The 49,869-nt window shown below is 61.1% G+C and carries 44 protein-coding genes, 3 pseudogenes and 1 riboswitch (1 of these 48 cut by a window edge); of the genes and pseudogenes, 23 read left to right on the top strand and 24 right to left on the bottom strand.

Annotated features, from left to right (window positions below):
- Positions 1-107 precede the first annotated feature (107 nt).
- Positions 108-950 (bottom strand): FAS1-like dehydratase domain-containing protein, encoded by an 843-nt coding sequence (locus P3T22_RS27345; protein ID WP_429326648.1) that lies wholly within the window; start codon positions 948-950, stop codon positions 108-110.
- 277 nt (positions 951-1,227) lie between these two features.
- Between P3T22_RS27345 and P3T22_RS27340 the strand changes: the two genes are divergently transcribed.
- Both P3T22_RS27340 and P3T22_RS27335 read left to right on the top strand, forming a co-directional pair.
- Positions 1,228-2,064 (top strand): 2OG-Fe(II) oxygenase, encoded by an 837-nt coding sequence (locus tag P3T22_RS27340; RefSeq protein WP_429326647.1) that lies wholly within the window; start codon positions 1,228-1,230, stop codon positions 2,062-2,064.
- Positions 2,065-2,425: 361 nt separating this feature from the next.
- The gene (locus P3T22_RS27335) at positions 2,426-4,345 is read left to right on the top strand and encodes an FUSC family protein (RefSeq protein ID WP_429326646.1); all 1,920 of its coding nucleotides are present in this window, start codon (positions 2,426-2,428) and stop codon (positions 4,343-4,345) included.
- 191 nt (positions 4,346-4,536) lie between these two features.
- Here the strand turns inward: P3T22_RS27335 and P3T22_RS27330 are convergent, their stop codons facing one another.
- Both P3T22_RS27330 and P3T22_RS27325 read right to left on the bottom strand, forming a co-directional pair.
- The gene (locus P3T22_RS27330) at positions 4,537-5,088 is read right to left on the bottom strand and encodes a hypothetical protein (RefSeq protein WP_429326645.1); all 552 of its coding nucleotides are present in this window, start codon (positions 5,086-5,088) and stop codon (positions 4,537-4,539) included.
- Between the two features lie 286 nt (positions 5,089-5,374).
- Positions 5,375-5,524 carry a hypothetical protein gene (locus P3T22_RS27325; RefSeq protein ID WP_429326644.1) on the bottom strand — a complete coding sequence of 50 codons (150 nt, stop codon included), beginning with the start codon at positions 5,522-5,524 and terminating at the stop codon, positions 5,375-5,377.
- Positions 5,525-5,672: 148 nt separating this feature from the next.
- On the opposite strand from P3T22_RS27325, the gene P3T22_RS27320 reads away from it, so the two are divergent.
- Positions 5,673-5,825 (top strand): hypothetical protein, encoded by a 153-nt coding sequence (locus tag P3T22_RS27320; RefSeq protein WP_429326643.1) that lies wholly within the window; start codon positions 5,673-5,675, stop codon positions 5,823-5,825.
- A gap of 400 nt (positions 5,826-6,225) precedes the next feature.
- Here P3T22_RS27320 and P3T22_RS27315 read toward each other — a convergent pair whose 3' ends face one another.
- The 3 genes from P3T22_RS27315 to P3T22_RS27305 all read right to left on the bottom strand — a co-directional run bounded on the left by P3T22_RS27315 (position 6,226) and on the right by P3T22_RS27305 (position 10,186).
- Positions 6,226-8,607 carry a DUF6531 domain-containing protein gene (locus P3T22_RS27315; protein WP_429326642.1) on the bottom strand — a complete coding sequence of 794 codons (2,382 nt, stop codon included), beginning with the start codon at positions 8,605-8,607 and terminating at the stop codon, positions 6,226-6,228.
- Between the two features lie 599 nt (positions 8,608-9,206).
- Positions 9,207-9,953, bottom strand: coding sequence for a CbtA family protein (locus P3T22_RS27310; RefSeq protein ID WP_429326641.1), 747 nt, complete (start codon positions 9,951-9,953; stop codon positions 9,207-9,209).
- A gap of 11 nt (positions 9,954-9,964) precedes the next feature.
- Complete coding sequence (locus tag P3T22_RS27305; protein WP_063500211.1) at positions 9,965-10,186, bottom strand: CbtB domain-containing protein; 222 nt, start codon at positions 10,184-10,186, stop codon at positions 9,965-9,967.
- A gap of 52 nt (positions 10,187-10,238) precedes the next feature.
- Positions 10,239-10,328: riboswitch (adenosylcobalamin (AdoCbl) riboswitch) on the bottom strand.
- Positions 10,329-10,422: 94 nt separating this feature from the next.
- On the opposite strand from P3T22_RS27305, the gene P3T22_RS27300 reads away from it, so the two are divergent.
- From P3T22_RS27300 to P3T22_RS27275, 6 genes are all read left to right on the top strand, one after another.
- Positions 10,423-11,097: a histidine phosphatase family protein gene (locus tag P3T22_RS27300; protein WP_429326640.1), complete on the top strand. Its 675-nt coding sequence runs from the start codon at positions 10,423-10,425 to the stop codon at positions 11,095-11,097.
- Positions 11,098-11,319: 222 nt separating this feature from the next.
- Positions 11,320-11,781, top strand: a complete 462-nt coding sequence (locus P3T22_RS27295; protein ID WP_063500213.1) for a MarR family winged helix-turn-helix transcriptional regulator — start codon at positions 11,320-11,322, stop codon at positions 11,779-11,781.
- 6 nt (positions 11,782-11,787) lie between these two features.
- Entirely contained in the window at positions 11,788-13,890 is a 2,103-nt protein-coding gene (locus P3T22_RS27290; protein WP_063500214.1) for an FUSC family protein, read from the top strand.
- 45 nt (positions 13,891-13,935) lie between these two features.
- Positions 13,936-14,145 (top strand): DUF1656 domain-containing protein, encoded by a 210-nt coding sequence (locus P3T22_RS27285; protein WP_007176114.1) that lies wholly within the window; start codon positions 13,936-13,938, stop codon positions 14,143-14,145.
- Positions 14,142-15,191: an efflux RND transporter periplasmic adaptor subunit gene (locus P3T22_RS27280; RefSeq protein ID WP_429326639.1), complete on the top strand. Its 1,050-nt coding sequence runs from the start codon at positions 14,142-14,144 to the stop codon at positions 15,189-15,191. Before P3T22_RS27285 ends, P3T22_RS27280 begins: the two co-directional genes overlap by 4 nt.
- A complete protein-coding gene (locus P3T22_RS27275; RefSeq protein WP_429326638.1) occupies positions 15,188-16,723 on the top strand; it encodes an efflux transporter outer membrane subunit in 1,536 nt (511 codons plus the stop codon). The genes P3T22_RS27280 and P3T22_RS27275 overlap by 4 nt, the downstream gene beginning before the upstream one ends.
- 92 nt (positions 16,724-16,815) lie before the next feature.
- Here P3T22_RS27275 and P3T22_RS27270 read toward each other — a convergent pair whose 3' ends face one another.
- The 3 genes from P3T22_RS27270 to P3T22_RS27260 form a co-directional block, all read right to left on the bottom strand.
- Positions 16,816-17,277: a (2Fe-2S)-binding protein gene (locus P3T22_RS27270; RefSeq protein WP_429326637.1), complete on the bottom strand. Its 462-nt coding sequence runs from the start codon at positions 17,275-17,277 to the stop codon at positions 16,816-16,818.
- Between the two features lie 25 nt (positions 17,278-17,302).
- Complete coding sequence (locus tag P3T22_RS27265; protein WP_429326636.1) at positions 17,303-19,573, bottom strand: molybdopterin cofactor-binding domain-containing protein; 2,271 nt, start codon at positions 19,571-19,573, stop codon at positions 17,303-17,305.
- A gap of 396 nt (positions 19,574-19,969) precedes the next feature.
- On the bottom strand, positions 19,970-20,857 hold the full coding sequence (locus tag P3T22_RS27260) for a LysR family transcriptional regulator (protein WP_063500219.1): 888 nt from the start codon (positions 20,855-20,857) through the stop codon (positions 19,970-19,972).
- Between the two features lie 102 nt (positions 20,858-20,959).
- Here P3T22_RS27260 and P3T22_RS27255 point away from each other — a divergent pair, with 102 nt between their 5' ends.
- Entirely contained in the window at positions 20,960-22,381 is a 1,422-nt protein-coding gene (locus tag P3T22_RS27255) for an aldehyde dehydrogenase family protein (protein WP_429326635.1), read from the top strand.
- 85 nt (positions 22,382-22,466) lie between these two features.
- Here the strand turns inward: P3T22_RS27255 and P3T22_RS27250 are convergent.
- Positions 22,467-22,598, bottom strand: a pseudogene (locus tag P3T22_RS27250) (sugar ABC transporter permease); the annotation flags it as partial.
- Between the two features lie 185 nt (positions 22,599-22,783).
- Here P3T22_RS27250 and P3T22_RS27245 point away from each other — a divergent pair.
- Positions 22,784-23,095 (top strand): DUF4148 domain-containing protein, encoded by a 312-nt coding sequence (locus P3T22_RS27245; protein WP_063500221.1) that lies wholly within the window; start codon positions 22,784-22,786, stop codon positions 23,093-23,095.
- Between the two features lie 124 nt (positions 23,096-23,219).
- Here the strand turns inward: P3T22_RS27245 and P3T22_RS27240 are convergent, their stop codons facing one another.
- Complete coding sequence (locus P3T22_RS27240) at positions 23,220-23,408, bottom strand: hypothetical protein (RefSeq protein WP_408361671.1); 189 nt, start codon at positions 23,406-23,408, stop codon at positions 23,220-23,222.
- 74 nt (positions 23,409-23,482) lie between these two features.
- Here P3T22_RS27240 and P3T22_RS27235 point away from each other — a divergent pair, with 74 nt between their 5' ends.
- The gene (locus P3T22_RS27235; protein WP_429326634.1) at positions 23,483-23,959 is read left to right on the top strand and encodes an ester cyclase; all 477 of its coding nucleotides are present in this window, start codon (positions 23,483-23,485) and stop codon (positions 23,957-23,959) included.
- Between the two features lie 331 nt (positions 23,960-24,290).
- On the opposite strand, the gene P3T22_RS27230 is transcribed toward P3T22_RS27235, so the two are convergent.
- A complete protein-coding gene (locus tag P3T22_RS27230; RefSeq protein WP_429326633.1) occupies positions 24,291-24,926 on the bottom strand; it encodes a hypothetical protein in 636 nt (211 codons plus the stop codon).
- Positions 24,927-25,252: 326 nt separating this feature from the next.
- Here P3T22_RS27230 and P3T22_RS27225 point away from each other — a divergent pair.
- Positions 25,253-25,393 (top strand): annotated as a pseudogene (locus P3T22_RS27225) (STAS/SEC14 domain-containing protein); the annotation flags it as partial.
- A gap of 458 nt (positions 25,394-25,851) precedes the next feature.
- On the opposite strand, the gene P3T22_RS27220 reads toward P3T22_RS27225, so the two are convergent.
- A complete protein-coding gene (locus tag P3T22_RS27220; RefSeq protein ID WP_063500224.1) occupies positions 25,852-26,892 on the bottom strand; it encodes a S66 family peptidase in 1,041 nt (346 codons plus the stop codon).
- Between the two features lie 347 nt (positions 26,893-27,239).
- Between P3T22_RS27220 and P3T22_RS27215 the strand changes: the two genes are divergently transcribed.
- Positions 27,240-27,557: a DUF4148 domain-containing protein gene (locus P3T22_RS27215; RefSeq protein WP_063500874.1), complete on the top strand. Its 318-nt coding sequence runs from the start codon at positions 27,240-27,242 to the stop codon at positions 27,555-27,557.
- A 289-nt stretch (positions 27,558-27,846) separates the two neighbouring features.
- Positions 27,847-28,095, top strand: a complete 249-nt coding sequence (locus tag P3T22_RS27210) for a hypothetical protein (RefSeq protein WP_063500875.1) — start codon at positions 27,847-27,849, stop codon at positions 28,093-28,095.
- 245 nt (positions 28,096-28,340) lie between these two features.
- Here P3T22_RS27210 and P3T22_RS27205 read toward each other — a convergent pair whose 3' ends face one another.
- Positions 28,341-28,592, bottom strand: coding sequence for a hypothetical protein (locus P3T22_RS27205; protein ID WP_063500225.1), 252 nt, complete (start codon positions 28,590-28,592; stop codon positions 28,341-28,343).
- A gap of 329 nt (positions 28,593-28,921) precedes the next feature.
- Positions 28,922-29,104, bottom strand: coding sequence for a hypothetical protein (locus P3T22_RS27200; RefSeq protein ID WP_082855444.1), 183 nt, complete (start codon positions 29,102-29,104; stop codon positions 28,922-28,924).
- Between the two features lie 506 nt (positions 29,105-29,610).
- Between P3T22_RS27200 and P3T22_RS27195 the strand changes: the two genes are divergently transcribed.
- Entirely contained in the window at positions 29,611-31,263 is a 1,653-nt protein-coding gene (locus P3T22_RS27195; protein WP_429326632.1) for an FAD-dependent oxidoreductase, read from the top strand.
- 217 nt (positions 31,264-31,480) lie between these two features.
- On the top strand, positions 31,481-32,416 hold the full coding sequence (locus P3T22_RS27190; RefSeq protein WP_429326631.1) for a pseudouridine-5'-phosphate glycosidase: 936 nt from the start codon (positions 31,481-31,483) through the stop codon (positions 32,414-32,416).
- Positions 32,417-32,515: 99 nt separating this feature from the next.
- Here the strand turns inward: P3T22_RS27190 and P3T22_RS27185 are convergent, their stop codons facing one another.
- The 7 genes from P3T22_RS27185 to P3T22_RS27155 all read right to left on the bottom strand — a co-directional run bounded on the left by P3T22_RS27185 (position 32,516) and on the right by P3T22_RS27155 (position 38,647).
- On the bottom strand, positions 32,516-33,436 hold the full coding sequence (locus P3T22_RS27185; RefSeq protein WP_429326650.1) for a glyoxalase: 921 nt from the start codon (positions 33,434-33,436) through the stop codon (positions 32,516-32,518).
- A 55-nt stretch (positions 33,437-33,491) separates the two neighbouring features.
- Positions 33,492-33,899, bottom strand: a complete 408-nt coding sequence (locus P3T22_RS27180; RefSeq protein ID WP_429326630.1) for a DoxX family protein — start codon at positions 33,897-33,899, stop codon at positions 33,492-33,494.
- Between the two features lie 37 nt (positions 33,900-33,936).
- Positions 33,937-35,829, bottom strand: coding sequence for an amidohydrolase (locus P3T22_RS27175; RefSeq protein ID WP_429326629.1), 1,893 nt, complete (start codon positions 35,827-35,829; stop codon positions 33,937-33,939).
- Complete coding sequence (locus P3T22_RS27170) at positions 35,826-36,113, bottom strand: DUF1427 family protein (RefSeq protein ID WP_429326628.1); 288 nt, start codon at positions 36,111-36,113, stop codon at positions 35,826-35,828. The genes P3T22_RS27175 and P3T22_RS27170 overlap by 4 nt, the downstream gene beginning before the upstream one ends.
- 315 nt (positions 36,114-36,428) lie before the next feature.
- The gene (locus P3T22_RS27165; protein ID WP_429326627.1) at positions 36,429-37,082 is read right to left on the bottom strand and encodes a hydrolase; all 654 of its coding nucleotides are present in this window, start codon (positions 37,080-37,082) and stop codon (positions 36,429-36,431) included.
- Positions 37,083-37,460: 378 nt separating this feature from the next.
- On the bottom strand, positions 37,461-38,399 hold the full coding sequence (locus P3T22_RS27160; protein ID WP_429326626.1) for a LysR substrate-binding domain-containing protein: 939 nt from the start codon (positions 38,397-38,399) through the stop codon (positions 37,461-37,463).
- 26 nt (positions 38,400-38,425) lie between these two features.
- Positions 38,426-38,647, bottom strand: coding sequence for a hypothetical protein (locus tag P3T22_RS27155; RefSeq protein ID WP_429326625.1), 222 nt, complete (start codon positions 38,645-38,647; stop codon positions 38,426-38,428).
- 195 nt (positions 38,648-38,842) lie between these two features.
- On the opposite strand from P3T22_RS27155, the gene P3T22_RS27150 reads away from it, so the two are divergent.
- Positions 38,843-39,109, top strand: coding sequence for a hypothetical protein (locus P3T22_RS27150; protein WP_063500231.1), 267 nt, complete (start codon positions 38,843-38,845; stop codon positions 39,107-39,109).
- 676 nt (positions 39,110-39,785) lie between these two features.
- On the opposite strand, the pseudogene P3T22_RS27145 reads toward P3T22_RS27150, so the two are convergent.
- Positions 39,786-40,391: pseudogene (locus tag P3T22_RS27145) on the bottom strand (DUF2242 domain-containing protein); the annotation flags it as partial.
- 405 nt (positions 40,392-40,796) lie between these two features.
- Between P3T22_RS27145 and P3T22_RS27140 the strand changes: the two are divergent.
- Positions 40,797-41,486, top strand: a complete 690-nt coding sequence (locus P3T22_RS27140) for an oxidoreductase (protein ID WP_429326624.1) — start codon at positions 40,797-40,799, stop codon at positions 41,484-41,486.
- A 16-nt stretch (positions 41,487-41,502) separates the two neighbouring features.
- Here the strand turns inward: P3T22_RS27140 and P3T22_RS27135 are convergent, their stop codons facing one another.
- The gene (locus P3T22_RS27135) at positions 41,503-41,760 is read right to left on the bottom strand and encodes a helix-turn-helix domain-containing protein (protein WP_429326649.1); all 258 of its coding nucleotides are present in this window, start codon (positions 41,758-41,760) and stop codon (positions 41,503-41,505) included.
- Positions 41,761-41,807: 47 nt separating this feature from the next.
- Here P3T22_RS27135 and mug point away from each other — a divergent pair, with 47 nt between their 5' ends.
- The 4 genes from mug to P3T22_RS27115 all read left to right on the top strand — a co-directional run.
- Positions 41,808-42,365 carry a G/U mismatch-specific DNA glycosylase gene (mug, locus tag P3T22_RS27130; RefSeq protein WP_063500233.1) on the top strand — a complete coding sequence of 186 codons (558 nt, stop codon included), beginning with the start codon at positions 41,808-41,810 and terminating at the stop codon, positions 42,363-42,365.
- Positions 42,366-42,759: 394 nt separating this feature from the next.
- On the top strand, positions 42,760-44,007 hold the full coding sequence (locus tag P3T22_RS27125; protein ID WP_429326623.1) for an efflux RND transporter periplasmic adaptor subunit: 1,248 nt from the start codon (positions 42,760-42,762) through the stop codon (positions 44,005-44,007).
- 15 nt (positions 44,008-44,022) lie between these two features.
- Positions 44,023-47,154: an efflux RND transporter permease subunit gene (locus P3T22_RS27120; protein WP_429326622.1), complete on the top strand. Its 3,132-nt coding sequence runs from the start codon at positions 44,023-44,025 to the stop codon at positions 47,152-47,154.
- Positions 47,151-49,869, top strand: the 5' portion of a protein-coding gene (locus P3T22_RS27115) for an efflux RND transporter permease subunit (protein WP_429326621.1). The gene runs 593 nt beyond the window's last position; the window shows 2,719 of its 3,312 coding nt (coding positions 1-2,719); it begins with the start codon at positions 47,151-47,153; its stop codon lies beyond the right edge, outside the window. Before P3T22_RS27120 ends, P3T22_RS27115 begins: the two co-directional genes overlap by 4 nt.

The raw sequence follows: 49,869 nt of genomic DNA, 5'->3' as shown, positions 1-49,869 counted from the left end.
GCTTCGGCTTCGGCTTCGGCTTCGGCTTCGGCTTCGGCTTCGGCTTCGGCTTCGGCTTCGGCTTCGGCTTCGGCTTCGGCTTCGGCTTCGGCTTCGGCTTCAGTCTCTTACTCGAGCGCGGCCGTTGCGCGCATGGTCAGATAGCCTTCGTGGTCTTTGGCCCACAGGTCGATGGTCTTGCCGTCGGTGGACGGTTTGCCGCATACCGTGAAGGGCTGCCCCGCGAAAGTGGGTCGCAGCGCCTTGAACGCGAAGCTTTGCAGTGTCGCCTCCACTTGTTCGCGGCGCACCAGATCGACCAGAAGCGTCGCGATCAGCGGACCGTGCACGATCAGGCCTGGATAGCCTTCCACCTCGGTCACGTACGGATAGTCGTAATGGATGCGATGGCTGTTGAAGGTCAGCGCGGAGTAGCGGAACAACATCACGGCGTCCGCATCGACGGTGCGGCGCCACGTTTCGCCCTCCGGTGCGAGCGCCGCTTGCGGCGGCCGGGCGCCTTCTTGCGGCGCGTCGCGATAGACAATGTCGTGCTCTTCTTCGAGCTTCAGTTCACCAGCGGCTTCAATCGTGTGCTGCACCGTCACGAAAACGAGACGGCCCGAACGGCCTGTCTTGTCTTCGATATTGGCGATGGTCGACGTGCGTTTCGCGTGCTCGCCGATTTTGAGCGGCGCATGGAACGTCAAGCGGCCGCCGGCCCACATGCGGCGCGGTAGCGGCACCGGCGGCAGAAAGCCGCCACGCGTCGGATGACCATCAGGACCGGTCTCGGACAGTGGCGAGACCGGCAGAAAGTACAGCCAGTGCCAGAGCGGAGGCACCGTATCGCCGGTTTCTTCGCGGTCCAAGGTCGCGGCCATTGCAATCAGCGGAAAAGCGGCGATGTCGTCTTCGGTCACCGCTTCCTTGTAAAGCCAGTCGTCGAGTTTCTCTGCGGAGGCAGACATGGGCAAAGTCTCCGAATGCGCCGATGAGGCTAAAGAGGGTCTTACTATGAACCTTGCGGCAGGTTTCGCGAAGTTGGCATTTTCGAATCGGGCCTTTGCATTTGCTTAAGACGCCACGGATGCCTGTATGGCGCGATTGAAGCGGCGATGGTGACGGCCACGGCGACTCGATATCGATCCCGATGCTGGAATTGGAGAGCAAAAATCGGAGTGCGTGGCCTTAGGCGCGTGCTTACACTCAATCATCATTCGATGAATCGCGTTACGGAGAATCCTCATGAATACGGTCGCGAAGGACCCGCAGCCGCAGCCGCAATCGCCGGAGTTGGAGCTAGAGCTAGAGCTGGGCTTCGCGCCCAAACTGAACCACTCGGCCGCACCGGAGCCCGGCTCCGGCAGCGTCGCCGGCTCGCTTACGCAGCGTGTCGACGCGATCGACTGGTTCGATGTCGAAGAAGAGCTGAACGGATATGGTTGCGCGATGCTGCGCAATCTGCTCAGTGCGCAGGAATGCGACGCGCTGACCGCACTCTATCCACGCGACGACTTATATCGCAGCCGCGTCGTGATGGCGCGGCATGGTTTCGGCCGTGGTGAATACAAGTACTTTGCTTATCCGCTGCCATATCAGGTGGCGGAGTTGCGTGCCGCGTTCTATCCGCGCCTCGCGCCGGTCGCAAATCGCTGGAACGAGGTGATGAATATCGATGTGCGCTATCCGGCCGCGCACGACGAATTCATCGAGCGCTGCCACGCCGCCGGCCAGATCCGCCCGACGCCCCTGATGCTTCAATACGCCACCGACGACTACAACTGCCTGCATCAGGATCTGTACGGCGAGCACATCTTCCCGCTTCAGGTCGCGATTCTGCTGTCCAAGCCCGGCGAGGATTTCACGGGCGGGGAGTTCGTGATGACGGAGCAGCGTCCGCGGATGCAGTCGCGCACGGAAGTCGTGCCACTCGGCAAGGGCGACGCGGTCGTGTTTGCGGTTCATCACCGGCCGGTGCAGGGCACGCGCGGCGTGTACCGCGTGAATCTGCGGCACGGCGTGAGCCGCCTGCGGTCGGGCCACCGGCATACGCTCGGGGTGATTTTCCACGACGCGACTTGATTGAGTTCAACGCGGCACGCACTGGTCTCGAGGGACGCGCAGCCAGGCCACACACCGGTTCCGCGCGGCCTTCATCCTTACCGGCGCAGCGCTGCTGCGCCACCGCAAAAATTCGACAACCGTAATTTTGACCCGGTATGATCCGGGAAAACCCGATCTCACCGGACGCGCTGCGCCACCCTTTGCAGCGTATTCCGCGTGCCTGTTCGAGTGTTAATGCCCGTCGTCGGACGGGGTTTCCAGCCGGTGATCCCGGCACGGCAGCCTCATTCGACGATACGAAGGTGGCGGGCTCGCATGCCCGCCCTGCTGCAATCGGCCAAAAGCCGGTGGCGGCCATTTAGCCTGGATATCATCGATCATGATTGCTGCCGCGTTTTCACGCGTCGCCGACCGCCTGCTGGTTGCGGACCCGGGACTCGTGCGTCTCCATACCGCGCTGCGCGTTGCGCTTGCCTGCCTGCTAACCGGCATTGCCAGCATCGCGTGGACCGTCTTTCGTCACCAACCGATTACCCTCGCCGCACCCGGCATCCTCCTTGCGATGGTTGCGCCTCTGTTCGTGCGCGACGCGCGACGGCCGGCGTGGTTCGGCACATTGTTTTGTCTCTATCTCTGCGCCTGCGTGTGCTTTGCAGCGGCGGGCGTGCTGAGCCGCTTTCCGCTCGCTGGCGATGCCGGCTTCCTGGTCGTGATGTTTGTCGGCATGCTGGTCCAGGCGTGCGGTCCACGTGCGCTGGGCTGCGCGATGTTGGGCGTGGTGTGCTTCTACCTTGGACTGTACCTGCATCCTTCGTCCTTGCATCTTGTGCAATCGCTCTTGCTGTCCGCATTCGGTCCGACGATGGTCGCGCTGGTCGGCCGAGTGATCGTCCCGATGCGGGCCGCTGCGAGCTTCCGGCTTGCCATTCATACGGTGACGTTGCGCGCATCGCGTATGCTCGCGGCGCCGAGCACGGTGCATCTGTCGGCGCTGAACGAAGCCGCGCTCTCGCTTGAAGAACAGCTGGCGTTGCTGAATCCGCCCGATGCCGAGACGATTCGTGAGCGGATTGTCGAAGTGGAAGTCGCGGCGGGGCAGCGTGCGTTTGCTTCGGCGCGTGCACATGGCAACGCGCAGGCGAATGTGGACGCGCTGCGTCACGCGATCGTGCGGCTGAAGGAGATTGCGCATCGGAACCATGCGCGGCGCCGCGCTTCGACTTTGTCGGTTGGCGGTGTAGGCGCCCGGTCCGCGGCGCATTGGTTTGCCGATTTGCGCACCAAGCTCTGCTGGCTGCCCGCTACGCGCGCCACAACGGCCGCTTTTCTCGCGATGCTGATCGGCCACTCGCTGTCTCCTGAGCGCTGGTTCTGGGCGGTCATCACGACGTTCGTGGTTTTTCTTGGCACGCGCTCACGCGCTGACACGGTTTATCGCGGCGCTCAGCGCCTCGCCGGGACGCTGGCTGGCACGTTAGTCAGTGTGTTGCTGGTCGCGCCGCTCCACGACTCGCCCGTGCTGCTGGTGGCTGCGATGGTGCTGTGCTTGTTCGGTTGGGCTTACTACATCCTGAGTGCGTATGCGCCGGGGGTGTTTTTTATTACCGTGCTCGTCGGGCTCGTGTACGGCGAGTTGGGCTTCGCGATGGGACCGCTGGTTGAGTTGCGGATCGAAGAAGTACTGGTCGGTTGTCTCGTGTCGTTTGCGGTCGCGATTTTGATGATGCCGCTTGCGGCGACCCGGCATGTCGAGACGAGACTCGGGGCTGTGCTGGGTGCACTGCGCGAGGTGGTAAGGCTAGCAGGCTCCGCTGCTCAGACGCCCGAGACGACGCCGGCCATGCGCAGGCTCGATCGCACCTGGCATGATTTGCGGATCGCGTTGAAACCGTTGCAGACGCAGCGTGTGGTGGTGTGGAATCCCGGCGTCGAACTTGCCACTGGTTCGCTGCTTTGTTGTCTGCACTGGGCGCGGGTGTTGAGTGATTCTTCGCTGCGCGGGGCGTCGTCGGAAGATGTGGCGCTCAATGCGGCGGATGTCGGCGCTGTGCATGTGGAATCGATCGTTGCGCGGCTGGATTCGTTGATCGCGCGGTATAACGGTGGCGCGGCGGGTTCTGCGCGTGGCGAGTTGGATAAGCGCATGTCGGCGACCACTGCCGTTGATATCGATCCAGCAAAGACACCGGCACTCGCTCAGTTAGATGGCGCCGTCGCGCAGTTGTTTGATCGGTTGACACAGCCGGTTGCCCAAACGCGGAGCGTGTTCAATTGGGCGCTTCGGGGCAGGAGCGCGTAGGCGGCGGTGGGTTTTCGGTTTTGTTTGCCTACGGCGCTGGGGAGATTGCTGCTGTTGTGAACTTGTCCACAGAAAATGTTCGCAAGCCTGTGGATAACCGCCCCACAACAGCGCCAAGCCTTTGATGCGAATACGTTCCAGCAAGCTGCACTTGTCAGCGCGCGTGGCGCAGCCAATTGCTGTCCTGGTGACTAGTCGATTGGGTCGTGCGTAACGCTTATGTATTGCTTGATGTCCGGCTGACCCAGTGCAATCAGACTGAGCATCGCGGCTCCAAGCCGCCGCGCGAACGCGTCGTCAAGCCTGAAATTATGCTCGTCCAGCAGGATAGGCGCCTTGAACGTCCCGGCCACGAACGGGGCCAATCTAGCTCGATCAACCGCTTGCACAGCAAACTCTTGCCGATCTTCGATGTATGTCAGAACCACGGAATACCGCGGATGCTTAGCCATCCTACCCGCTGCACTCTTCTGCCCTGACGGCCTGTCGATTGGCCGTTGTGTAACGCTCATGTATTCCTTGACGTCCGGCTGACCTAATGCAATCAGATTCAGCATTGTTGCTCCAAGGCCCCGAAAAAATTCGTCGTCAAGCCGGAAATCGAATTCGTCTAGCAGGATCGGCACTGTGAATTTTCCAGCCAGGAACGAGGCCAGCTTGGCAGGGCCTACTAACTGCACATTCAACGTCTGACTGTCTTGGTCGTAGTTCAAAACCACGGAACGCGGTGGATCAATAGTCATCAATACCCTCTGCACTGTTGATAGATTTGGAACGCCATCTGCTTAAACAGCGCGGCTTCCCACGCGCGGCCTCTGCGGAAAGAAATCGCATTGAACATTTCGATTTGAGCTTCATACTGCGCGAAGCATTCGCTCTGAAAATCTCCGGCGGCGCGGCCCGCGACGCCGGACAGTGGTGATAAGGGGACAAGTTCGCACTTTTCCCACGAGCCTTATCAGGCCCGCTCCTGTCCCCTCGGTGCTATAGCCAAAAATCAGTCGGTCATGGCAGTAAACCTGTAATCAACTACTGCCCTGACGGCTTGTCGATCGGCCCTTCGGTGAACGTCATGTATTGCTTGACGTCAGGCTGACCCAGCGCAATCGTATTGAGCATTCCGACGCCAAGCAGTCGCGCGAATTCGTCGTCAAGTTTGAAATCGTGTTCGTCAGCCATCACCACGCCCATTCTCCCAGCCACCAGCGGGGCCAGTTTTTTGGATCAATGGTATGCACGACTAGCTGTTGCAGATCTTCGTTGTAGGTCAGAACCACGGAATACGGAGGATGGCTAGCCATCAATACCCTCTACACTGTCGATAGATTTGGAACGCCATCTGCTTAAACAGCGCGGTTTCCCGCGCGCGGCCTCTGCGGAAAGAAATCGCATTGCACATTTCGATTTGAGCTTCATACTGCGCGAAGCATTCGCTCTGAAAATCTCCGGCGGCGCGGCCCGCGACGCCGGACAGTGGTGATAAGGGGACAAGTTCGCACTTTTCCCACGGACCTCCCCAGGCCCGTTCCTCCCCCTCAGTGCTATGACCAAACGTCAATCGGTCATGCCACTCAAGCTCTGTCCAATTACTCTCCGGACGGCTTGTCGATTGGGTGTGGTGTGAAAGACATATATTTTTTGAGTTCCGGCTGACCCAACGCAATCAGATTGAGCACTCCCCCCCCCAAACCGACGCACGAATTCGTCGTCAAGCCTGAAATCGAATTCGTCTAGCAGGATCGGCATTTCAACTGCTCTAGCCAAAAGCGGCACCAACCTGGCTGGGTCAACTGATTGCAAAATCAACTGTTGACGATCTTCGTCGTAAGTTATAACAACGGAACACCGCGGAAAATTAATCATCAATACCCTCTGCACTCTTAATAGTCTGCGAACGCGTTCTGCTTGCACAGTGCGCGGCCCCGGGCACCGCCCATGATTGTGCCAAGCGAATTGCACCGAATCATTTCAATCATATATTTCGCATGACAGTCCGCCTCCCGGAACTCCGTATCGCCTCGACTCCCACATTTAACCATTCCACTGCCACCACTTCCGGCGCCGAAGATAGCACCGTAAAGCATTGACCTTTTCGCAGAGCCGGTCAGGTCCGGTACGAGAGCAGGATAAGGAACCTGCGACTGATCGCTCAGCATCAGCTCCGTTGTCTCGCCCCACTTCGAAAGTGGTTCGCTTAGTTCACTACCAAAAAGCCTCTCCGTCAACTTGGCTTTCCACGCCATGTAGCATTCAACGCAGAGCCGTGGAACGAAGGCCTTGGCGTCAGACTGGAGTCCGGTAAGGTTGGCAGGTGGAGAAACCGGATCATTACCCAACTCCCAGTTGGTGAGCCACACACCCAGTTCAGCATCGCTGATCGGCTGCTGAACACCGCCATTCTTTGCCACCGTCGCTGTACGCGTCGACACCGTGCCGTTCGCCGCATAGCCATACCGGACCACCAGTTTGCGGGCGAGTCCGCCGTTGACCACACCGGCCTTCTCGTCATACTGAAAAACAGATACGCGCCCGCGCTCGTCGTAACTGATGTCCGCCTGGCCGCTATCGCCTGCTATAGCTGTCGCACGATTCGCGGCATCACGGCTGAGCGTTCGCATCGACCAACCCGACACGGCATCCCGCGTCGTCGCGATGTTGCCCCTTGCATCGTACGTGTAGGTCCAGTCTTCAATCTTCGTGCCATTCTGGGTGATCGTGGCCGACAGAAGACGGCCCGCATTGTCGTAGCGTGCGCCGACCGTCAGTTGGCTCCCGGTCCCGACCGCCTGCAGTCCCTGTTCGCCTGTCAGGTCGGTCGTTTCCCGTTCTGCGTAGCCCGTGACGTTGCCGCTCGAGTCATAAACGAACGCGCGGATCTTGCCCGGTGTAGCGACCAGATTCGGACGCAGCGAGCTGGCATCGTTGTACTCAATCGTTATTACCGTCTTCTTCCCGGCGACCGTTGCAATCGCCTTCGTTGGCCGGTTGGCGCTGTCCCACGTGTACTGCGTATCTCCTTCAGGAGTCGCCCTCTGCGTCAGATTCCCTGCGATATCCCACTTGCGCGATATCGTTCCGGCTGGTGTAACGATTGAACCAGGGCGCCAGCCGTCCGGGAAACTGAAACTGTACGTGCTCGTGCCGTACATGTCGCTGAGTGTCGTCTTGCCGGAACCATAGTTCAACGATGTATTGCGCGTAGTATCGGGATGGCTGACCGATATCACGCGTGCATTGGCATCGTAGGTCCATGTCGCTATCCGCGATCCGGATTCGTCCTTTACACCTGTCAACGCGTAGGGGAAACGGGCATCTTCGTACAGATATTGACGAATGGAGCCGTCTGGATGAGTGACCGAAGCAAGATTACCTTTTACGTCGTACGCGTACTGCGTGACCTTGCCCAAGGGATCTACCATGCCAACGATGCGATCGCTATCGTCATACTGGAGATTGATCCTGAATCCGTTCGGTCCTATCTGATCGACCGGCCACTGGTTGATCTGCACCATCCGCTGTCTGGAGTCGAACCCAAATTTGCGGAGCATCCCCGTGCGGGTAGTCTCGGAATAGAGATTGCCGTTGCCCGAGTAGGCTTCCGTTGTACCGAGCAGTTCGTCTTTCAGGTAGTAGTATCCAGCGCCATCTTTCGTCAGCGAGAGCCCGCGATTTCCCAGCACGGCCCAAGCCTTACCGTTCCACTTGAATGTCAGCGGTTGCTGGTTACCCCGGTAAACCACGATTTGCGGCGTGCTCGCATTAACCGCCGTCAGATCAATCCTTCGCTGCCAGTTGTTAACCCAGTTGCGACCCATCGCTGTCTGCGAGGTGTCATAAAGCCTCGAAAGATACGTGCGCCCAAAGACGAATGGGGGCGCATCGCCGTTCGCAAAGTCAGTTTCGGAAAGCGTGACGATGCCCTCTGCCGGCAATACCGGGTCCGCTACCGGGCAGGAGCCTTCTGGAGAAGGGGGGACCGGTGCGCCACCGCAATAGTCCTTTATCCAGTCCGAAGCATTGGGACAGTTGTAGTAATTCATGCTGCTATACGGATCGTCAGCGCCCCTCGACAGAGGTGTCGTGCCGGCCACCTGGATAGCGCAGGTCGGGGTCCCGGGAGTCCCGAGAGACTTCTGATATGCCTGCATACACTGCATGTAATCTGCTGCGTTCGCACCAAACGCGACCATAAGCAGCATGAATGCGGCCAGCAGGCGAGCCGCCACGCCCGCCGTCTCCTCGGAAAATCTATTATTTTTCATAGTCATCCTTATTGGTTTTACCTGGTTTAAACACAAGTACCCCATAAGGAGAATTCCATCTGCGCTATCCAATAATTCCCAAAATTACAATTTCCAGAATTGCCGTACACGCTTCTTTCAGACTTCCTACGTAATCCGTATTGAATTACGAAAGAACCCGTCAACCATCAGCGCGTCGCAGTAAGAAAACCAAAACGTCAGACGCGGGATATTCGAGCGTGAAAGTGGTTGGACGCTGACACCCAAACCTGGGCCGACTGGAAGGGAAAACAAGGGCCGCGTAGCGCGCCGCCAGAAAGGGAGAGGGGGTAGCGCAAGACAGCGCTACGAGACTAATCGCGATACAAAGTGCGATCTTAAATAACCAGGCCCGAGAACGAAGGGCGAACCCTCACCGGCTAGCCGCTCGAACGGCGGCCTCAAAGTTATCAACAGAAAATGTTCGCAAGCCTGTGGATAACATTCTGGCAAACGCGCCAAGTACTTGATGTACTTGGCTTCTCTTGCGTTGCGCGTCGGCACGGCCGCTTTCGCGCCCGCGCCTTTTGCGTTAAAAACCAAGCGGCCCCGCCGCGGCCCTCTCGGCCGCGCCTCTCACATCAACGGTAAGCGGACTTCGCCACACCGCGGGTCGCGGGAGCCAGCAGTTTGCTCCGCTCAACCATGGCGCCGAACAGCAGCCCAATGGTCGTCCACATAATCACCTGCATCCCGATCGCCGCGACGCGGAACTTCCACAACAGCACCGCCGGGAAGGCCGCCGGCACTTCGTTGATCGCCGGCATCGACAGCTGCACGGCAGCAATGATCACGACAAACACCACACCGGCGACGATCGAGCCATTCCACGCGCCCAGCTTCAGCGCCGCGCGGCGCCGCACCTTCAGCGAGAACACCATCGCTGCCAGCGAGATCGCAATCATCAGGAAAAACAAGCCGGTGCGCATCCCGATCGTCTCGGGGTCGCCCACCGAGGGAGGATTCGCCGGATATTTGATGTTCGGAACGATCACCAGCGCGATAAACGCGCCAAGCGCCAGCCATGCGGACAACGCGCGCGCACTCAATGCGCCGACGCGGCCGTACGCAAACGCGAACACCAGCGAGAACAACCCACCGAACGCCGCGCCATACGTCACGACGCCCGTCAACAATCCCAGGCCCGCTTGCGTGCCGCGGCTCACCAGTTCGGGTTCAGGCGCCTCGCCTTTGGCAGCGTCGGCCTTTTCCTCGAAGGAAATCGCCTGATCGACCTGCGGCTCGCCCACCAATCTGGCGAAGCCGAACGTGAGCAATCCCGCGGCGATGCCTGCAAGCATCCCGCGTACCAACAATTTACCCACCATGGTCGACTCCGTTAGTGGCAGGGAAAGCCGAGCAGATGGCGGCCGTCGTGCACGAATTCATGCACATACATGCCAGGCACCAGGGACGTGGCACCTTCTTCCGCACCAACGAAATAAATCGCGAGCAACAGCAGCAAGCCGCCGAACACGACCCAAGGCAGCAGTTCACGCAGCGGAATCGGCGTGGGTTGTGCGACAGGCTGTGTCGCGGGATCGAAAACAGCGTTGGTCATATTGGACATCTCCTGGGGGTAACGCGCCCCGATAGTCGATTGAAAAGGGATGCTGCGAAGCTCAGGTCTGGCTTTCGGCTCGTGAATGCCGATTACAGTGGCGCGACCGCGCCGGGCTCTCACCGGCTTCCGTGCTTCGCAGTGACGCTATTCTACGCGCTAAACTTTGCCTCCCGGCAACGCAAAGCATAATCGCAGGGTCCGTCTTTAGTCTGGCCTTTATGGAAATCAACTGAATGGACATACGGCTGTTACTGATCAGCCACGCGTCGACTGCGGCGATGCGCACGGGCTGCTTTCCCGCCGACGATCCACTCGACGCACGCGGCCTCGCCGAAGCAGGCGTCGCGTGTGCGCGTCTGTCGATTCCGGACGACGCGGCGGTTTTCGTCAGCCCTGCCGTCTGCGCGCGTGATACGGCGTCGGCCTTGGGCCTCGCTGCAACGGTCCACGAGGGACTGGCGGATATGAACTACGGTCGATGGCATGGACGCCGCCTTGCCGATCTCGCCGTCGAAGCGCCGCAAGACCTCGCCGCATGGACGCACGATCCCGACGTTGCCGCGCATGGCGGCGAGTCGTTCGGTCAACTCGTGAAACGGGTAGGACAGTGGCTCGATGCGCTGGACGATGCGTTGAGCAACGGGGTGTCTCGCGCAACGGACAGTGCATCAAGCGATGGAACGACCGGGGCAAAAAACCGTGCGTCAAGTGCAAAAACGAGCGGTGTACCGCGCAATATGCAAAACGTGGTCGCCATCACGCACGCGCCAGTGATCAAAGCCGCAATCGTTTATGCGCTCAGGGCGTCGCCGGACATGTTTTCGCGCATCGAAATCGCGCCGCTCTCGATGATCGAATTGCGCCGCTCGCGACGCGGCTGGACATGGTGGCCGGCGGCGTCACATTAACGAACTACGCGAATCCGTTGCCGAGCACCGAGGCAAACATCGCGCACCGCACCATCGCCGGGCTCAAACCGGTCGATACCCTTGTGGTAGATGCCGCACCGTCACGCCGTATTCGAAGCCAATGTTGTCACATTGCGGCCGCAGGCTGTTGCCGAGTACGTCTTCACAACAATCCCAATTCAATAGTTTGCTAACGAATATTTTAGAAATACAATATCGGCCATGTCGAATCTCGATGCCTTGCGCCGCACCGTCAGCAGCACGCTGGTCGTCGCTGCCAGAAAATGGCGGCGCACGAGCCATGGCGTGCTCGCGGCATTTAACGTTTCCGAAGCGTGCGCTACGCCGCTACTGACCGCCAGCCGGCTCGGCGAAGCAGTGCGGCAGGTCACGCTGGCCGATCACATCGGCATTGAAGGGCCCTCGCTCGTGCGGCTGCTCGATCAACTGTGCGCGGCCGGCCTGATGCGCCGCGACGAAGATCCGGAAGACCGGCGCGCCAAGACCGTGGCGCTCACCGACGAAGGCCGCGCCGTCACCGCGAAAATGGAAGAAGAACTCAATACGTTGCGGGCGCAAGCTTTGAAAGGCATCTCGCGCAGCGATCTCGAAGCGACCTTGCGGGTGCTGGCCGCTTTCACGACCGACGCAGCGGCGCCGCACAACGCCGGGGATCCCGAGTAAGGGTTTATGGTCTATCCGTCCATCCGCGACTGGCTGTTCTCCGTCAAGACGTTTGCCGCGGCGATGATCGCGCTCTACATCGGTCTCTCGCTCGAGTTGCCGCGGCCCTACTGGGCCATGGCCACCGTCTACATCGTGTCGAATCCGTTTGTCGGCGCGACCCGCTCCAAGGCGCTTTATCGTGCGCTCGGCACCGCGCTCGGCGCGTCGGCCGCGGTGCTGCTGGTGCCGCCCTTCGTCGAATCGCCGTATCTGTTCAGCGTGATCGTCGCGTTGTGGACCGGTACGCTGCTGTATCTGGCGGTGGCCGACCGCACCGCGCGCAGCTATGTGTTCATGCTGGCGGCCTACACCATGCCGATCATCGCCCTGCCTTCGGTGACGAATCCAGGCGGCGTATTCGATCTGGCGATCAGCCGCACCGAAGAAATCACGCTCGGCATCGTGTGCGCAAGCATCGTCGGCAGTTCGCTGTTTCCTAGCCGGCTCGCGCCCACCATCATCGAGCGGACCGACGCGTGGTTTCGCGACGCGGCGTTCTATGCGACCGAAACGCTGTCCGGGCGCATTGCGGGCTCGGCAATCTCGGGGGCTCGCCAGCGCATCGCGTCCACGATCAACGGGCTGGAACTGCTGCTGAGCCAGCTTGCCTACGACCATACCCGGCCAGACATCCTGACTCGTACTCACGAGTTGCGCGGGCGCATGCAGTTGCTGCTGCCGATGATGTCGGCGCTGGCCGATCCGCTGATCGCCCTCTACAACAGCGGCCGCCAGAGCTGGCCGGAGGGTCTCGAAGCGCTGCTCAACGACGTCATCACGTGGTTCAACGCGCCGCTTCCCGCGGCCAGCGGCGGCTATCACGCCGACCCGGCCGCCAACGCATTGCGCGAGCGCATCGCCGCGATGCAGCCGCCGCCGCCCGCGCTGGCGGACTGGGACGGCGTGCTGCTTTCGAACGCGCTGTGGCGCCTGAAACAGGTGATCGACGTCTGGCAGGACTGCCGCTCGCTGCGCATCATCATCACGCGCGAAGAAGGCTCGTGGCGGCCACGTTTTCGCCATTGGCGGCTGGGCGGCACCGAGCGGTTTTTCGACCGCGGCATCATGCTGTTTTCGACGGTTTCGGCAGGCGCCGCGGTGGTCATCGCGTGCAGTCTGTGGATCAGCTCCGGCTGGGCGGACGGCGCCAATGCAGTGACGCTGGCGGCGATTGCCTGCTGCTTCTTCGCCGCGCTCGACGAACCCGCGCCCATGGTGTTCAGGTTCTTCGTCGCGACGGCAATCGCCGTGGTGGCCGCCGGCATTTACCTGTTCGCCGTACTGCCGCATGTGCATGATTTTCCGATGCTGGTCATCCTGTTCGCCGCGCCGTTCATTCTCGTCGGCACGCTGATCCCGCGTCCGGCGTTTAACATGGTTACGGTGCTGGTAGCCGTCAATACAGCCACCTTCATCAGCATTCAGGATGCCTACTCGGCCGACTTCCTGATCTTCCTGAACAGCAATCTCGCGGGCCTCGCAGGCTTGCTGTATGCCTATCTGTGGACCCGCGCGACGCGCCCGTTCGGCGCTGAACTCGCGGCCTCGCGGCTGTTGCGCTCGAGTTGGGCCGACGTGGTGCTGACCGCCTCCACGCGAAGAATCGAAGACCCGCGCAATCTCGCCGCGCGCATGCTCGACCGCCTGATGCAGCTGATCCCGCGGCTTGCCGCTACGGACGACCATCGCCATCCGTCGATCGAAAGCTTCCGCGATCTGCGCATCGCCTTCAACGCGCTCGATCTGCGGCGCCTGACCCACAAGCTCGGCGGCGAAGCGCCGGCCGCGATCGATCATGTCCTCGAAGACGTGCGCCAATACTTCGAAACGTGCGTCGACCGGCGCGCGCGCCAACCGGTGCCCGAGAGCCTGATGTCGTCGATCGATGCAGCCGTGGCGCGCGTCACGGCACAAGGGCTCGCCAATGCCAATGCGCCGAGCGCGACCTCGCAAAGCTCGGCCCGCCATTTGCGCGACGCGTTGCACGCGCTGGTCGGCTTGCGTCTTTCGCTGTTTCCGGCCACGCTAATCACACCCACGCCGCCCGAACCGGAGGCTGCAGCCTGATGCGCCCGTCCCGCAACCCCATCCATCCCCTTGCCAGTTCCCGTGATGATCGGTGAAATCGATATCTTCGGCGTGTTCGTGCCGGCCGTGCTCGTGCTGATGTTGATCGCCTATCTGATCAACCTGGCCATCCGTACGGTGCTCGCGCGCGTCGGCTTTTACCGCTTCGTCTGGCATCGCTCCATCTTCGATCTCGGCATCTATGTGCTGGTGCTGGGCCTTGTCGTCGTCGTTTCGCACAGACTAATAACGTGAAAAAAACCTGGTTCTCCGTCGGTCAAATTCTGCTGACCCTGATCGTCGTCGTGGCTGCAGCCTTCGTGCTGTGGAAACTGGTCGCCTACTACATGTTCGCACCGTGGACCCGCGACGGCCACGTGCGCGCCGATGTGATCCAGGTCGCGCCGGATATCTCGGGACTGATCTCGTCCGTCGAGGTGAACGACAACCAGCAGGTCAAGCAAGGCCAGGTGCTGTTCGTGATCGATCAGGCACGCTATGCGCTCGCACTGCGCCAGGCGCAGGCCACCGCGCAGCAACGCCGCGCCACCCTCGATCAGGCGCGCCGCGAAGATGCGCGTAATCGCCAGCTCGGCAACCTCGTCGCGGCGGAAGTCTCCGAAGAAAGCCGCTCGCGGGTCGAAACGGCGGAAGCCGCGCTCGCCGATGCGAATGTCGCGATCGATACGGCCAAGCTCAATCTGCAACGCACCACCATCGTGAGTCCGGTCGACGGTTATCTGAACGACCGTGCACCGCGGACCGGCGAGTTCGTCTCCGCGGGCCGGGCGGTGCTGGCGGTGGTGGATATGCATTCGTTCCGCGTCGACGGTTACTTCGAAGAAACCAAGATGCGCGGCATCGACATCGGCCAGCAGGTCGATATCCAGGTCATGGGTGAGCCCAAGGTGCTGCGCGGTCACGTGCAAAGCATCGTCGCGGGGATTGAAGATCGCGACCGCACGCAAGGGTCGAATCTGCTGCCGAACGTGAACCCGGCGTTCAGCTGGGTGCGGCTCGCGCAACGGATTCCCGTGCGCGTTGCGCTCGACGAAGTCCCCGCTGATTTCCGCATGATCGCGGGACGCACGGCGACGGTGTCGGTGCGCGATCTGTCGCCGACCGGCAAGAAGCATCCGGCTGCGGCGGCTTCGGGTTCGGTGGATGCATCGGCGGCTCCGGCTATGTCTTCGGCTCCGGCTATGTCTTCGACTTCGTCTACGTCCGCCGCTCCGGCTGCCGCCGCTGCTTCCACTACGCAGCCGGCATCGGCTGCCGTCATGTCGGGCGCATCGCAATGAAGCTGTCGCGCGCCCTGCCCTTATTGCCGCTGCTGCCGCTTTTGCCGTTAGCCCTCGCGCTCAACGGCTGCATGAACGTCGGCCCCAATTACTCGCTGCCGAAGCAGGCGCTGATCAACGCACCGCTCGCCAATGCGCCGATCGAAGGCGCCGACGCCAGGCTGACCACGCGGCGGAACGTGCCTGCGGTCTGGTGGAAGCTCTACGACGATCCGGTGCTGAACAGCCTCGTCGACGAAGCGCTGCAATCGAATACCGACTTGCGCGTCGCCGCGGCGAACCTCGCGCGTTCGCGTGAAGCGCTAGGTGTTGCGCAGGCGCAGGGCGGCTTCTCCGGCAAGAGTTCGGTGCTGCTCGAACGCGCGCAGGAATCGGCCGAGCAATATCTGCTTACCCAGAAGCTGCCGGTCGTTAATGAAGGCGACATCGGCATCAGCATCTCGTACGAAATCGATCTGTTCGGCAAGCTGCGGCGTGGCGTCGAAGCGGCGTCGGCGGATACGGAATCCGTGCAGGCGGCCGGCGATCTCGCGCGAATCACGGTGGTCGCGGATGTGGTGCGCTCTTACGTCGAGCAATGCTCGGCCGCCGAAGAACTCCGGATCGCGCAACAGTCGCTGGCATTGCAGAAGGAGCGCGTGGACGTATCGCGCCGGCTGCGCGACGCGGGCCGCGGCAATCAGACCGATGTGACGCGTGGCCAAACCCAGGTCGATACCTTGGCGGCGGATATTCCGCGCTACACGGCACGCCGCCAGATTGCGCAATACCGGCTCGCGGCGCTGCTCGCACGCGCGCCGTCCGATTTGCCGCCGGCCGTGCTGGCCTGCAGCACGCTGCCGCAAATCCGTCAGCCGATTCCGGTCGGCGACGGCGCCGCGCTGCTCAAGCGCCGCCCGGACGTGCGCGAGGCCGAGCGACAGCTGGCGGCTTCGACGGCGCGCATCGGGGTTGCGACGGGTGCGTTGTATCCGACCGTGAGCATCGGGGCATCGGCGGGTTTGACCGGGATTCTGGAAGACCTCGGCACGTCGCCGACGGCGCGCTGGGCCTTCGGTCCGCTGATCAGCTGGACCTTCCCCACGAATGGCGCGCGTGGCCGTGTGCGCGAGGCGGAAGCGTCGAGTGACGTCGCGCTGGCGAAGTTCGACGGCGTGGTGCTGACCGCGTTGCGCGAAACCGAAACCAACCTCGCGACCTATGCGTCCGACTACTCGCGCGCCGATGCGTTGCGTGCCGCGTTGAAGTCGGCCGCCCAGTCGGCGGATGAAACGCATCGGCTGTATCGCGCCGGACGCGAGTCGTTCATTTCGGATCTGGATGCGACGCGCACGCTGACTTCGACGAAGTCTCAAGTCGCGGCCGCGGAAGGTCAGGTGGCGATCGATCAGGTCAACCTGTTCCTCGCGCTCGGCGGTGGGTGGGAGACCGATCCGCAGACGGCGCCTGGGGCAGCGGTGTCTAACGCTGCAACTCCGGCTGCTGCCGCACCGGCTAAGACCATGCCAACGGCGACCACCAAAGCGCCCTGATTGACGCGGTCATGGAGATGCTGGCGAATTGAGCTTGAGCGGCTCGCCCGGGTATACGCGTACGCGTGTACGCGCATACGGCTCGGGTGGCCCTAAGCGGGCCGCCGCTTCGCGGCCGCCTGGTGAATCGCGGCCCGCACCCTCGGATACGTGCCGCAACGGCACACGATATTGGACATCGCCGCGTCGATGTCCGCGTCAGTCGGATTGGGTTTCTGCTTGAGCAGCGCGCAGGCCGCCATCAACTGCGCGCTTTGGCAGTAGCCGCACTGCACCACGTCGAGATCGATCCACGCCGCCTTCAGCACCTGCGCTTCGGCGCCCTGCACGCCTTCGATGGTCGTGATCTTCTGCAAGTGCAAGCTCGACATAGGTGTCTGGCAGGCAAGGCCTGCTTTGCCATCCAGATGAATCGTGCACGCGCCGCAAATGCCCACACCGCAGCCGAACTTGGTGCCGGTCATGCCGAGGTCGCAGCGCAGCACCCACAGAAGCGGCATGTCCGGCTCGGCTTGCACCGCCACCGCCCGGCCGTTGATGTTTAGCGATCCCATGTTTTCTCCATCAATCCGATGCGTTTCACGCGAGCCTCAACGGCAACGCGCGCAAGCGCTGGCCGGTCAGTGCGAACACCGCGTTGGCCACCGCCGGCGCGACCGGCGGCACGCCCAGTTCGCCGACGCCCTGCGGGTGCATCTGGCTCGGCATGATGTCGGTTTCGATCACCGGACAATCGTTCATCCGCACGACTGGGAAATCGACGAAGTTCTTCTGCGTCACCTGCCCACCCTCGATCGTGATGGCGTCTTGCAACGCAGTCGACAAGCCGAACACGATGCCGCTCTCCATCTGCTGACGAATCAGGTTTGGATTCACCGGCAGTCCGCAGTCGATCACGCAGACCACCCGGTGCACGCGAATCTGCTTATTCGGGCCGACCGATACCTCTGCCACCTGCGCGACGACACTGCCGAACGCTTCGTGCAACGCGATGCCGCGTGCCCGCTTGGTGCCATCGGCGGCATGCGTCAGTGGATGTCCCCAATCCGATAAGGCTGCAACGCGCCTTAACACCGCCAGATGGCGCGGATGCTGCGCGAGCAGCGACGCGCGAAACGCAATCGGGTCCTGACCGGTGGCTGCGGCGAGTTCGTCGGTAAAACCCTCCGTGAAAAACGCCTGATGCGAATGGCCGACCGATCGCCAGAATCCAACCGGCACCGGCAATTCGACGATCTTGTGCGCCACGCGCGCGGTGGGCCATTCGTAGGGCTGATCGAACGCGCCCTCGCAAGTGGTCTTGTCGATCGGGATGCGCGGCACGCCGTAATAACGCGCGAGGGCTTCCGGCACGATCGCCTGACTCGCGGACGTGGCATGCCACGCGACCAGCTTGCCGTCTTTGTCGAAACCGGCCTTGAGTCGCGACACGCACGCCGGACGATAGAAATCGTGAGTGAAGTCCTGCGCACGCGACCAGATTGTTTGCACCGGATGGCCGCCGCCCTCGCGCGCAATCGCCGCGGCCTGCGCGATGAAATCGAGTTCGAGACGGCGCCCGAAAGCACCGCCGAGCAGTTGTGCTTGCACGTCGACCTTGTCGGCGTCGAGGTCCAGCACTTTCGCGACGTGCTGCCGCGCGAGGGCCGGCATTTGCGTCGAGACCCAGACGGTGGCCGCGCCGTCGGCGACCTGCACCGTGCAATTCACCGGTTCGACCGCGCCATGCGCGAGGTACGGTGCGTGGTACTCGGCGGTGATGGTGCGCGCCGCGCCGCTCAATGCGGCGTCGACGTCGCCGCGATGGTAATAGGCGAGGCCGTCGCTGGCGTCCAGCGCTTGCGCAAGCCGAGTGTCCACAGCCGCGCTCGACAGCGTGGCTGCGGGGCCATCGTTCCACACCACGTTGACGGCGCTAACCGCGTTCATCGCGCGAAATGCGTTGTCCGCGATGACCGCGACGCCGCCACTGCCGCCGGCGTATGCCGCCACCGCGAAGGCCTTGATGAAGCCCGGCATGGTCTTGGCCGGCGAAGCGTCGAAATGCGCCACCGTGCCACCCAGCGTGGGGCACATCACCACGCTCGCGTAGATGAGACCATCGGGCAGCGCGTCAATGCCGAAGCGCGCCGTGCCGTTGATTTTCGACGCGGCTTCGATGCGGCGCATCGGTTTGCCGATCAGTTTGAAGTCCGCAGGATCTTTCAGCGCGACCTTGCGTGGCAGCGGCTGCTGTGCGGCCATCGTGCACAGTTCGCCGAAGCTCGCCTTGTGGCCTGATGCGTGCAATACGAAGCCGCCCTCTGTGCGGCATTCACCGCGTGGCACATTCCATTGTGCGGCCGCCGCGCCGATCAGCATCGCACGCGCCGAGGCGCCGGCTTCACGCATCGGCGTCCAGAGATCGTTGATGCTCGATGACCCGCCCGTCATCATCGTGCCGGCGTCGCGCACCAGCTTGCGGGTCATCCAGACCGTGGTGTGCTTGACCGTGCTGTCGTCGTCCGGGCGAAACGGCAGATCGTCGACGATGTTCTGCACGCTGTTGTAAATCTTGTCGATCGGCGAGTTTTCAACACGAACCTGCGACCAGTCGGCATCCAGTTCTTCGGCCAGCAGCATCGCGAGGCCGGTGTGGATACCCTGCCCCATTTCCGCTTTGCACATCATGATCGTGACGCTGTTGTCCGCGGCGATTTTGACCCAGCCGTTGAGCGTGACCTGGTTGCCGTCCGCTGGCAGCGGCGTGGAGGAGGTCAGGCGCTGCCCCGGCGGCAGCACCGACCAGCCGACCAGCAGCACGCCGAGCGCGCCGGCGCCGCCTAGCAGGAAGGTTCTGCGCTTAAACATCGTGTGACTCGATCAGCTTGCACGGTGGCGGGAAAGCTGTAACGGCGCGGGCTGGCGCGGAGGTTTGTTTCTGCGGAACAGTAATAAGACGGAAGAGTGGGTGGGGGACTGAAAGCCAGGGATTTCAGCCGATCCGTGCGGCGCTGGCGGATGCCCTTAGCAAAAGGGGCCGGCGCTTGCCGTGCGTCAGTTCATTAAATGTTATTCGTCGCGTGACGGCACGCTGCAGTGCAACTGGCTTGAACGGAGAAAGATGCGAGGAGGTGGCGGATTTTTGCTAACTGCGCAAGTCGCTGATTACCTCATGCGCATCGAAACCTTAGAGCTGGAACGCGGCCTTGTCCGCCAAGGCCGTATCGGTTCCATGATATGCCCGAGTGCTAAACGCACCCCAAATCACCCGCCCTCCCGAATCATCTCGATCAAAGCCCGCAACCCCGCCGGCACATGACGTCGCCCAGGATAGTAAAGACACAGCCCGTCGAACGCCGGCGTCCAATCTTCCAGCACACGCTGCAGCGTGCCCGCTTCCAGATCCGCCGCCACATTCCATTCGGTCATATACGCCAGTCCGAAGCCCTCGCGGGCCGCCTCCATCACCAGCAACGGTTCATCGAGCGTCAACATGCCCTGCACATCCACGCTGATCGCCTGGCCGCGGCGCTCGAACTCCCAGTGATAAATACGCCCGCTCGGCATGCGCAGCCGGATACAGCGGTGTGCACGCAGATCATCCGGCGTGCGCGGTTTCGGATATTCGGCGAAATAAGCCGGACTCCCAACGACCGCAAAACGCTGCGGCCGGTTGAACGGCACGGCGATCATGTCCTGCGGCACAATCTCGGCCAACCGAATGCCGGCGTCAAAGCCTTCAACCACGATGTCGATCATGCGCCCCTCGGTGACAAGATCCAGCTTCATCTCCGGATGGCGCCGCAGGTATTCCAGCAGCAAAGGCATCACCTGCCGCGCCGCGCCCACCGACGTGTTGATACGCAGCGTGCCCGCGGGGGTGTCGCGATAGCTGCCGGCCTGCTCGATGGCCTCGCGAATGGTGGACAACGCCGGCGCCACGCTGTCGACGAATTGCGCGCCCGCTTCGGATAACGACACGCTGCGCGTCGTCCGATTAAAAAGCCGCACGCCGATGCGCGCCTCCAACGCTGCAATCGCATGGCTGAGCGCCGATGTCGACACGCCAAGTTCCGTCGCCGCCGCGCGGAAGCTGCGATGGCGCGCCACCGCGAGCACGCCTTCCAGTTCGCTCAAACCCGGTGTCTTCATTATCCCATCCTGCTCAACGAATCATCCTTGATTATATGGCTAGTCGGCTTAATCCATTGGGCCTATCGTTGAGCCAACACGACTTCCTGGGTAGGAGCTTTCATGCAGCACATCGACAAGATTTATATCGACGGCGCGTTCGTCACGCCGCACGGTGAAGAATGGTTCGATCTGTTCAACCCGGCTAAGGAAACGGTGATCGGCAGAGTGCGTCTGGCCGACGCGGAAGATGCGCGCCGCGCCATCGCAGCCGCCAAACGCGCCTTGCCGGCGTTTTCCCGCACCAGCAAAGAAGAACGGATCGCGCTGCTCGAACGCATGCACGCTGCGGTTCAAGCGCGAGAAGACGAACTTTTCGAAGCGATCGTCGAGGAATACGGTGCGCCGGTCTCACGCGCGCGCTGGATGGCGAAATATGCAGCCGACGTGCTGGCGGAAGTCACCAAGGTCTTGCGGACCTATGAGTTCACGCGCCACGCCGGCACGGCAGAGGTCGTCATGCAGCCGCTCGGCGTCGCCGGACTGATTACGCCGTGGAACAGCAATGGCGGCTTTATCTGCGGGAAGCTGGCAGCGGCGATTGCAGCGGGCTGCACAGCCGTCATTAAACCGAGCGAGATGAGCGCGATTCAGACACGCATCATCACCGCGGTGCTGCACGAAGCCGGCTTGCCCGCGGGCGTGTTCAATATCGTCACGGGCCGGGGCGACACTGTGGGTGCGGAAATCAGCGCGCATCCGGACGTGGCGAAGATTTCCTTCACCGGATCGACGCCGGTCGGCAAGACGATCCTGCGCACCGGCGCCGAGACATTGAAACGCGTCACGTTAGAGTTGGGCGGCAAATCGCCGATGGTCATACTCGACGACGCCGATTTCGCGGAAGCGGTGCCGTTAGCGCTCCAGGCAGGATTCATGAACAGCGGTCAGGCGTGTATCGCCGGCACGCGGATTCTTGTGCCGCAAAGCCGCGCGGCGGAGTTCGAGGAGCGCGTGCGCTTTGAAGTCGCCCGCATGCAAGCCGGCGATCCGCGCGATCCGGCTACGCAGATCGGCCCGATGGTCAGCCGTAAGCAGTGGGAGCGCGTGCAATGCTACATCCGCATCGGCATCGACGAAGGTGCGCGATTGATTGCCGGTGGCGAGGGCCGACCGGAAGGACTGGAGCATGGTTGGTTCGTGCGGCCCACCGTATTTAGCGGCGTCAGCAACGACATGACGATTGCTCGCGAGGAGATTTTTGGGCCGGTGCTGTCGATCATTGCGTATCGCGATACCGAGGAAGCGATCGCGATCGCCAACGACACAAGCTACGGGCTGCAAGCCTACGTACTCTCGGCCGATGCGGCGCGGGCTCGCGCAGTCGCCACTCGCATCGACGCAGGACGCGTACTGATCAACACGTTGGCACACGAACCGGCAGCACCATTCGGCGGCTTCAAGCAATCGGGCATCGGGCGGGAATATGGCACGTTCGGGCTGGAAGCCTTCATGGAGCCGAAGTCGTTGCTCGGCGTGAACTGACAACCGGTGCTTAATGGATTTGCGGGCACGTCTGATCGCACAGCCGGCGGTGCGTCAGCATTCGCATGACGCACCACTGCATGCCTTACCGCCGGTTCGACCCCGACACCACATCGATCCATGCAGCCAGCACGAGAATGCTGCCCTTCACGATCATCTGCCAGTACGCGTCGACGTCGAGCATCGACATGCCGTTGTCCAGGCTCGCCATTACCATTCTGGCGTCTGAAGAAAATCTTCATATCTTACGAAGAGCATTACATAACGCCGACTTATCATTTGCTGCAAGACTGAATTATCCGTTTAGCGGTTTGCCCTGGATCACCCGCTTCCTAGAATCCCTCCATAGGCCGCCGAACCCACGTTGTGGCGCCCGATAAAACATCCTCGGAGGGAAGCATCATGAAATCGCTGATCAAAGTAGTCGCACTGGTTGTTGTTCTTGCGGCCCCGGTGGCTTCGTTCGCTCAATCGGAGCAACCGCTTACCCGCGCCGAGGTCAAGGCGCAACTGATCCAGATTGAACAGGCCGGCTACAACCCCGCCACTTCGAATGACTCTGCCTACCCCGCTGACATTCAGGCAGCCGAAGCACGCGTAGCTGCACAGCATGACACCACCGGTTACGGTTCTTCAGCAAACGGATCGTCGCAAACCGGCACTGCCGCACCCGCTGCGCCCGCGGTTCAGCCCGTGCCGATGGACGGTCAGTAAAACGTTGCTGTTGTCCGCCGTTGTCTATCTGCATCAGCGAGGACCCGTTTGAGTCGCTCAGAACTCGTGACCTACTGTCCGCTCCAGCGGAAGCATGGACGTTCGCCGATGCCTCATCGGCCCGTCACTCCTTCACAGGACCATTGGAGACGGCGCCTGCGACCTGGGAAAGAGACTCTGTTTCGACAGGTTCGATGATGGCAGCGAGACCAGTCTCTGATCGCGCATGGCGTTCAAATAAGGCTAGAAGTTCAGGGCGCAGTCCATCGCCGCGTTGGGCTGCGAGCGCGTGAAACGAGAGAAATGGCAACATGGTTGAACTCCTTTCAATGAGGAACAGGCGAGCGCTACGCCGATGACGGAATTGGCGCTCCGGGCGCCCACAAGATGCATCCGGTTCGAGCGCACCGCCCTTCGTCCGCCAGCCTCGGTTACTGTGCGATCGCATGGACAGGTTATGGCAGCAGGTCGGCACAGGCACCCCGATTCTTGCTCTCTATTTCACGTCGCTACGCCTCCTGGCGCCGTCGTTTACGAACGACGCGCGTAGTGACCATCGCCACCATAAGACGCGTGTCGGTCTATCGAGTATTGCAGCAAGATCCGGATCTCAACTTCTGGGGCGCCGCTAATCTCATCGCCGAGGGGGACTATGTAGTAGGCCGTTGGGAGGGCGGAGGCACACACACCGGTCCGGCATTCAGCGATTTCCTCGTTGGATCGTTGCCGCCCGCGACCGGACGGACAATGCGCTTCACTGGCACGACCGTACTACGGCCCAATGGTGGCAAGATCTTCGAAGAAATCGGTCTGGACGACGGCGGGACGGCGCTGCAACAACTTGGACTCCTCAAGGCAGCGTGATCGAAGGCTCAGCGCTTCCGCAGGTTCTCAGCAATTCTGTGCGTGTCTAACGCCACAACGGGTCGGGCGCACACCGGCCCGTTGTGGCGTTATCCGTCCACTGGGCGACTGGCTCAAACCAGTTCGACAGCGGCCGCCCGGCCGTAGACGATAGGCAGCATGCGCCCCTGAGGAGGCGGCCAACTTCTCTGATAGCGGTCATTCCACAGTGCTCAACTGTAGATGGCGACGGCCAATTCGCTTGCTTCGGGCGCCTTACACCAAGCGCTGGAGCGCCGTGCTCAAGTGCCGGGAGAGTTCATGCCGCCGCACGCGCTGCCGGAGAAGCCGGTTACTTGGGCGGCGGCAGCGAAGGGTCGAGCTTCGCCGATTCCCTGACGAGCTGATCCGTCATCGCAGCCGCGACCGGGTTCGAGCCCGTGCCAGGCTTGGAGCTACTTTGGTCCATGGCGGCGCGAGCGGCCGACATATCCGGCGGAGGCAACGATGGATCGAGCTTCGCCGATTCCCTGACCAGTTCGTCCGTTTCCGGTGTCGCGCCTCGAGTCGTTATCGCGCGATGATCCAGATCGTCTCGTCCACGCAGGGCGCGCTGCGCCGGAACCACCTTCGGCGCACCCGAGTCCTGCACGGTCACCGACGCGACTGCTGTCGACGGCACCTGCTTCGGTTGTGCCTCCGGTTTCGGTTGCCCGGTGACTTGTGAGGCGGCCGGACTGGATGCGGACGCGGCCGTCATGGGCGCAGGTGCTACTGCCAGAGCAGGACCCGCAGCGGGAACCGCCGGCTCCTGCGCGATGGCAGTGCTTTTCGTGATTCCGCCGGACGGCTTCGATTGGTCAATGCTGCCTTCCGTCGCGTGATCGCCGACGCGCGAATCGACGACGGGAGGCTGTGCGGACTCATGCATGGCGGCCGTGACTTCTGCCATTGAGCGGCGGTCCGCCTGAAGGAGCATCAAGTACATGGTCCCTACTGCTCCGAGCAGGAGCCCTCCAATAATCATCAAAATCTTTCGGGTATTCATCATACTTACTGACGGATCCTGCAAACGACGTGAGCCGACCATGATAAACGACTGATCACGGCTTTAATCAGACAAATGATGGCAATGGTGGACCTGACGAGCAGGAATGGGCGAGCGATAAACCGAGCGGCTGGCCATGCAGCGACACGTGTCGCACGGGCGGGAAGATGGTAACGGGCCGAGGCCGTCAACGTACTCTAAGCGGCGCTAAACCTGGCTAACCGAGCCGTGTGAAAAGGGGTATCGTGAAGAAATTATCGAACGCCAGGCTCATCCGCGCCGCCGTGGTGGCCGATACCGGCTGGATCCGTGCCTCGATGCATCTGGCGCGTTTCTTTACGAAGGCCGAAGTCAAGGCGTTCCACCTCAACGAGCTGGAGCAGGCGCGCGTCTGGATCAACACCTGAGCGCCGCCTGGCGAATTTCGTAGCAGTCCGGCTGCACGTCGGGGTGCGATTGACCTGCGCAATCAAGATGCCATGGGCATTCGCGCTCTTGCTTGCACTGGCGGCTCAGGGGGCGTTAGCGCCTGTTCGATTTTTCCGAGACCGGTCATTCAAAATTGGCCAAATACTGGAAGGCTCGAATGATCGGACTGGCCGACAAGCGACGCTTCAACATTCCGAATTGAATGGCCGGTTCCTGAGTGGAACCGACGCCTGAATGTCCGAGCGAAGTTGCTCGCGAATGACGCTTCATGGCCGGTCGCTGCCCGACGTCGATCGGTGGCACGCGTTAAGGGTTATTCGATGCCTGCCATCGGCCACAGGAATGTGACGGTGCCTCTGCGCGTGTTGGCAGGCATCGAATAACCCTTAACGCACTCGGTCCCACTTCGGGCGAAGAGATCGGCCTAGTGGCCTGGTTAAGCTAGCCGCTGAACTATGGTTCCGCATCCATCACGTAGCTTGACTTGAGCCAACGCGCCGTTGACGAGCGACAGCTGCGGAGGGACATGCCCAATATCCATGTCATACATAACGGGGCACTGAATGTCGCCAAGAACCGATCGCAACGCATCGATATAGCTCAGTTCATCGGACTGGACGCTATCCGGTGCTGCACTCCGTCCTATCAATACTCCTGACAGCCCCTCGAACCACCCACTCAAGCGCAGGTTGAGGAGAGAGCGAACCAGCTCGCAGGGCTTCATCTCCGCGTTTTCCAGATAGAGGAGCGTCCCGTCGGCCAAAGATGACTCGACAAAGCCTGGCACGTTGCCAAACGATGTGCCGACGAGTCTCGAAATGGTGTCCAGGCACCCCCCAATGAGTCGCCCGGAGAGCTCGATATCAGACTTGCTGCGATCCAATCGCTTCCAGGTTGTCTTTTCGTCGAACAAAGGTATGGCGCCGGATCCAGCGGGCCGATCAACACCCTTGCTTTGGTGACGTTGCAAAGCTCCCTGGGAAAAAGGGGTGTCGGGCTGTACGGTAAGGACGTCCCAGATCGCGGCCGTAACTGCATCGGTATCTGCACCCCCAAGCTGCATCAGATTGGGGCCATGCAACGTCGCCCAGCCTGCAATGGTAGTGAGCGGGAGATGCAGTGTACTAAGGTCGGAAAAGCCAGAGAACCATTTGGCCGGGACGTCCGCCAGCGCACGGAAGTCGAGAAGCGGGAGCAATTCCATTGCGAGTTCGCCACCCCACGGCGGCATCACCGCTGCAATTCCGGGTTCCGTGAGAAATCGCATCAACTCCGAAGCACGTTGTTCGCGCGCAGCGCTGGCAGACTTGTATTGCTGGCGAAGACATTCACCCTCGAGCACCCGATAACCCCGCTTGCGTAACGCGTCGATTGCCCGGTCGAGGCGTGGGTACAAAGGCGCAGGCACCCCAGATGAGGGTGCAGTTATCGCGATGAGATCGCCATGGGCAAGTGGTTTAGGGAAGCGAATATTCATCGTTTTTACCTAGTTATCAGGGCATCCTCTGTTGGATCTGGCTGAATTTTCGACGATTCAAAAGCCTATGTCGAATGTCCCAAACTGGCCGAACCCTGTCCGACGCGGACCTCGATCGATCTCTGATTGCAGCAGGGATGCGAAAGACACAAAGCGACCGAGGCGGCCCCGTCACTCCTGAAAGCGAAGCGAACATGGCATCAATGTAATGTGAGCGTCAGCGTGCATCAATCTTCGCTGTACAGAATAAGGATCACTCACTCCTGTTTCGACGAAGTAGTGAAACCGGAGGCTTCAGTCACGGTGGCGTGAAGCTGACCAAACTCAAGTTCAGAAGGTATTTCATTATGAAGACCCTTATCTATGCAGCGCTGATTGCTGGCGTACTTGCCACCCCAGTTGCTTCTTTCGCGCAGGACGCTACTGGTCCGTTGACGCGTGCCGAAGTACGCGCGGATCTGATTCGAGTAGAACAAGCCGGGTACCGCCCGGCGGCCAAAGATGTGCACTACCCGGCAGATATTCAGGCGGCGGAGGCGCGTGTTCAAGCGCAGGATGTCGCGGCGCCGGTGAGCACGGGTGTAGGCGGAGTGTCGGATGGCTCATCGCAGGCGGGTGCACCGACGGCAACCGGAATGACTCACTCGATCTACTTCGGGCACTGATGCTCACGTGTCTCACAAGCCATTGCCGGCCGCTTCTTTCGACCTATTAAGGGAGCGACCGCGTAAGCGCAGTTTCGTTTCCAAAGGTTAAGCGGCCTGCCCGGTGCACGGTGTCACGATCGCCCAAGAGAAACGATGTATAAGCAATAACTTATCATAATAGTTAAAAACATTAACTATCGCAAATATACAGCCGAGTCTACGCTGTAATCATCCCCGTCGCATATGCTCAGGTCGTAGCACTTGAGTCTCTGGCCGGCTGAGCGGTGGGCGATCGAAGGAGATGATCATGAACACCGCCGAGAAGTCCTTGCACTACCTGGTGGAAAAGTGGCTTGCGCCGGCCCCGCACACTCAAATTCGCGTCATTCAGTTTGGGCATATACGCGAAGATAGGAGGCGCTACGTGCACGTTGAGGCATCAGCTCCGAGCGGCTCGCACGCAATCTTTTTCTTTCGGCACGACGACGGCTGCTGGTGCGTATTTCCGCCCCGGATCGCGCGCCCTTCAATGACTGGTGATCAGCGTGCCGCTTGAGCCGTATTACAAGCTCGAACAAGCGGCAAAGGACAAATGGACTACAATTTTTGCAGTCCGAATAGAATTACTTCATTCGATCCGAATCGCCCGGTGCCTGTCTGGGCATCACAGATTGGCGGCAGAACGACCGCGCTGTCGCAGTTGATATCGACTCAGCTAAGAGTGCGATCGTCCATGACAGGAGCCGCCGGCTGTGCGCCCTGGATCCGCAGTCGCCGCCTCAGTTGCCGCAAAAGCGCCCCTTATCCGTGCCCTGTCACGAACTTTTTCGTCGCGTGATAGCCGTGTCTTGTTGCATCGGCAACGGCATGGCCAGCCTTCTTCGTACCGTAGCCGACTGCGTGCGCGGCATCGCGCACAGCATGTCCGCTCTTCTTTCCCGCCGTCTTGACATCGCTCTTGAACTCGTGGGCACCTGTAGCCAGGCTCGCATGCGCCAGCGGGCTGAGCACGGCCAGCACGAACAGAATGATCGACATTCTCGTCTTCTTCATCAATCTGATTCTCCAGGTGTGCGCAACGGCATCATGCAGGCCGATAGAGGGAAAGTCCAGGCGCAGTTCCCGGTTGTAGAGCGGCCGCTGCCGGAACGGCAAGCAATATGCGAGAAGCCCCCCGCTCGCAAGTGATTGAAGATCACTTGCGACCGAACTGTTCATTGCAGCGCCGATCTTTCGGTTCTCAACAGTAGGTGCCCCGGTCAGGGCAATGGATTGGAACCGTCTTAAAGACTGCCGTGCCTGTATTCGGCTCGAGCGACACGTTCGTCAACGGTGCCGGTGCCGGTGCCGGTGCCGGTGCCGGTGCCGGTGCCGCAACAAGGTTATCTTCGCCAGCCGTGCCCGTAACCGCCGAAACCGATGCCGACATCAAGGGAAGGCGCTGCGTAGTACGCTGGCGCATAAGCATATCCATAGGCCGGCGCAGGCGCATAGCCGTACGGTGGAGCGACAATGCAGCCTGACAGGCTGGCCGCAAGCGCAACGACACACAAAAGTCTGATCATGTTTCTTCTCCGTGCGCGGATTGTAGATGGCGGACGTATTCTGATTCGCAACGAAGTGTGTCCGAACGTAACCGGTCGGGCACAGACATTTGATCACTGTGGAGCGTTCATCGAACCGGTGCTATCGGCCAGGAGCCGTCATTCGTGTCGTGAGGCGCAAAACGGACCTACTGGAACGCTCCAACCTCGGCCACCTCGGAGGATCGCCTGGCGCTAGCGCCGCGCGTAGACCGCGGAACTGGCTCCCGCGGATAAACAATTCGCATCCGGAGGTCATATACTGGTTACGTCTGCCTGCTGTTTGTAGTGCGGTCGTGGTATTCGTTTGCATAACCGTTCGAGCAGTATCAGCGCGCTCGACGAGGTAAGACTAACGGCGTTGTGCCCGCCTCGCATTCGAACCTTGGGTGGCTGAGCGCTATGCTTGCGCATGTCCTTTTTGTCAGACAGACGACCCGAAAGCTCCTGGACTGAGCTTCACCTCACTTGCCTGTGTGGACAAAGCCATGCTGACAATCGACGACATCCGGGCGATTCCACTGTTCTCAACACTCCCCGACAACGAACTGGAGCATCTCGCGCACACGTGCGCAGACCTCCATCTGTGCGCGGGTGAATTCGCAGTCCACGAAGGTGGAGAGCGCGCGCTGTACGCCGTTCTGGCCGGCAAGATGGAAGTCATCAAGACGTTCGATGGTATCGAGCGCACGCTGGGATGGCGTCTGCCTGGAACCATCTTTGGCGAAGTGCCGCTCGCGCTGAGTTCCCCGTTTCCGGGCGCCTATCGGGCTGCGGAGCCATCGCGTGTCATGCGCGTGGACGCTCAGCATTACTACACACTCGCTGCCGCATCGCCGGAAATTGCGTTGAAGATGGGCGCCCTCGCGCGCGAGCGCATCGGCGGACTGCAGGGCCTCTCCGCCGAGCCGCCCAAACCCCGCGTGACCATGGTTGGCAATCGCTGGGACACCGCTTGTACAGCGTTGCGCCAGTTCCTGGCCCGCAACCAGATCAGTTGCGACTGGATGACGCCCGATGCGTCCGAACTGTCGGCGCGCTGGCCTGGAACCTGTCCGTCAGAAGAGGATTGCCCGGCGTTGCGGCTGGTCGACGGGACGGTGCTTTGCCGACCTGCGACACGCGAACTCGCCGGGTTGCTGGGTCTGCAGACGCAGCCCCGCCTTGCCGAATACGACACGATGATCATTGGTGGCGGCCCGGCCGGTCTCGCTGCGGCAGTGTATGGTGCGTCGGAAGGCTTGCGCACTGTGGTAGTGGAGCGAGAAGCGCCAGGCGGGCAGGCCGGGACTTCCTCGCGCATTGAGAATTACCTCGGCTTTCCCAATGGTGTGTCGGGCGACGAACTCGCGAGCCGTGCACTGCAGCAGGCAAGGCGGCTGGGTGCAGAGATTCTGGTGACACGGTCTGTTACCCGAATCGATGTCGATGGGCGTAACGTTCACCTCGACGGAGGCGACGTCATCCGTGCGCGAACGCTCATTCTTGCGACTGGCGTCACGTGGCGCCGCCTCGCGATCGACGGCTTCGACCGGTTTATCGGTAAAGGAATTTACTACGGCGCGTCGCGCAGCGAAGCGAACGCTACTCACGGACTCGACGTCTATCTGATCGGCGGTGGAAACTCGGCCGGCCAGGCCGCTTTGTACTTTGCCAATCATGCACGCATGATTACGCTCGTCTTGCGAGGCGATTCGCTTGAGAAGAGCATGTCTCGCTATCTGGTCGAGCAGCTTCGCGGAAAGTCGAACGTAGCGGTGCAACTGCGATCGGAAGTTGTCGGCGCATACGGCGATACCCATCTGACAGCGATCGACATACGTGATGGGCTGAGCGCAGAGGTGAGTCGGCACGACTGTGGTGGATTGTTCGTGTTCATTGGCGCCGACGCAGAGACCGAGTGGTTGCCGACGGAAATCGCACGCGATGTGCGCGGATATGTTCTCACCGGCGACGACGTCGTCAAGGCGGGACGCTGGTCCCATAGCCGGGATCCCTACCTCCTCGAATCGAGTGTTCCCGGCGTGTTTGCCTGTGGGGATGTTAGATTGAGCCCGGTCAAGCGGGTCGCTTCAGCGGTCGGTGAAGGCAGCATGGCGATCGCGTTCGCCCACAAATATCTGCAGCACGACGCCAGATAGCATTGAGTGCAACAGTGAGGCGAATGTGTGCTTGCCGTAGTGGTTTTCGATGGATTTTGAACGTCCGCTTCGATGAGTCTGCACCGGGTCGACTGGCCGGCGCTCAACATCCCCTCGACGGCACCTTAATGATAGGCGCCCTCGCGCTGCAGCGCGCGACCCGTGGACCAGCCTTGTGTTGCATACTTAAGCGAATCACATCGCCGGAAACATCGACATGGTTGCGGATCTTGCACACTCGTGGTTGACCTGCAGCGCACCTGTGGCCGCTGCACGGGCCGCCGGGCGCCCGCTCGTGGCGTTGGAATCGACCATCATCGCTCACGGCATGCCCTATCCGGAGAACGTTCGCACCGCGCGCGAAGTGGAGGCCTTGATCCGTGATCTGGGCGCCGAGCCCGCGACTATCGCACTGATCGGCGGGCGAATCCGCATCGGCCTTTCGGACGACGAACTGGAATTGCTCGGCCGCTCGGACCAGGTACACAAGGTCAGCCGCCGCGACTTGCCGGCAGTGCTGGCCGGCGGCGGCCTTGGCGCGACGACAGTGGCCGGCACGATGATATGTGCCGCCCTGGCCGGCATCGAGGTCTTCGTAACCGGAGGCATTGGCGGCGTGCACCGGGGCGCGCCGGAAACCTTCGACATTTCGGCCGACCTGCAGGAACTGGCGAAGACCTCGGTGGCGGTGGTCTGCGCCGGTGCGAAGTCCATCCTGGACATCGGGCTCACGTTGGAATACCTGGAAACGCACGGCGTACCGGTGCTCAGTTGCGAGCAAGACAATTTCGCTGCGTTTTACACGCGCGACAGCGGTTTTCGCGCGGACTTCAGGCTGGACGACGCAGCGCAACAGGCACGCTTCATCCGCACCAAGTGGGACCTGGGCCTCGTGGGCGGCGTGGTATTGAGCACTCCAGTGCCGGAAGCGGCAGCGATGAGGTTCGAAGAGATCGACGCACTCACTCAGCAGGCGCTTGCCGAGGCCGCGGCTAAAGGAATCGCCGGTAAGGCCGTGACACCCTTCCTGCTGGCTCGCATCAAGGCACTGACGAGTGGACGCAGCCTGACGACCAACATCGCGCTCGTGAAACACAATGCCGAGGTGGGGGCAAGGCTCGCGCTGGCGTTGGCACACGCCGGAATCATCTGACCCGAAGGCATCCCAGCGGCGACGTGGCGGCCATTCAAAGAAAACCAGACCGTCCCCGCCTTCTTCCCAGGCGGGGACGGCCGGTACATCTGGCCTGGCTCAGTGCGCGGCCGCGTGAATCTCGGCGATGTAACCGCCCGGGAACTGCACCAGCGCGGCGTCGCGGCCATCCGAGGTGAACGGCTGCACGAGCACGGTCGCGCCGGCCGCCTGCGCTTTCTTCAGCGTCTCGGCGAGATCCGTCACCTCGTAGCCGGTCAACTCGCGCCCGAACGGGTAAGGCAGATGGCCGTCGGTCACGAGGACGGTGATCTTGCCGAAGCCCGATTCGATCCGGACGCGACGATACGTGTCGTCCGGCCGCCCAATCTCGATGCCCGGCGCCTTGCGGTCATCGGACACGACCTTGCCGTGCGAGAACACGACGAAATCGTGGATGAGCGCTTTCGCGCGTTCCGGCGACACATACACGCGATTTTCCGGCACCGTCTCCAGCGGATCGTAGTGCGGCGCCTGCGTGTGCCAGTACAGCTGCATGTGCACACCACCCGGCCACGAAATCAGCGCATCACGCCCGATCGGATCCGGGAACGTCTCCACGTATACATCCGCGCCACGCGCCTTCGCCGACTTCACCGCCGCATCCATGTCGGTCACGAGATAGCCGGTGCGCTCACTGCCGAACGGGTACGGGACCGGCTTCTTGAAACCAAATACGGACAACGTGCCGACCGGCGTGAACACGAGCTGCGATATCGTCTGACTCGGCGTCGGCGTCACCTGGAAGACGCCTTGCTGCGACTTATGGCCGCCAAACGTCGCCACAAAGCTGTCGGTGAACCTGTCGAAGTCCTCGGGCGCGACGTAGACGTGTGTCGTGTCGTACTGCGGCCCTACGGCCAACGAAGGCACCAACACGGGCCTGGCTAGCACCGGGGGTGTGGCTAGCACGAGCGACGAGGCTACGGCGAGCGTGCCCGCGACCAGCGCGGTTACAGCGAGGGAACGGAATTTACGCATGAAATTGAAAAGTACTCTGTTATGCATGATGGTGAAGGTTCCTCTTGGGGTTCAGCTATGCCTTGTCATGGGACTGGTGTACGCCGCTGGCCAGATACGTCACGGCAATAAAGGCGGCAATCAGCCCGAGGTGCTCAAAAAAACCGTTCAATGCGATGAAACGTGCATTGCCAGTCAGACTCCAGAAATTGTTGGCGACCAGCATGGCAACGGCGGTCAGTGCGGACAGCCCGCCTGCGCCGAGCCAGACAAGCCGGTTGAAAACCACGCAGAAGGAGCCGCCCAGTTCGACGACAATCGCCAGCGTCGCCCACAGCGCCCCTGGATGCAGGCCGAAATGCTCCTGCTCCAGAATGGCGTCATGGAAATGCGCGAGCTTGTCGATGCCCCCGATCAGATACGCAGACACGAGGGCTAGCCGCGCCAGCGGCAGCACCCACGACCGTGCCAGCAACGCGGCCACCCACGACGGATTTCCCTGTAGCGCGCCGGTCCTCACGTCAGACCGCCCAGCAGGAGCAGCCGAGCGCGCCCCAGAAGCCATGCAGGTCCGAGGTCGGCGCATTGGCCGTCCACGCGCGGGCATGCGCGTGACCGTGCACACCGCATGCCGTCGCACAACCACACGACGCCGCTGCGACCTGCTGCAGCGCCGCTTCGCCGTTGCCGCTCGCGTTCTTCCACCCGGCGAAACCACCAAAGCGACGCACCGGCGACCAGTCCGGCATCGCGGGCGGCGGTGCGCTGTCGTCGAACGACGCGAATTCGCCCGTGCCGTACACCACCTTGCCACCCACCACGGTCAGCAGCGACGTGGTATCGGCAATCTCGTCCTCGGCGCACGCAAAGAAGTCGCGGTCCGGGACGATCAGGTCTGCAAACTGACCTGCCTCGATGCGGCCTTTCTTGCCCTCCTCGTTCGAGAACCAGGTCACATTTTCGGTCCACATGCGGAGAGCTGTTTCGCGATCAAGGCAGTTCCGCTGCGGATAGATCCGCAGACCACCCACCGTTTTGCCCGTCACCAGCCATGACAGCGATACCCAAGGGTTGTACGACGCGACCCGTGTTGCGTCTGTACCGGACGAAGTCCGGATTCCCTTCTCCAGCATCTTCGCAACCGGCGGCGTGGCCTCGGCTGCCTTCGCACCGTAACGCTCGACAAAGTACTCTCCCTGGTACGCCATCCGGTGCTGCACCGCGACGCCACCACCCAGCGCAGCGACTCGGTCCATCGACTTCTCGGAAATCGTCTCGGCGTGATCGAAGAACCAGTTGATACCGGCAAGCGGCACGTCCCTGTTGACCTTCTCGAACACGTCGAGCGCGCGGCTTATGGTTTCGTCATAGGTCGCATGCATACGCCACGGCCAACGGTTCTCCGCCAGTACGCGCACGACTTCTTCCAGCTCTCCCTCCATCTGCGGGGGCATCTCCGGACGCGCGACACGGAAGTCCTCGAAGTCCGCCGCCGAGAACACCAGCATCTCGCCTGCGCCGTTGTGGCGGAAGTAATCGTCACCCTGCTTGTACTTCGACGTCTTCGTCCAGTTCAGGAAGTCTTCCTTCTCCGCCTTCGGCTTCTGCGTGAACAGGTTGTAGGCGAGACGGATTGTCAGTTGGCCCTCGTCGGACAGTTTCTGGATCACCTCGTAATCGTCCGGATAGTTCTGGGAGCCGCCGCCCGCGTCGATCGCACCGGTCACGCCCAACCGGTTAAGTTCGCGCATGAAGTGGCGTGTCGAATTCACCTGATAGTCGAACGGCAGCTTCGGACCCTTTGCCAGCGTCGCGTACAGGATCGATGCATTCGGCTGCGCGAGCAGCAGGCCGGTCGGATTGCCGGCGCTGTCTCGCACGATCTGTCCTCCCGGAGGCTCCGGCGTGTCCTTCGTGTAGCCGGCCACGCGCAGAGCCGCCGCATTCAGTAGCGCGCGATCGTACAAATGCAGAATGAACACGGGTGTATCGGGCGCAACCGCATTCAGCTCTTCGATCGTGGGCAAGCGTTTCTCGTCGAATTGATGCTCGGTGAATCCCCCCACCACGCGCACCCATTGCGGCGCCGGAGTGACGGCAACCTGCTCGCGCAGCATGTCCATCGCGGTGGCAAGGGAGCGCACGCCATCCCAACGCAGCTCCATGTTGAAGTTCAGTCCGCCGCGAATGATGTGAATGTGGTTGTCGATCAGTCCGGGCAGTACTCTGCGCCCCTTCAGGTCGATCACCCGGGTTGATGACCGTGCGAGCGGCAGGACCTCGATGTCGCTGCCCACCGCAGCAAACTTGCCATCCTTGATCGCAACAGCCGTTGCGGTGGGGTTCGAACGATCCAGCGTCGTAACCCGGCCGTTGTAGAGAATCAGGTCCGGTTGAGTAATGGTAATGCTCATGAGTGTTCCTCCTCGTTGCCAACACGCCCCCGGTCTGCCTGCAACACGGCATGACCCGACCGGGTGCTGGAAAGACGACCGGTTCCGCTCTCCCGATGCGATAGGGCCGGCGGCGTCGAATAACCCAACAACTGCTTCGCGCAAGGAATCGCCTGCTCGCCGATCAACATGCCCAGCAGACCGAGCAATGCGATAAGCGGAGGTGCCGGCGAACGTACATTGATCAGGCTATAGATAATGCCGACCAGGATGCCGGCGCCTAGCGATAACAGATAGAGTTTCATTGGTCCTGCCCTGACGTCGAAGTATCGGATTGAAGCGCGCCAGTCGCTCGAGTTAATTACGCAAAGCAGCGAGATCGACTGGCTGCATCGCCAATCAAAGACCCTGGCAACCTACGACTATTCACAGACAAAAAATCGGATGACTGATTTAGTCACGCGGCGCGGATAATATGACAACTTTATCGTCATCCTAAATATATAATAATCGCCGCTTTGCCAATCGCTGTCACCGGTCAACCTGCACTTCGATTATCGCCGCCGGCTCGACCGGTCGGCGATAATCGACCAAGGCCGAGCGGGCATGAAAAATCTTGTTCAGTGTCCTTCGGAACCGCCGAACATCGTCTTCGCATAGACCAGACCTAGTCCGTAACCGCCGCCATGCGCTACCGAGGTTTTAACTGTTTCATTGTAGGTTTCGGTCCGAGCCCAATCGCGTTGCAGTTCGAGCAAATACTGCAGCGACGTCATCGGGCGTGCACCCTGCTGGACGAGGCGATCTAGCGCGCGCTGATGCGCTTCGTCCGAAACATCGCCGCTCGCATCAGCGATCACGTACACCTCCAAGCCCTGATCAAGCGCCGAAAGCGCCGGCCCGACAACGCAGACGCTGGTCCAGAGACCCGCCATCACGATGCGTGATTTGCCGATTTCGTTGACGCGAGCTGTGATGCGAGGGTCCTCCCAGGTATTCATAGAAGTCCGATCGATCGTCTCCTGGCCAGGAAAGGTCGAGCTGATTTCTTCGAAAATCGGACCGGAGAAGGCCTTTTCGGCGACGGTAGTCAGAATCGTCGACACGCCAAACTCGCGGGCCGCCTTCGCGACCAAGGCGACATTGTTGCGCAGAAGAACCGCATCGATCGACTTCGTCGCGAATGCCATCTGCGACTGATGGTCGATCATGATCAGCGTGTGATCGTTCGGGGACAAAAGGGTCTTTCCGGGCTTCGCTTGTGCTTGAGTCATCTTCAATATTCCAGTCGATTGGGAATGCGCGAAATACATTGGTTGCGCGTTTTTTTGCAATCTCTAGCATGCGTTCGCGTGATGTCACATCCACTTCCGAATTCTCACGATACGCATGAAACAGACGGTGCATGAACGCATGCCGGTGGATGAACTCGACGGTGGTCCGCCTATTCATCAAGCCGCTCATGCGTTGAGGAGAAGTTTGGATGACAGCATCGGTATTAGCCAATTCGAAATACTTGTAAGGCCGATTACTGGCGCTAATCGATCCGACACGTGAAGCGAACCGCATGCTTATCGCGAGATGCGCCCGGCTGGAGGTTCAGAGCCCGGCGCTTTGCAAACGCGCTGCGATCGAATGGACCTAAGCGCTGCCTATCGACCGGAGGTGCGAGGCGCCGTAGCGCGGGTTTGCGCGCAACACGCTTCTTCAGCCGCAAGATCGAGAAAGTCAAGTATCAGCGAACTGCGTTCGTTTGTGCGCGACAACATCTGGACCGTTACGGGCTCGAGGCCGTTGATCTGCCGGTAGTGCAAAGTTTCTGGAAGCGACGAGAATAGATATGTGGTGCCGATCATTGCGCCGAGCCCCTGTTCGATGAGCGTGACGCCAACTTGTGCCTGCGCCGTTTCATAGATGAAGTTCGGCGTGAAGCCAGCTTGCTGGCAGTGAGCAACGATCGAGTCATAAAGCGGCGGGTTGACTGCACGTGCCGAGCCGATCAGTCGCTCCTGCGCAAGATCGCAAAGGTTCAGGCGGTCGACGTTTGCCAGCCGGTGATCGCTGCGCATCAACAAGACCCAGGGTGCTTCGAACAGCGGCTGAACCAGTACGTCGTCGTTGCCTGGTGCAGCGTCGACCAATGCGCCGAAGCCGACGTCGATATGTTTTTTGGTCAGCGCGGTGATCTGCTGCGCCGGGTTCATCTCGTGGCGCTCTATCGTGACGTCCGGATATAGTGCCTGCAGCCGAATGAGCGCAGGCGGAATAAATGGCAGATTCGCGTACTCGACCAAACCGATCGAGATCCTGGATTCTCTATGGCCCGCGGCATCCTGCGCCTCGCGCAACGCGCGCTCAACCTGAGCGAAGATGGCGTCGGCGCTGTTCCGCAGAGCCTCGCCCGAAGCGGTCAGCGTCACGCCGCGCCGGTCGCGGTTCAGTAATTGCGCGCCCACCAGTTCTTCGAGTTTCGCAATCTGCTGGCTAAGCGCAGATTGCGTTATCGACGCGAGGTCGGCCGCCCGGCCGAAATGGAGTTCCCGCGCAAGAATCGAGAAGTAGCGCAGTTGACGCAATTCAATTGCTTTCATGTGGCTCTCGAGTCGAAGGTCCGTTGTCAGTCCAGCAGAGCGCCGCCGTCCACTGCTTGCGAGTATTGGCTAGGTGCGCCACGCCGATGCCGGCTACCGAACGTAGAAAACGAACGAGACACGCCGCGATAGCGGTCCGGGCGCGAGCAGGGCGTGGTGTTGTACTGATCGTGGCCGCGCATCGTGGCGAGCAGATTGTGAAGCGCAAGGCGCTCGAGAAGAAGATGGGCGCTATCGATAACAGTCATTCCCCGCAGGAATGACCCGCGTAATGCCGGACCATGCCAGCCTCAGATTGGGATCTGGGACCTATTGGGTTTACACCTAAAATTGGAATGCACCCTTGTGAACAAGGTGCTTAATGATGAGCGATCGCTTTCCTACACTTGGTATCACCTGCTACGGACAACAGTTCGCAGCAAATCCAAGACTGGAGTTTCATTATGAAATCGCTCATTCAAGCCATTGCAGTTGCCGCGGTACTCGCCGTCCCGACCGTTTCGTTTGCTCAGTCGGACGACAGCGCCCCCATGAACAACCCCGCTGTGTCAGGCTACGGTGGTGTGGCCGATGACACATCGGCGTCGGGTTCACATCATCCGCTTCGCGCACTGGATCATTCGATCCATTCGATGGGACATGCGATCCGTGCGTCGGTTCGCCCCGACCCCAATGACGGTATGAAGCCGATTTACTTTGGTGCACGTTAGGCCCCAACGTTTCCCGGTCGTTGTCGGCCCGCCCGGCGCGCGCGAGCGCTGCCGCCCAGGCCGATCGCGGCGCCACCGGGGCGGCGGCACGGGTAGTCGCAGGCTTCAGCAGTCGTTCGGAACGTGAAGTCGAAGGTCGATTTCTCCATACTAAACCCGGCCCTTCCGACGCGACGGGTCCGCGCAAATTGCGTCACACCGGTATGGAAGTCAGGCCGCGGAGACGCTGGACTACATTTCATTGCCTGACCCTGTCGTGACCGAAATCCGCTCGCAATCTCACGCCATTGAGCGAAATCGCTCGAATCCCTCTTCCAGATCGGCAATGAGGTCCGAGGGGTCTTCAAGACCGCAATTCACATCCGCATGCAAAGTCACGGTGGACTTGTAAAGTCGCCATGAGCTGCATATGTTCATACGTGGGTCACCCTGTCCGTGCGCCGGTGCCAGCCGCTTATGGTCGTGTCATCTTGCGAGAACCCCGATTTCATTTGCGAGCGTCTTACTGGCAATGAGGTGGGTGTCGAACTGACTGTCACTGCGTTCAAGACGCATACTTGGGTGGACGCCGGCCGCAAGAAAACCCGCCTGCCCCGGCTCGGAAGGATACCGGCGACGCTTACTTGGTGCTCGTCGCCTTCTCCGAATCACTGCCTGCCTGGGCTGCCCCGATCGGCGGCACGGCGTCGTTCATCGACGGCAGCGTCTCCTTCGGCGCCGCAGCGGCGTCAACGGAGGCCGGCTGGGCAGAGTCGACCTTCAGGTAATGCTCGACTAGCGCGAAGAAACGCTGATAGAAAACGCCGGCGGGAATCGTCTCGCTCGCAACCTTCACCATCGAGTCATCACTCGAGCCGATCGGCAGCGATAGCGATCCGAACACGCTCAGACCGACGCTCGCCGAGGTGTTGCTCTTCTTCAGCGCATAGCGATCCTGCACCGCGTTCACGTACGCAGTGCTGCTGTTGCTTTTGGGGTCGTCGGTTGTGCAGACCACATGGATTTCGATCACCGCGTGCGAATCGCTGGTAGGCTGGAAATTTTTCGAGCCATCTACCGAATCAGACCTCGTTGAACTGGCGATATATCCTTGGCTGAGCAACGCACGGCGGGCGGCTTCGCAAGCGGGCTCCGCCTTCGCGGTGAACTTGTGCGCATAGGGGCTGTCGCCTGTGGTGAACTGTTCTTGCTGATAGAGCGGCTTCGGCGTCGAGCACGCAGACAGTGCGCTCACTAGCGCAAGCGCGAAAGCCGCGGAGGTAAAGCGGAACTGAGTATGCATGGCTGAATAGGGTGGATCGGCTCGAGCAGTGAAGGGGTCTGATACAAAAAGGTCAGGACGCCCAATGCTCTTGCGCGGCATGAGAGGGACACATCATGCGGGCGATCCGAAAGTGGACGGGCGCGCCTATTATAATTTTCTTTCCCTACAACAACCTTCGACGTTGCCGCGAGCCCAAGTCATGGACTTGCAGGGACATGCATCAACGCACCACCGGCCACCCTCTATCAGCCGAGTTATATACGTGGTATTCGCGTTGAACGCCTTGCTGGTGGATCTCTTCCGCCCTAACCTGAATCTGACATTCAGCCGCCCTTCCAACAGTTTCCTGGACTGGCCATCTCATGCAATCCATACACCGACGAACTCCCGATTCAGGAAGACGAAGGTCCTATTGGAGAAGACATGCACGACAACCTCCTCTCAGTCATCGTTACACGGAAATGGCAGCTTGCCGAGAGTTACCATGCCGTCGAACTTCAAACCAAGTCCGGATCGGAGCTTCCGTCGTTTGACGATGGATCTTGCGTCACACTTTTTCTCGACAACGTCATCGGCAAGGAGAGAATATATCCCCTGTGCTGTTTTACGTCCCGGCCGCGTGCTTATGTAATCGCTGTGAGACAGGATGATGGCGAAACGGACACAGAAACAGCAGGCATCTCATTGAATCAAGGAGACGAGGCGCTTATCGTAACACCACGGAGTCCTACAGTTATTTTAGACGGTCGCACACAATCGATACTTTTTGCTGGCGGTGTTGGCGCTGCATCGATCGCGGGAATCGCGAAACGGCTTGCACTGGCAGGTCAAAAATTCGAGCTGCACAACTTCGCTCGATCGCCTGAACGTGCAGTCTTTCGGCAAGAACTTGACGCGCTTAAAAGCGAAGGCAGGGTCCATCACCATTTTGGCCTCGATGCAGACCGATTGGAGCAGGCAACTTCTCACGCGATGAGCCCAGCACATGCGAACACGCAGATCTACTGCAGTGGTCCCCCAGCATTTATGGATCTCATCGAGCGCAAAGCTCGCGACTGGGTGTATCCGGCTAATATCTACAAAATTCTCCTGGGTGACGGAAAAAATTCATAGTCGCGTCTTTTCCACGCTACTCGGCGATCGACGTCCGGTCTAAGGGATGGAAGCGCGCCTGGTCAACTCGGCAGTTCGAGCCGACTCGGGAGTTCCCAAGGCCGGTCGGACGGCAGCAAACTTTCCTATTCAAACAAGGGTCTCTTCTGGCAGGCAACCTACGACGAAGTTCGCGAGCCTGAACCATACGGGTCACATAGACAGCCGAGGTATGCAGAACTTCGGCGGCTCTCGTGAAGCTGGTCGTTTCGACCACCTTCACATACACCTTCATTGCGGTAATCTTGTCCATGCCCCTCCCAATGAAGGCTTATCCAATCCGTGACCCACTCCGATTCACTTCAAGGTCTTCCCGATATCCTTGAACCGGGTTTATCAGTGGTATTTTGCGGCATAAATCCAGGCGTCCTTGCGGCGTCGACTGGCCGCCATTTTGCCGGCAGAGGCAATCGGTTCTGGCGGACCGTTCATCTGGCGGGTTTTACTCCCGAACAGATTTGTCCTGAGGACGATCGCACTCTTCTCCAATATGGTTGTGGCCTGACAACCGTGATCTCGCGTCCAACCGCACGAGCAGACGAACTGTCGCAATCGGAGTTCAAAGCGGCCGCAACGGAATTCGAGCGAAAGGTTGAACGATATGCGCCGCAATGTGTTGCCTTCCTTGGAAAGATGGCGCTCTCCGCCATGTCGGGCAATCGCGACATCCACTGGGGCCCACAACCGACAGCGTTCGGCGGCGCCCGTGCATGGGTGTTGCCAAATCCAAGCGGCCTGAACCGGACATTCAGCCTCGACGCGCTGGTGACCGCCTACCGGGAACTTCGTCTTGCAGTCGCGCCGGCTGATTCGGCCCTTCGCGATATTCCACGTCGGTGAGTTTGCCGGATGGCCCATAATCCTTCATACCCTTAATGTCGGACGCGATGTGAAATGGGAGGTTACGAGGCTCGAATAATTTCAATAAGCTTTCAGTGCGCATCCCCGCTCACCGTGACCGCTGCCCAACGCCCTCCACGCTCAACCGTCCGTTGGCGCAGGCTGTGGGCCGAAAGAAACCCGACGGAGCCGTTCGGACCCCGACATGTTTCATTCTGGTAACGCAAGCCTTGCGCGCCCCGGGTACATTGATGCCATGCCTCGCCCCGATCGTTGACCACCGGCTTCCACCAAGGCGAGTATGAGCAACGCACGGTCTGTCAGCGGGGCCCTCGCGGCAGCCGGCGACGCCCCGTCCGATCATCAACGGCAGTATCTGTTTTCGGAGAAACGTATGAGCGACGCCGTGTCCAGGCAACCCAAGCGCTCCCGACGCGGGCTCATTCTGTTTGCAGTTATCGTGCTGGCGCTGATCGCGCTTGTCGTTGTCCACCTGTTGACCCAGAAGAAGCCCACGCGCGAGGCCGCACCCATCGTCGTCACCGTGGCGCGCGTCACGCTCGGTTCGATGCCAGTGACGTTGAGCGAACTCGGCACGGTCACGCCGACCGCCACCGTGACCGTGCTGCCGCAGCTAAGCGGCTACCTCACGGCCGTCGGCTATCACGAAGGCGAGGAAGTACAGAAAGGCCAGTTCCTCGCCCAAATCGATCCGCGCCAGTATCAGATCAGCAAGCAACAGGCTCAGGCGACGCTCGCCAAAGACCGGGCGTCACTTGCCCAGGCACGTGCCGATCTTGCCCGCTACACGCAGTTGAACGAGCGCAAGTCGATCGCCCAGCAGACCTTCGCGGATCAGCAATTCCTCGTGCAGCAAGACGAGGCTGCGGTCCAGTCCGATCTCGCCAACATCGCCCAGTTCGACCTCGACCTGACCTATTGCCGCATCACCGCGCCGGTCTCCGGCAAAGTCGGCCTGCGCCTGGTCGACCCGGGCAACTACGTGACGGCCTCATCGTCGACAGGGATCGTCGTCATCACCACCATCAAGCCGACCACCGTGCAGTTCACGGTGCCGCAGGACGCGCTGGCCTCCATCGTGCAGCGCCTGAATGGCGGCGCGACCTTGCCGGTCACCGCCTATTCCAGCGACAACGCGCGCGAGGTTGCCACAGGAACGCTTTACGCCGTCAGCAACCAGATGGCCACGGCGACCGGCACCGTCACCTTGCGCGCCACATTCGCCAACGAGGACGAAGCGCTGTTCCCCAACGAGTTCGTCAACGTCAAGTTGCTGGTCGACACGCTGCAGAATGCCGTGCTGGTGCCAACCCCCGCCGTGCAAACCGGCGCGCCGGGCGACTTCGTCTATCTGGTCAACGCGGACAATACGGTCTCCGTGCACAAGGTCAAGCTCGGCCCGAGCGACGGCAAGAACACGGTCATCCTGTCCGGCCTCTCCCAAGGCAACCAGGTGGTCACGGACGGCACAGACCGCCTGAACGACGGCGCCAAAATCGAGGCGGCCAGGCCGAAGCCCACAGCGGTCAATCCGGCGGCCAGCGGCGCCGCCGTGGCGCCTGCCGCCTCCAAACCCGCTGCTGCGTCCGCGGCGGCGTCGGCCAATGCTGCTTCGTCGTAGCAGGCTCACGCGCCGATGAATATTTCCCGTCTGTTTATTCTTCGACCAGTAGCCACGGTGCTGCTGATGATCGCCCTCGTGCTGATTGGCCTCGTCGCCATGCGCGTGCTGCCGGTTTCATCGCTGCCCAGCGTCGACTATCCGACCATCCAGGTGCAGACGTTCTATCCGGGCGCGAGCCCGGACGTGATGGCCACCACGGTCACGGCGCCGCTCGAAGTGCAGTTGGGCGAGATCCCCGGCTTGCAACAGATGACGTCGTATAGCTCGGACGGCGCATCGGTCATCACGCTGCAGTTCGATCTGTCGCTGAACCTCGACATCGCCGAGCAGAACGTCCAGCAGGCCATCAACGCCTCCAACAGCTACCTGCCGTCCGGCCTGCCGGCGCCGCCGACGTATGCAAAGGTCAATCCGGCCGACCAGCCGATCCTGACGCTCGCGGTCACGTCGAAGTCGATGTCGCTGACCCAGCTTGAGGACATCGCCAACAACCGCCTCGGCACCAAGATTTCCGAAGTGTCGGGCGTGGGCGTGGTCACGACGAGCGGCGGCAATGTGCCGGCCATTCGCGTCGAAGCGGACCCGCACAAGCTGGCCGCCTACGGCCTGAACATCGACGATCTGCGCACGCTGCTCAGCTATGTCAACGTCAGCCAGCCGAAGGGCAATTTCGATGGCCCGGACCTCGATTACACGATCAACGGCAACGATCAGATCACCGATCCGAAGGACTATCTGGACACGGTGATCGCCTACCAGAACGGCGCCCCGGTGTTCATGCGCGACGTCGCGCGGGTCAGTCAGGCTGCTCAGGACGTCGAGCGCGGCGCCTGGTACAACGGCTCACCGGCCATCGTGCTCAACGTGCAGCGGCAACCGGGCGCGAACGTGATCGCGACCGTCAACCAGATCATGAAGCAACTGCCGCAGCTCGAATCCACGCTGCCGGCCGGCATGAAAGTGACGGTAGTGTCGGACACCACGGGCGTGATCCGCTCGTCGGTCTCAGACGCGGCATTCGAACTGATTCTCGCCATCGTGCTGGTGGTCGCGGTGATCTTCGTATTCCTGCGCAACGTGCCCGCCACGCTCATTCCGAGCATCTCGGTGCCGGTTTCGCTGATCGGCACCCTTGCTGTGATGTACCAGTTGAACTACTCGATCGACAACCTCTCGCTGATGGCGCTCATCATCGCCACCGGCTTCGTGGTCGACGACTCGATCGTGATGATCGAGAACATCGTGCGTTATCTGGAGGAAGGCAAGACACCGCTCGAAGCCGCGCTGGAAGGCGCGGGCCAGATCGGCTTCACGATTCTGTCGCTGACCATCTCGCTGATTGCCGTGCTGATTCCGCTGCTTTTCATGGGTGGCGTGATCGGCCGTCTGTTCAGCGAATTCGCGGTGACGCTGGCCGTCACCATCGTGATCTCCGCAATCGTGTCGCTGACCGTGGTGCCGATGCTCTGTGCGCGCATGTTGCGCGCGCAGGCCGACCGTCATCCGAGTCGCTTCGAGCGCATCAGCGAGGGCCTGTTCGACAAAACGCTCGGCGCCTATGAGCGCGGACTGCGCTGGGTGCTGGATCACCAGGTACTAACGCTCGTGGTGGCCGTCGGCACGGTCGTGCTGACCGGCATCCTGTACGTGGTGATTCCGAAGGGCCTCTTTCCGGTGCAGGACGTCGGCGTGATCGAGGGGATTAGCGTAGCCGACAACTCGGTGTCGTACGCCGCGATGGTGAATCGCCAGGGCGCGCTCGCCGATGCGATCCTGAAAGATCCGGATGTCACTTCGCTGACCTCCTACGTGGGTATCGACGGCACGAACTCGACGCTGAACAATGGCCGCTTCCTGATCAATCTTCGCGACCGCGACAAGCGTTCCGACACGGCGCAAGAGGTTGCCCGGCGTCTGCAACAGGAAGTCGCCAATGTGCCGGGCGTCAGGCTCTACATGCAGCCCGAGCAGGATCTGACGCTCGACACGACAGTCTCGCCGAACCAGTACAGCTTCGTGCTGCGCGGACCGAGCCAGCAGGCGTTCCAGAAGTACGTGCCGGAACTGGTAGCGAAGCTGAAGCAGATTCCGTCGCTTGCCGACGTGCAAAGCGACATGAATACCGACGGCCTCAGCGTGAACATCGAGGTTAACCGGCAACTGGCGGCGCGCTTCGGCATTACGCCCGCGACGATCGACAACGCGCTGTACGACGCGCTCGGCCAGCGCATTGTCTCGACCATCTTCGAGCAGTCGAACCAGTACCGCGTGATTCTCGTCGCCAAACCGGAAGCGTTGCCGAATGTGCAGTCGATCGGCAATCTGTATCTGCCGAGTCAGACCAGCAGCACGGGCCAGGTGCCGCTATCGGGCATCGCGAAGATCCAGATCACGAAGTCGCCGCTCGTGATCAGCCATCTCGCGCAGTTCCCATCGGTCACCATCTCGTTCAATCTCGCGAAGGATGCGTCGCTGAGCACGGCGGTCAAAGCCATCCATCAGGCCGAACAGTCGGTGAATCTGCCGCCGTCGATCACCTCGTCGCTGCAGGGCGCGGCCCAGGCATTCGAAGATTCGCTGTCGAGCGAAGTCTATCTGCTGATCGCGGCGCTGGTGGCGGTGTATATCGTGCTCGGCGTGCTCTATGAGAGTTTCATCCACCCGGTAACGATTCTCTCCACCCTGCCCTCGGCGGGTATCGGCGCGCTGCTCGCGCTGATGATCGCCGGCAGCGACCTGGATGTGATCGGCATTATCGGTATCGTGCTGCTCATCGGTATCGTCAAGAAGAACGCCATCATGATGGTGGACTTCGCGCTGGACGCCGAGCGCAATCACGGCAAGCCGCCGCGCGAGGCGATCTTCGAAGCGTCGCTCTTGCGTTTCCGCCCGATCCTGATGACCACCCTCGCCGCCATGCTCGGCGCGCTGCCGATGCTGCTCGGCAGCGGCACGGGTTCGGAATTGCGCCGGCCGCTGGGTCTCGCGATCATCGGCGGTCTGACGCTGAGCCAGGTGCTGACGCTCTTCACCACGCCCGTGATCTATCTGTTCTTCGACAGAATGGCCGAGCGTACGAGACGCTGGCGCAACCGCAATAAACCGGAGAGTTCGCCTCCTGGCAGTGCGGAGGAAACGCCGTGAACATCTCGGCGTTATTCATCCGGCGGCCTGTCGCGACCACGCTTCTGGCCGTCGCGATCCTGATCTCCGGGGCGCTCGCCTACTTCCGGCTGCCGGTTGCGCCGTTGCCGAACATCGCCTTTCCGGTCATCGTGGTGCAGGCGAACATGGCCGGCGCGAGCCCGGACATCATGGGGACCACGGTGGCCGAGCCGCTCGAGCGGCGGCTCGCCACCATTGCCGACGTTGAAGAACTGACTTCGATCAGCTCCGTCGGCTCGTCAGTGATCGTGGTCGAGTTCGGCCTGAAGCGCGACATCAACGGCGCCGCGCGCGACGTCGAAGCAGCCATCCAGGCAGCGCGCGCCGACTTGCCGACCACGCTGCGCAGCAACCCGAGCTATCGCCAGTACAACCCGGCGGATGCGCCGATCATGGTGCTCTCGCTGACGTCGGACACGCTCACCAAGGCACAGCTCTACGACTCCGCGGACTCGGTGATCCAGCAGCAACTCTCGCAAGTCCAGGGGGTGGGCCAGATCACGCTTGGCGGCGGCGCATTGCCTTCGGTACGTGTGGAATTGCAGCCGGGTAAGCTGAACAGCTACGGCATCGGGCTGGAAGACGTGCGCGCGGCGATCAGCGCCGCCAACGCCGACAGCGCGAAGGGCCATCTCGACGAGGGCGAGCAGCGCTATGTGGTCACCTCCAACGACCAGATCACGCATGCCGCGCCGTATCGCGACCTGGTGGTCGCCTACCGCAACGGCGCGCCGGTCCAGTTGCGCGACGTGGCCGAGGTCAAGGATTCGAACGAAAACATCCGCAATGCCGGCCTCTTCAACGGCAAGTCCGCCATCCTCGTTATCGTGTATCCGATGCCCGGCAGCAATGTCGTGAGCACCGTCGCGCAGATCCGCCAGGTCCTGCCGTCAATCGAGGCGACACTGCCGAGCAGCGTGCATGTGGGCATCGCGATCGACCGCTCGGAGTCGGTCAGAGCGTCGGTGGGCGACACCGAGCGCACGCTGTTCATCGCCGTGCTGCTGGTGGTGGGCGTCGTGTTCATTTTCCTGCAGTCGCCGCGCGCCACGCTGGTGCCGGCCGTCGCGCTGCCGCTGTCGATCGTGGGCACCTTCGGGCCGATGTACCTGCTCGGCTACAGCATCGACAACCTTTCGCTGATGGCGCTCACCATCGGTACCGGCTTCGTGGTCGACGACGCGGTGGTGGTGCTGGAAAACATCGTGCGTCATATGGAGTTGGGGCTCAGTCCGAAAGAGGCCGCCTTGAAAGGCAGCGGCGAGGTGGGGTTCACAGTGATCTCGATGAGCCTGTCGCTGATCGCGGTGTTTCTCCCGATCATGCTGATGCCGGGTGTGGTCGGCCTGCTGTTCCATGAGTTCGCGGTCACGCTGTCCATCGCCATCCTGATCTCGCTGGTGATTTCGCTGACAGTCACGCCGGCCATGTGCGCCTACGTGCTGAGCCGCGACAACGCAGGGCATTCGAAAGCGCGTTGGGCGATGTGGGTCGAAAAGCAGTTCGATCGCTTCAAGAATGCCTACGCGCACTCGCTTACGGCTGTACTGGACCACGCGCTGCTGGTCATCCTGCTGTTGATTGGTCTGCTGGTGGGCAACGTGTTCCTGTTCAAGCTGGTGCCGGCCACCTTCTTTCCCGAGCAGGACACGGGCATTCTGATTGGACAGATCATCGCCGACCAGAGCATCTCTTTTCCGGCGATGCAAAAGAAGCTCACGCAATTGCAGGAGATCGTGCAGAAGGATCCAGCAGTGGCCTCGGTAGCGGGCTTTACGGGCGGCCGCGCGCTCAATACCGCCAACGTGTTTATCGAACTCAAGCCGCTGGCGCAACGCCACGCCACGGCCACCGACGTCGTGAACCGCCTGCGGCCCAAGCTCAATGCGGTCTCGGGCGCCCGGCTCTTTATCCAGGCACAGCAGGATCTGCGAATCGGCGGACGGCAATCCGCTGCCGAGTATCAGTACACGCTCACCAGCGACGATTCCGCCGCGCTGTTCAAGTGGACACCGCTACTCGTCGCCGCGCTCGGCAAGGAGCACGCGCAGTTGCTCGACGTGAACTCGGACTTGCAGCAAAACGGTCTCCAGACCTACGTCACCATCAATCGCTCGACGGCGGCGCGCTACGGCTTTGCGCCGAACCAGGTCGACAACGTGCTGTATGACGCGTTCGGCCAACGCACGGTGTCGACCATCTACAACCCGCTCAATCAGTATTTCGTGGTGATGGAGGTGGCGCCGGATTATTGGCAATACCCGCTAACGCTCAAACAGATTTACCTGAGCAGGGCGTCGGGCAACGCTACCGGCACGGCGGCCACGCAGATGCCGGGTGCCACGGTGTCGGGCGTGACCGTGGCGACCGAAGCAAGTGCGACCACGAACGCACTCAACTCGAACGCCCAAGCCAACGCGACCACCAACAGCATTGCCAATAGCAAGGGCGGCAGTTCGACCGGCAGTGCGGACAGCACGTCGGCGGAAACCATGGTGCCGCTGGCGGCGCTGGCTTCGTTCTCGAACAGCCATACGTCAACGCAGGTGAACCACCAGAGCGGCCTCGTGGCCGCGACGATTTCGTTCAACCTGCCAGCGGGCGGTTCGTTGAGCAAGGTGGGCGTGGCGATCAACAACACGATCCGCGAGATCGGCATGCCCGCCAGCATCCACGGATCGTTTGCCGGCGCCG

Origin of the sequence: Paraburkholderia sp. GAS348 (genome assembly GCF_050434205.1) — a bacterium.
Classification (GTDB): Bacteria; Pseudomonadota; Gammaproteobacteria; order Burkholderiales; family Burkholderiaceae; genus Paraburkholderia.
The sequence above is the reverse complement of the archived record's forward strand: the minus strand, read 5'-3'. Positions and strand labels throughout refer to the sequence as shown.

Bases quoted from the DNA above. Each gene is read 5' to 3' on its own strand.
- P3T22_RS27345 (WP_429326648.1), bottom strand. From the start codon at position 950: ATGTCTGCCTCCGCAGAGAAACTCGACGACTGGCTTTACAAGGAAGCG.
- P3T22_RS27340 (WP_429326647.1), top strand. From the start codon at position 1,228: ATGAATACGGTCGCGAAGGACCCGCAGCCGCAGCCGCAATCGCCGGAG.
- P3T22_RS27335 (WP_429326646.1), top strand. From the start codon at position 2,426: ATGATTGCTGCCGCGTTTTCACGCGTCGCCGACCGCCTGCTGGTTGCG.
- P3T22_RS27330 (WP_429326645.1), bottom strand. From the start codon at position 5,088: ATGACTATTGATCCACCGCGTTCCGTGGTTTTGAACTACGACCAAGAC.
- P3T22_RS27325 (WP_429326644.1), bottom strand. From the start codon at position 5,524: ATGGCTGACGAACACGATTTCAAACTTGACGACGAATTCGCGCGACTG.
- P3T22_RS27315 (WP_429326642.1), bottom strand. From the start codon at position 8,607: ATGAAAAATAATAGATTTTCCGAGGAGACGGCGGGCGTGGCGGCTCGC.
- P3T22_RS27310 (WP_429326641.1), bottom strand. From the start codon at position 9,953: ATGGTGGGTAAATTGTTGGTACGCGGGATGCTTGCAGGCATCGCCGCG.
- P3T22_RS27305 (WP_063500211.1), bottom strand. From the start codon at position 10,186: ATGACCAACGCTGTTTTCGATCCCGCGACACAGCCTGTCGCACAACCC.
- P3T22_RS27300 (WP_429326640.1), top strand. From the start codon at position 10,423: ATGGACATACGGCTGTTACTGATCAGCCACGCGTCGACTGCGGCGATG.
- P3T22_RS27295 (WP_063500213.1), top strand. From the start codon at position 11,320: ATGTCGAATCTCGATGCCTTGCGCCGCACCGTCAGCAGCACGCTGGTC.
- P3T22_RS27290 (WP_063500214.1), top strand. From the start codon at position 11,788: ATGGTCTATCCGTCCATCCGCGACTGGCTGTTCTCCGTCAAGACGTTT.
- P3T22_RS27285 (WP_007176114.1), top strand. From the start codon at position 13,936: ATGATCGGTGAAATCGATATCTTCGGCGTGTTCGTGCCGGCCGTGCTC.
- P3T22_RS27275 (WP_429326638.1), top strand. From the start codon at position 15,188: ATGAAGCTGTCGCGCGCCCTGCCCTTATTGCCGCTGCTGCCGCTTTTG.
- P3T22_RS27270 (WP_429326637.1), bottom strand. From the start codon at position 17,277: ATGGGATCGCTAAACATCAACGGCCGGGCGGTGGCGGTGCAAGCCGAG.
- P3T22_RS27265 (WP_429326636.1), bottom strand. From the start codon at position 19,573: ATGTTTAAGCGCAGAACCTTCCTGCTAGGCGGCGCCGGCGCGCTCGGC.
- P3T22_RS27260 (WP_063500219.1), bottom strand. From the start codon at position 20,857: ATGAAGACACCGGGTTTGAGCGAACTGGAAGGCGTGCTCGCGGTGGCG.
- P3T22_RS27255 (WP_429326635.1), top strand. From the start codon at position 20,960: ATGCAGCACATCGACAAGATTTATATCGACGGCGCGTTCGTCACGCCG.
- P3T22_RS27245 (WP_063500221.1), top strand. From the start codon at position 22,784: ATGAAATCGCTGATCAAAGTAGTCGCACTGGTTGTTGTTCTTGCGGCC.
- P3T22_RS27240 (WP_408361671.1), bottom strand. From the start codon at position 23,408: ATGTTGCCATTTCTCTCGTTTCACGCGCTCGCAGCCCAACGCGGCGAT.
- P3T22_RS27235 (WP_429326634.1), top strand. From the start codon at position 23,483: ATGCATCCGGTTCGAGCGCACCGCCCTTCGTCCGCCAGCCTCGGTTAC.
- P3T22_RS27230 (WP_429326633.1), bottom strand. From the start codon at position 24,926: ATGTACTTGATGCTCCTTCAGGCGGACCGCCGCTCAATGGCAGAAGTC.
- P3T22_RS27220 (WP_063500224.1), bottom strand. From the start codon at position 26,892: ATGAATATTCGCTTCCCTAAACCACTTGCCCATGGCGATCTCATCGCG.
- P3T22_RS27215 (WP_063500874.1), top strand. From the start codon at position 27,240: ATGAAGACCCTTATCTATGCAGCGCTGATTGCTGGCGTACTTGCCACC.
- P3T22_RS27210 (WP_063500875.1), top strand. From the start codon at position 27,847: ATGAACACCGCCGAGAAGTCCTTGCACTACCTGGTGGAAAAGTGGCTT.
- P3T22_RS27205 (WP_063500225.1), bottom strand. From the start codon at position 28,592: ATGAAGAAGACGAGAATGTCGATCATTCTGTTCGTGCTGGCCGTGCTC.
- P3T22_RS27200 (WP_082855444.1), bottom strand. From the start codon at position 29,104: ATGATCAGACTTTTGTGTGTCGTTGCGCTTGCGGCCAGCCTGTCAGGC.
- P3T22_RS27195 (WP_429326632.1), top strand. From the start codon at position 29,611: ATGCTGACAATCGACGACATCCGGGCGATTCCACTGTTCTCAACACTC.
- P3T22_RS27190 (WP_429326631.1), top strand. From the start codon at position 31,481: ATGGTTGCGGATCTTGCACACTCGTGGTTGACCTGCAGCGCACCTGTG.
- P3T22_RS27185 (WP_429326650.1), bottom strand. From the start codon at position 33,436: ATGCGTAAATTCCGTTCCCTCGCTGTAACCGCGCTGGTCGCGGGCACG.
- P3T22_RS27175 (WP_429326629.1), bottom strand. From the start codon at position 35,829: ATGAGCATTACCATTACTCAACCGGACCTGATTCTCTACAACGGCCGG.
- P3T22_RS27170 (WP_429326628.1), bottom strand. From the start codon at position 36,113: ATGAAACTCTATCTGTTATCGCTAGGCGCCGGCATCCTGGTCGGCATT.
- P3T22_RS27165 (WP_429326627.1), bottom strand. From the start codon at position 37,082: ATGACTCAAGCACAAGCGAAGCCCGGAAAGACCCTTTTGTCCCCGAAC.
- P3T22_RS27160 (WP_429326626.1), bottom strand. From the start codon at position 38,399: ATGAAAGCAATTGAATTGCGTCAACTGCGCTACTTCTCGATTCTTGCG.
- P3T22_RS27155 (WP_429326625.1), bottom strand. From the start codon at position 38,647: ATGACTGTTATCGATAGCGCCCATCTTCTTCTCGAGCGCCTTGCGCTT.
- P3T22_RS27150 (WP_063500231.1), top strand. From the start codon at position 38,843: ATGAAATCGCTCATTCAAGCCATTGCAGTTGCCGCGGTACTCGCCGTC.
- P3T22_RS27140 (WP_429326624.1), top strand. From the start codon at position 40,797: ATGCACGACAACCTCCTCTCAGTCATCGTTACACGGAAATGGCAGCTT.
- P3T22_RS27135 (WP_429326649.1), bottom strand. From the start codon at position 41,760: ATGAAGGTGTATGTGAAGGTGGTCGAAACGACCAGCTTCACGAGAGCC.
- P3T22_RS27125 (WP_429326623.1), top strand. From the start codon at position 42,760: ATGAGCGACGCCGTGTCCAGGCAACCCAAGCGCTCCCGACGCGGGCTC.
- P3T22_RS27120 (WP_429326622.1), top strand. From the start codon at position 44,023: ATGAATATTTCCCGTCTGTTTATTCTTCGACCAGTAGCCACGGTGCTG.